At 56.6% G+C, this 57,092-nt stretch carries 54 protein-coding genes (2 of these 54 running past the window's edge); 38 read left to right on the forward strand and 16 right to left on the reverse strand.

The genetic code is table 11. The features are described from left to right. A protein-coding gene (gene hemB / locus ABFV38_RS04555; RefSeq protein WP_045909816.1) for a porphobilinogen synthase crosses the window boundary here: on the reverse strand, window positions 1-691 show its 5' portion. It extends 284 nt beyond the left edge of the window; only the first 691 of its 975 coding nucleotides appear in the window; its start codon is at window positions 689-691; its stop codon lies off the left edge, out of view. Between the two features lie 453 nt (window positions 692-1,144). On the opposite strand from hemB, the gene ABFV38_RS04560 reads away from it, so the two are divergent. Next, window positions 1,145-3,919 (forward strand): autotransporter outer membrane beta-barrel domain-containing protein, encoded by a 2,775-nt coding sequence (locus ABFV38_RS04560; protein WP_348958633.1) that lies wholly within the window; start codon window positions 1,145-1,147, stop codon window positions 3,917-3,919. A 95-nt stretch (window positions 3,920-4,014) separates the two neighbouring features. Beyond that, window positions 4,015-4,638: a helix-turn-helix domain-containing protein gene (locus ABFV38_RS04565; protein WP_045909814.1), complete on the forward strand. Its 624-nt coding sequence runs from the start codon at window positions 4,015-4,017 to the stop codon at window positions 4,636-4,638. A gap of 2 nt (window positions 4,639-4,640) precedes the next feature. Here ABFV38_RS04565 and ampH read toward each other — a convergent pair whose 3' ends face one another. Beyond that, window positions 4,641-5,801: a D-alanyl-D-alanine-carboxypeptidase/endopeptidase AmpH gene (gene ampH, locus ABFV38_RS04570; RefSeq protein WP_032638396.1), complete on the reverse strand. Its 1,161-nt coding sequence runs from the start codon at window positions 5,799-5,801 to the stop codon at window positions 4,641-4,643. Window positions 5,802-6,005: 204 nt separating this feature from the next. On the opposite strand from ampH, the gene ABFV38_RS04575 reads away from it, so the two are divergent. The 3 genes from ABFV38_RS04575 (at window position 6,006) to ABFV38_RS04585 (ending at window position 8,986) form a co-directional block, all read left to right on the forward strand. Next, entirely contained in the window at window positions 6,006-6,539 is a 534-nt protein-coding gene (locus tag ABFV38_RS04575; RefSeq protein WP_262811483.1) for an isochorismatase family protein, read from the forward strand. A 114-nt stretch (window positions 6,540-6,653) separates the two neighbouring features. Further along, window positions 6,654-7,874 (forward strand): peptide antibiotic transporter SbmA, encoded by a 1,221-nt coding sequence (gene sbmA, locus ABFV38_RS04580; RefSeq protein ID WP_024906780.1) that lies wholly within the window; start codon window positions 6,654-6,656, stop codon window positions 7,872-7,874. Window positions 7,875-7,888: 14 nt separating this feature from the next. Further along, a complete protein-coding gene (locus tag ABFV38_RS04585) occupies window positions 7,889-8,986 on the forward strand; it encodes a DUF1615 domain-containing protein (protein ID WP_348958637.1) in 1,098 nt (365 codons plus the stop codon). On the opposite strand, the gene ABFV38_RS04590 is transcribed toward ABFV38_RS04585, so the two are convergent. Continuing rightward, window positions 8,983-9,282 carry a DUF2755 family protein gene (locus ABFV38_RS04590; RefSeq protein ID WP_008503287.1) on the reverse strand — a complete coding sequence of 100 codons (300 nt, stop codon included), beginning with the start codon at window positions 9,280-9,282 and terminating at the stop codon, window positions 8,983-8,985. The two genes, ABFV38_RS04585 and ABFV38_RS04590, sit on opposite strands and share 4 nt — an antisense overlap. A gap of 247 nt (window positions 9,283-9,529) precedes the next feature. On the opposite strand from ABFV38_RS04590, the gene ABFV38_RS04595 reads away from it, so the two are divergent. Continuing rightward, window positions 9,530-9,766: a DUF2754 domain-containing protein gene (locus ABFV38_RS04595; protein WP_032656524.1), complete on the forward strand. Its 237-nt coding sequence runs from the start codon at window positions 9,530-9,532 to the stop codon at window positions 9,764-9,766. Here the strand turns inward: ABFV38_RS04595 and ddlA are convergent. After that, a complete protein-coding gene (gene ddlA, locus ABFV38_RS04600; RefSeq protein ID WP_348958639.1) occupies window positions 9,763-10,863 on the reverse strand; it encodes a D-alanine--D-alanine ligase in 1,101 nt (366 codons plus the stop codon). The two genes, ABFV38_RS04595 and ddlA, sit on opposite strands and share 4 nt — an antisense overlap. A gap of 103 nt (window positions 10,864-10,966) precedes the next feature. Here ddlA and ABFV38_RS04605 point away from each other — a divergent pair, with 103 nt between their 5' ends. The 6 genes from ABFV38_RS04605 to adrA all read left to right on the forward strand — a co-directional run bounded on the left by ABFV38_RS04605 (window position 10,967) and on the right by adrA (window position 16,635). Then, entirely contained in the window at window positions 10,967-11,650 is a 684-nt protein-coding gene (locus tag ABFV38_RS04605; protein ID WP_032674240.1) for an extensin family protein, read from the forward strand. A 168-nt stretch (window positions 11,651-11,818) separates the two neighbouring features. Next, window positions 11,819-13,033, forward strand: a complete 1,215-nt coding sequence (locus tag ABFV38_RS04610; protein WP_348958641.1) for a multidrug efflux MFS transporter — start codon at window positions 11,819-11,821, stop codon at window positions 13,031-13,033. 209 nt (window positions 13,034-13,242) lie between these two features. Beyond that, window positions 13,243-13,503 carry an anti-adapter protein IraP gene (iraP, locus tag ABFV38_RS04615; protein ID WP_023293178.1) on the forward strand — a complete coding sequence of 87 codons (261 nt, stop codon included), beginning with the start codon at window positions 13,243-13,245 and terminating at the stop codon, window positions 13,501-13,503. A 99-nt stretch (window positions 13,504-13,602) separates the two neighbouring features. Continuing rightward, window positions 13,603-15,018 carry an alkaline phosphatase gene (gene phoA / locus ABFV38_RS04620; protein ID WP_348958643.1) on the forward strand — a complete coding sequence of 472 codons (1,416 nt, stop codon included), beginning with the start codon at window positions 13,603-13,605 and terminating at the stop codon, window positions 15,016-15,018. Window positions 15,019-15,108: 90 nt separating this feature from the next. After that, window positions 15,109-15,429, forward strand: coding sequence for a phosphate starvation-inducible protein PsiF (gene psiF / locus ABFV38_RS04625; RefSeq protein ID WP_008503278.1), 321 nt, complete (start codon window positions 15,109-15,111; stop codon window positions 15,427-15,429). Window positions 15,430-15,531: 102 nt separating this feature from the next. Continuing rightward, window positions 15,532-16,635, forward strand: coding sequence for a diguanylate cyclase AdrA (gene adrA / locus ABFV38_RS04630; RefSeq protein ID WP_348958645.1), 1,104 nt, complete (start codon window positions 15,532-15,534; stop codon window positions 16,633-16,635). A 16-nt stretch (window positions 16,636-16,651) separates the two neighbouring features. Here the strand turns inward: adrA and proC are convergent, their stop codons facing one another. After that, window positions 16,652-17,461, reverse strand: a complete 810-nt coding sequence (proC, locus tag ABFV38_RS04635) for a pyrroline-5-carboxylate reductase (protein ID WP_032656527.1) — start codon at window positions 17,459-17,461, stop codon at window positions 16,652-16,654. A 97-nt stretch (window positions 17,462-17,558) separates the two neighbouring features. Between proC and ABFV38_RS04640 the strand changes: the two genes are divergently transcribed. From ABFV38_RS04640 to ppnP, 5 genes are all read left to right on the forward strand, one after another. Beyond that, entirely contained in the window at window positions 17,559-18,017 is a 459-nt protein-coding gene (locus ABFV38_RS04640; RefSeq protein WP_010428006.1) for a YaiI/YqxD family protein, read from the forward strand. 144 nt (window positions 18,018-18,161) lie between these two features. After that, the gene (gene aroL / locus ABFV38_RS04645) at window positions 18,162-18,686 is read left to right on the forward strand and encodes a shikimate kinase AroL (RefSeq protein ID WP_045909805.1); all 525 of its coding nucleotides are present in this window, start codon (window positions 18,162-18,164) and stop codon (window positions 18,684-18,686) included. Window positions 18,687-18,730: 44 nt separating this feature from the next. After that, on the forward strand, window positions 18,731-18,922 hold the full coding sequence (yaiA, locus tag ABFV38_RS04650) for a protein YaiA (protein ID WP_023334675.1): 192 nt from the start codon (window positions 18,731-18,733) through the stop codon (window positions 18,920-18,922). Window positions 18,923-19,159: 237 nt separating this feature from the next. Beyond that, window positions 19,160-19,837 carry an AroM family protein gene (locus ABFV38_RS04655; protein ID WP_008503271.1) on the forward strand — a complete coding sequence of 226 codons (678 nt, stop codon included), beginning with the start codon at window positions 19,160-19,162 and terminating at the stop codon, window positions 19,835-19,837. Between the two features lie 71 nt (window positions 19,838-19,908). Then, the gene (gene ppnP / locus ABFV38_RS04660; protein WP_008503270.1) at window positions 19,909-20,196 is read left to right on the forward strand and encodes a pyrimidine/purine nucleoside phosphorylase; all 288 of its coding nucleotides are present in this window, start codon (window positions 19,909-19,911) and stop codon (window positions 20,194-20,196) included. 48 nt (window positions 20,197-20,244) lie between these two features. Here ppnP and rdgC read toward each other — a convergent pair whose 3' ends face one another. Next, window positions 20,245-21,159, reverse strand: coding sequence for a recombination-associated protein RdgC (rdgC, locus tag ABFV38_RS04665; RefSeq protein ID WP_023310540.1), 915 nt, complete (start codon window positions 21,157-21,159; stop codon window positions 20,245-20,247). 123 nt (window positions 21,160-21,282) lie between these two features. Here rdgC and mak point away from each other — a divergent pair, with 123 nt between their 5' ends. After that, on the forward strand, window positions 21,283-22,188 hold the full coding sequence (mak, locus tag ABFV38_RS04670; protein WP_348958647.1) for a fructokinase: 906 nt from the start codon (window positions 21,283-21,285) through the stop codon (window positions 22,186-22,188). 98 nt (window positions 22,189-22,286) lie between these two features. Here the strand turns inward: mak and sbcC are convergent, their stop codons facing one another. Continuing rightward, window positions 22,287-25,418, reverse strand: coding sequence for an exonuclease subunit SbcC (gene sbcC, locus ABFV38_RS04675; RefSeq protein ID WP_348958649.1), 3,132 nt, complete (start codon window positions 25,416-25,418; stop codon window positions 22,287-22,289). Continuing rightward, the gene (gene sbcD / locus ABFV38_RS04680; protein WP_196345855.1) at window positions 25,415-26,620 is read right to left on the reverse strand and encodes an exonuclease subunit SbcD; all 1,206 of its coding nucleotides are present in this window, start codon (window positions 26,618-26,620) and stop codon (window positions 25,415-25,417) included. The genes sbcC and sbcD overlap by 4 nt, the downstream gene beginning before the upstream one ends. A 187-nt stretch (window positions 26,621-26,807) precedes the next feature. On the opposite strand from sbcD, the gene phoB reads away from it, so the two are divergent. From phoB to ABFV38_RS04715, 7 genes are all read left to right on the forward strand, one after another. Then, window positions 26,808-27,497, forward strand: coding sequence for a phosphate response regulator transcription factor PhoB (gene phoB, locus ABFV38_RS04685; protein WP_008503265.1), 690 nt, complete (start codon window positions 26,808-26,810; stop codon window positions 27,495-27,497). A gap of 21 nt (window positions 27,498-27,518) precedes the next feature. Next, window positions 27,519-28,814 carry a phosphate regulon sensor histidine kinase PhoR gene (gene phoR, locus ABFV38_RS04690; RefSeq protein ID WP_235400227.1) on the forward strand — a complete coding sequence of 432 codons (1,296 nt, stop codon included), beginning with the start codon at window positions 27,519-27,521 and terminating at the stop codon, window positions 28,812-28,814. Window positions 28,815-29,223: 409 nt separating this feature from the next. After that, the gene (gene brnQ / locus ABFV38_RS04695) at window positions 29,224-30,543 is read left to right on the forward strand and encodes a branched-chain amino acid transporter carrier protein BrnQ (RefSeq protein ID WP_045909798.1); all 1,320 of its coding nucleotides are present in this window, start codon (window positions 29,224-29,226) and stop codon (window positions 30,541-30,543) included. An 80-nt stretch (window positions 30,544-30,623) separates the two neighbouring features. Beyond that, window positions 30,624-31,997 carry a proline-specific permease ProY gene (gene proY / locus ABFV38_RS04700; protein WP_008503261.1) on the forward strand — a complete coding sequence of 458 codons (1,374 nt, stop codon included), beginning with the start codon at window positions 30,624-30,626 and terminating at the stop codon, window positions 31,995-31,997. 162 nt (window positions 31,998-32,159) lie between these two features. After that, a complete protein-coding gene (gene malZ, locus ABFV38_RS04705) occupies window positions 32,160-33,977 on the forward strand; it encodes a maltodextrin glucosidase (protein WP_235401473.1) in 1,818 nt (605 codons plus the stop codon). Window positions 33,978-34,063: 86 nt separating this feature from the next. Next, entirely contained in the window at window positions 34,064-36,679 is a 2,616-nt protein-coding gene (locus tag ABFV38_RS04710) for a DUF2339 domain-containing protein (RefSeq protein ID WP_348958651.1), read from the forward strand. Further along, window positions 36,676-38,061 (forward strand): DUF3999 domain-containing protein, encoded by a 1,386-nt coding sequence (locus ABFV38_RS04715; RefSeq protein ID WP_348958652.1) that lies wholly within the window; start codon window positions 36,676-36,678, stop codon window positions 38,059-38,061. Before ABFV38_RS04710 ends, ABFV38_RS04715 begins: the two co-directional genes overlap by 4 nt. A 43-nt stretch (window positions 38,062-38,104) precedes the next feature. Here the strand turns inward: ABFV38_RS04715 and ABFV38_RS04720 are convergent, their stop codons facing one another. Further along, complete coding sequence (locus ABFV38_RS04720; RefSeq protein ID WP_008503347.1) at window positions 38,105-38,707, reverse strand: peroxiredoxin; 603 nt, start codon at window positions 38,705-38,707, stop codon at window positions 38,105-38,107. Between the two features lie 127 nt (window positions 38,708-38,834). Beyond that, on the reverse strand, window positions 38,835-39,416 hold the full coding sequence (gene acpH / locus ABFV38_RS04725; RefSeq protein ID WP_348958653.1) for an ACP phosphodiesterase: 582 nt from the start codon (window positions 39,414-39,416) through the stop codon (window positions 38,835-38,837). Window positions 39,417-39,508: 92 nt separating this feature from the next. On the opposite strand from acpH, the gene queA reads away from it, so the two are divergent. The 7 genes from queA to ABFV38_RS04760 all read left to right on the forward strand — a co-directional run bounded on the left by queA (window position 39,509) and on the right by ABFV38_RS04760 (window position 46,175). Then, on the forward strand, window positions 39,509-40,579 hold the full coding sequence (queA, locus tag ABFV38_RS04730; protein WP_048030078.1) for a tRNA preQ1(34) S-adenosylmethionine ribosyltransferase-isomerase QueA: 1,071 nt from the start codon (window positions 39,509-39,511) through the stop codon (window positions 40,577-40,579). Between the two features lie 53 nt (window positions 40,580-40,632). Next, window positions 40,633-41,760: a tRNA guanosine(34) transglycosylase Tgt gene (tgt, locus tag ABFV38_RS04735; protein WP_003859110.1), complete on the forward strand. Its 1,128-nt coding sequence runs from the start codon at window positions 40,633-40,635 to the stop codon at window positions 41,758-41,760. A 22-nt stretch (window positions 41,761-41,782) separates the two neighbouring features. Beyond that, window positions 41,783-42,115 carry a preprotein translocase subunit YajC gene (gene yajC / locus ABFV38_RS04740; protein WP_003859109.1) on the forward strand — a complete coding sequence of 111 codons (333 nt, stop codon included), beginning with the start codon at window positions 41,783-41,785 and terminating at the stop codon, window positions 42,113-42,115. A 27-nt stretch (window positions 42,116-42,142) separates the two neighbouring features. Further along, window positions 42,143-43,990, forward strand: a complete 1,848-nt coding sequence (gene secD / locus ABFV38_RS04745) for a protein translocase subunit SecD (RefSeq protein ID WP_072052285.1) — start codon at window positions 42,143-42,145, stop codon at window positions 43,988-43,990. 10 nt (window positions 43,991-44,000) lie between these two features. Continuing rightward, complete coding sequence (secF, locus tag ABFV38_RS04750; protein ID WP_048225871.1) at window positions 44,001-44,972, forward strand: protein translocase subunit SecF; 972 nt, start codon at window positions 44,001-44,003, stop codon at window positions 44,970-44,972. 142 nt (window positions 44,973-45,114) lie between these two features. After that, window positions 45,115-45,480, forward strand: coding sequence for a VOC family protein (locus ABFV38_RS04755; protein WP_008503341.1), 366 nt, complete (start codon window positions 45,115-45,117; stop codon window positions 45,478-45,480). Between the two features lie 14 nt (window positions 45,481-45,494). Then, complete coding sequence (locus ABFV38_RS04760; RefSeq protein ID WP_032646151.1) at window positions 45,495-46,175, forward strand: YafY family protein; 681 nt, start codon at window positions 45,495-45,497, stop codon at window positions 46,173-46,175. A 110-nt stretch (window positions 46,176-46,285) separates the two neighbouring features. Here the strand turns inward: ABFV38_RS04760 and ABFV38_RS04765 are convergent, their stop codons facing one another. Continuing rightward, window positions 46,286-47,164, reverse strand: a complete 879-nt coding sequence (locus ABFV38_RS04765) for a nucleoside-specific channel-forming protein Tsx (protein WP_025912622.1) — start codon at window positions 47,162-47,164, stop codon at window positions 46,286-46,288. Window positions 47,165-47,434: 270 nt separating this feature from the next. Then, window positions 47,435-47,974 carry a DUF3251 domain-containing protein gene (locus ABFV38_RS04770; RefSeq protein ID WP_045909789.1) on the reverse strand — a complete coding sequence of 180 codons (540 nt, stop codon included), beginning with the start codon at window positions 47,972-47,974 and terminating at the stop codon, window positions 47,435-47,437. Window positions 47,975-48,126: 152 nt separating this feature from the next. Between ABFV38_RS04770 and nrdR the strand changes: the two genes are divergently transcribed. From nrdR to thiL, 5 genes are all read left to right on the forward strand, one after another. After that, window positions 48,127-48,576 carry a transcriptional regulator NrdR gene (gene nrdR, locus ABFV38_RS04775; protein WP_008503337.1) on the forward strand — a complete coding sequence of 150 codons (450 nt, stop codon included), beginning with the start codon at window positions 48,127-48,129 and terminating at the stop codon, window positions 48,574-48,576. 4 nt (window positions 48,577-48,580) lie between these two features. After that, window positions 48,581-49,684, forward strand: a complete 1,104-nt coding sequence (gene ribD / locus ABFV38_RS04780; protein WP_348958656.1) for a bifunctional diaminohydroxyphosphoribosylaminopyrimidine deaminase/5-amino-6-(5-phosphoribosylamino)uracil reductase RibD — start codon at window positions 48,581-48,583, stop codon at window positions 49,682-49,684. A gap of 87 nt (window positions 49,685-49,771) precedes the next feature. Then, window positions 49,772-50,242, forward strand: a complete 471-nt coding sequence (gene ribE, locus ABFV38_RS04785) for a 6,7-dimethyl-8-ribityllumazine synthase (RefSeq protein WP_006176874.1) — start codon at window positions 49,772-49,774, stop codon at window positions 50,240-50,242. A gap of 21 nt (window positions 50,243-50,263) precedes the next feature. Further along, window positions 50,264-50,683, forward strand: a complete 420-nt coding sequence (nusB, locus tag ABFV38_RS04790) for a transcription antitermination factor NusB (RefSeq protein ID WP_006809908.1) — start codon at window positions 50,264-50,266, stop codon at window positions 50,681-50,683. 77 nt (window positions 50,684-50,760) lie between these two features. Further along, on the forward strand, window positions 50,761-51,732 hold the full coding sequence (gene thiL / locus ABFV38_RS04795; RefSeq protein WP_048030082.1) for a thiamine-phosphate kinase: 972 nt from the start codon (window positions 50,761-50,763) through the stop codon (window positions 51,730-51,732). Between the two features lie 62 nt (window positions 51,733-51,794). Here the strand turns inward: thiL and ABFV38_RS04800 are convergent, their stop codons facing one another. From ABFV38_RS04800 to xseB, 4 genes are all read right to left on the reverse strand, one after another. After that, window positions 51,795-52,769 (reverse strand): aldo/keto reductase, encoded by a 975-nt coding sequence (locus tag ABFV38_RS04800; RefSeq protein ID WP_045909786.1) that lies wholly within the window; start codon window positions 52,767-52,769, stop codon window positions 51,795-51,797. 61 nt (window positions 52,770-52,830) lie between these two features. Then, window positions 52,831-54,693, reverse strand: a complete 1,863-nt coding sequence (dxs, locus tag ABFV38_RS04805) for a 1-deoxy-D-xylulose-5-phosphate synthase (RefSeq protein ID WP_348958657.1) — start codon at window positions 54,691-54,693, stop codon at window positions 52,831-52,833. Between the two features lie 24 nt (window positions 54,694-54,717). After that, window positions 54,718-55,617, reverse strand: coding sequence for a (2E,6E)-farnesyl diphosphate synthase (gene ispA, locus ABFV38_RS04810; RefSeq protein ID WP_045909784.1), 900 nt, complete (start codon window positions 55,615-55,617; stop codon window positions 54,718-54,720). Beyond that, the gene (gene xseB, locus ABFV38_RS04815; RefSeq protein WP_045909783.1) at window positions 55,618-55,860 is read right to left on the reverse strand and encodes an exodeoxyribonuclease VII small subunit; all 243 of its coding nucleotides are present in this window, start codon (window positions 55,858-55,860) and stop codon (window positions 55,618-55,620) included. Between the two features lie 191 nt (window positions 55,861-56,051). Here xseB and thiI point away from each other — a divergent pair, with 191 nt between their 5' ends. Continuing rightward, window positions 56,052-57,092 carry the 5' portion of a tRNA uracil 4-sulfurtransferase ThiI gene (gene thiI / locus ABFV38_RS04820; RefSeq protein ID WP_348958659.1) on the forward strand. 408 nt of this gene lie beyond the right edge of the window, so 1,041 of the gene's 1,449 nt are visible here — the first part of the coding sequence; it begins with the start codon at window positions 56,052-56,054; the stop codon falls past the right edge of the window.

Below are 57,092 nucleotides of genomic sequence, written 5' to 3' on the forward strand. Positions count from 1 at the left end.
GAATCGCTTCGCGGCGGTTCAGCGGGTTCATCTGATAGGTTTTACGATCGCCTTTCAGCGCCGTACCGGCTGCTTCACGGAACGGGCCGTAGAAGGAGGAGGCAAATTTGGTGGAGTAGGACATGATGGCGGTGTCGGTGAAACCGGCCGCGTCCAGGGCCTGACGAATCGCCTGAACCTGTCCGTCCATCGCGGCAGAAGGTGCGATGAAATCTGCGCCTGCCGCGGCCGCGACAACAGCCTGCTTGCCGAGGTTAAGCAGGGTAGCATCGTTATCCACGCCGTGATCGCACAGTACGCCGCAGTGGCCGTGCGAGGTGTATTCACAGAAGCAGGTGTCAGACATCACCACCATTTCCGGCACGGTTTCTTTGCAGATGCGTGACATGCGGGCGACGAGGCCATCTTCTTTCCACGCGTCGCTGCCGGTCGCGTCAGTATGGTGGGAGATGCCGAAGGTCATCACCGAGCGGATCCCCGCGTTGGCGATACGTTCGATCTCACGCGCCAGATATTTCTCCGGAATGCGCATGACGCCCGGCATGGCTTCGATGGCCTTGTAGTCATCGATCTCTTCTTCAACAAAAATCGGCAACACCAGATCGTTTAAGCTCAGGGTTGTCTCTTCAAACATAGCGCGCAGTGCAGGTGACTTGCGCAGGCGGCGTGGGCGTGCAATTAAATCGGTCATGGTATGCCTGATGTTTGTGGAACAAAGAGGGCTAGTGTACATCAAAGTGAAGACGGGTGTTTTACTAAAGTGGGCATTTTGCTTTTGTGAAATGCGGCAGGTGAGTTTGCCTGTCATAAATAATATATAATGCAGGTCAGTATAACGCTGAGAGGAGAATGAAATATTCGTGTTATTTCTATATGGAAATGAATGCATAATTAAAAATGATTTATTATTTTCCGGTGTGTTTTTCCGATTGGTTTAGCCGTGTATTAACATTCTGTTTTTATAATATTTATTTTATGACGCCTTATGGTTTGTGGTCTGAATGTGTTTTTTGTCTGAATACGGACTTAATGGAAACATTCATTGAACCTTTTCGAAATGAAACTGCATAATTCCCTCCGCAATTAAATATTGCAAATTCATTGATGGACAAACTTGCTTACGTCCCTGAGGAGGGATGACCCAATGCAAACATGGAAAAAGAAACTCGTTGTATCTCAACTTGCATTAGCCTGCACCCTGGCTATCGCTTCTCAGGCCAATGCGAAGGATATTTCCGGTACGACATATAATACCTTCGGATACGATAATACAGCGTCCACCCCCTGGTATTATGGTTATGCCGACTGGGATTACTCGGATGCCATCCATGATGGTGATATTTATCCCGCGATTAATAAAGCCACCGTGAATGGTGTTATTTCAACGTACTACCTGGATGATGGCATCAATGGCCGGGCGAATGCGTTGAGTATTTCCAATAGCACCATTAACGGCATGATTACTTCTGAGTGTATGACCACCACGTGTGCTGATGGCGTGGATGCTGATGGCACCCATCATACGCAATACGATCGTTTTAGCCTGACCGTTGATAATTCCACCCTTAACGATACGTACGAGCATTATGCGTATGATGTCGTGAATGGGGAAAATACGGAAAGACACTATCTGGATACGTACGATCTGGGTAATGCGATTACCCTGGATGTGGAATCGGATATTGTTATCCAGAATAATTCTCACGTCGCGGGGATTACCCTGACGCAGGGGTACCAGGAGCTGGATAATACGCCATACGACGGCGTTGAAGGCGTAGCCAACAGCAGCAACGTCTTTACCGACACGCTACTGGTGAAAGATTCGGTACTGACTTCCGGTGCGTACAGCGATTTAGGTACTAGCGGATTCTACGGTCAAACCGCGAAGCCGAGCGACTATGGTGAAACCAGCGCGACAGCGGCAGACGATGCGGCGCTGATTGTGGCCGCCAGCGCGTCTGATAACGCGATGCAAACCACCGCCACGTTCGATCATTCCACCGTTACTGGCGATATTCTGTTCTCCAGCACCTTCGACAACAACTTCTACCCGAACGGCGATCCGGCAACCGATACCACCGAAGACGGCATCTATAACCCAACCACCAACGGCTGGGATGGCACCGATAAGCTGGATGTGACGCTTACCAACGGCAGCAAATGGGTCGGCGCAGCACAGTCCAGCGTCGAGGCTATCGGCACGGCGCAGATGTATGGCCAGGGTTACAGCAACGTAGACTGGAACGCTCTGTCCCCTAACAGCATTTGGCCGGACTCCACCTATGACGACAACGGACATGTTGCGGGCGAAGCGGTGTATCAGAGCGGTCTGTTTAACATCGCGCTGGACAACGGCTCCGAGTGGGATACCCGTAAGGTGTCTAACATCGACACCCTGACGGTCAACAACCAGTCTCAGGTCAACGTTGAAAACTCAGGCCTGCTGGCGGATGCCATCACTCTGACCAATGCGTCCTCATTGAATATCGGCGACAGCGGCGGCGTGGCTACCGACCATCTGTATCTGGACAGCGATAGCCGTGCGGCGCTGACGGAAGAAACGGCCGAGCTCTATGCCAACACCATCACCGTGGATAACGGTGCAGAGCTGGCGCTGGGGCTGGGTCAGGTTGATACGCACAATATGGTACTGACCGATGGCGGCGTGCTGAACGTTGCCAGCCGTGATTACGTGCTGAACAGCGATCTGAACAACGCACGCTATATCACTAACGATAAGCGCAGCGCTGATTATGACTACGGCGTAGTGGCCATTAACTCTGACGGCCATCTGGCGGTGAACGGTGACGTCGCCGGTAACTATCAGGTCCGTATCGATGACGCGACCGGAGCGGGTTCCGTTGCTGATTACAAAAACAAAGAGATCGTCCGCATCTATGACAATAATGCGGATACTGCAGCCAGCTTTACTGCTGCAAACAGAGCCGATTTAGGGGCCTATACCTACCAGGCGCAGCAGCAGGGTGACACCGTTGTCCTCCAGCAGAAAGCGCTGACCGACTACGCCAATATGGCGCTGAGCATTCCTTCTGCCAATACCAATATCTGGAATCTGCAGCAGGATACCGTAGGTGCGCGTCTGACCAACAGCCGTCACGGCCTGGCGGATAATGGCGGAGCGTGGGTGAGCTACTTCGGCGGCAATTTCGACGGTGACAATGGCGTTATCAGCTACGATCAGGACGTGAGCGGTATTATGGTGGGTCTGGATACCCAGATTGACGGTAATAACGCGAAGTGGGTCGTCGGTGGGGCGGCAGGTTTCGCGAAGGGAGATATCAGCGATCGTACCGGTCAGGTCGATCAGGATAGCCAGACGGCGATGATCTACGCGTCAGCGAAGTTTACGAACGATCTCTTCCTCGACAGCTCCCTGAGCTACACCCGCTTCAACAGCGATCTTTCCGCTAACATGAGCAACGGCCAGTATGTTGACGGCAATACCACCAGTGACGCTGTTGGTTTTGGGCTGAAGCTGGGCTATGACTGGAAACCAAACCTCTCTGGCTACGTTACCCCATACGCAGCCGTATCGGGTCTGTTCCAGTCTGGTGATGACTATCGTCTGAGCAATGACATGCGCGTTGATGGACAATCTTACGATAGCCTGCGTTATGAACTTGGTGTTGATACGGGTTATACCTTCAACTACGGCGGCGATCAGGCTCTGACGCCTTACTTCAAACTGGCCTGGGTCTATGACGACGCCGATAACAATGCCGATATTAACGGTGACAGCATTGATAACGGCGTGAAAGGATCCGCTGTTCGTGTTGGGCTGGGCACCCAGTTCAGCTTCACGAAGAACTTCAGCGCTTACACGGATGCCACTTATCTGGGCGGCGGTGACGTTGACCAGAACTGGGGCGCAAACCTGGGTGTGAAATATACCTGGTAATGAATAAAAGCGGGGGAGGGGTTATCTTCCCCCGCTTTTTACAGAAGCAATAAAAATAATATTGAACCGACAAATACGGATGACTTGAGGTCTGCATGAACGTTAATGCGAAACCACTTTCTGAATTACGCCGGCTCGAACAGGGGTTAATAGCAGCCAGTACCCCTTTTACATGTGCTCCTCAACAATTAATTACGTCAGGCGAATCAATTGAGCCTCGAACGATCGTATTACAAACTGGCGTTATTGAGGTCTATCGCCCTTCCGATGAGTTGCTGGTGGGGATTGCGACGGCACCTTTTATTTTCGGTCTGTCTACGGTGGTCATTAATCACTCTCAGGAATACAGAGTGATGGCTAAAACGGCCTGTACCGGTTTTTATTTATCCACGGAAACTACCCGTCAACAGATCCAGCAGTATTCCCTGTGGAAAGAGGCCTTCTGCTGGTTATCCTGGATAAATTACATTCTTGAAAAACGCGATATGCAGCTGGTGGGCAATAACTCCTATCACCAGATCCGCGCGATGCTGTTAAATATGGCCGAGTGGGATGAAACGCTGCGTTCAAAAATCGGTGTGATGAATCATATTCAGCAAAGCACACGCATTTCACGTTCTGTTGTTGCCGAAGTTCTGGCCGCCCTGCGACAGGGAAACTATATCAATATGAGCCGGGGCAAGCTGGTCAGCATCAACCGCTTGCCCACGGAATATTAATATCAGTTGGACGCGGTAAGCACCTGGGCTTTATTGGCGCTCAGTTCTGCCACCAGGTTATTAATACCGTCACTCATATTGACGAAACGCGTATGCGGGGAGCGGGTCACCACCACAAACGCGCCCACGTTTGACTGGGGGATCATGGCCATATAGGTGATGAACCCGCCACCGCCGCCGGTTTTCTGAATAATACCCGGACGGCCATTTTTCGGTGCCATATAGACCCAGCCCATGCCGAGCGCATCGGCTTTACCCGGTACGTCCATTCCGATGACCCGATGCAGCTGAGTACGCTGATAAATCAGGGTCTGCATACGATCGGCCTGGCTGCTGCGCGAGTAGAAATCCGAGGAAAGGAACTGCTGCATCCAGCGCATCATGTCGCCAGGCGTGGAGTAAACCCCGCCGCTGCCCACGGCCGCCAGCGTGTTATTACAGGGGCTGGCACCTTTCTCCGCCACCATCAGGCGACGACACTGGTCCGGGGACGGGGTAAACGTGGTGTCTTTCATGCCGAGCGGACGGGTGATCTGCTCTTCAAACAGCTGCGTGTAGGGTTTGCCAGCCGCCGTTGAGAGGGCATCCGCCAGCAGGTCGAACGCCAGGTTTGAATAAGAGGCCTGCGAGCCCGGTGCTGCTTTCAGCGTGGCGGTACTCAGATAGCTCCAGCGCTGGTCGCGCGTTGGCCAGACAAACACGTCACGATGCGCCGCTCCACCTGGCTGCTCACGCGGCAGGGCGCTGGTGTGGGTAGCAAGGTTCACAAGCCGGATCGGGGTCCCCTGATACGTGGGGACCCGGGCACCTGGCGGCGCGTATTTGCTGAGCGGATCGTCGAGCTTCACCACGCCCTGGTCGAGCAGTTTCACCAGCATTTCGCTGGTCATGAGCTTGGTTAAGGATGCGATGCGGATGACGGAATCCAGCTGCGGATGAATGTTATTTCCCGGGCGCGTTTCGCCAAAGCTACGGAATACGCGCTGGTTTCCGTCGATGACGACCATCGCCATTCCGGTCGCGCCGCTGCCGTAATAGATAAGGTTCGCGTAGCGATCGGCAATATCTGAAGCTAAAACGGGAGCCGTCAGCGGTTGGGCTGCCTGGGCGGTAGAGAAGCTCACCGCACACAGCGCGGCAAAAGAGAGCAGACAACGTTTCAACGAAAAGCATCCATGAAGTGAATGAGGAAAGTAATGGGTATTTATACTACTAATCGGTACCGTGCAATGCCCCGAATTGCATAACGATAGCGAGAAAAACGTAACCATGGGTAAATATGAACAATTTACTTGCGAGCCATCTCCCATTTTGTGACATCGGGCTTATGATAGGCACCAGTGTCACTCAATCTTACGGAGAACGGTATGTCTGAGAAGCGTGTAGTTATGGTTGTCGATATGCAGAACGGGGTGTTTGAAACCCCTCGTCATCAGCGCGAAAAGTGTGTCTCTCTGATCAACCAGCTTACGCAGGCAGCCGACACGGTGATTTTTATACAGCACACCGAGGCCGGAGGGCTGGAAGAGGGGAGTGCAGGGTTTGCGTTACTGCCTGAACTCCATCAGCCTGCCGACGCGCTTTACGTGACCAAAACGGCCTGTGATGCCTTCTACAACACCGGGCTTGAGACGCTGCTGCGGGAGCAGGGCATTCACGAGTTTGTCATCTGCGGCTGCGCCACCGATTACTGCGTCGATGCGACGATCAAGAACGGCGTTAGCCGGGGTTATCACATCACCGTGGCGGAAGATGCCCATACCACATCCAACCGCCCGGCTGCTGAAGCACAGATTCTGATTAACCATCACAACGACGTCTGGCGTAACTTCATTGCGCCGGCGAATCCTCTCGCAGTGAAACGCACCGAAACAATTCTTGAAAACTGGAAAGCGAACTAATAATTAACGATCGGGTCTGACCTTTTTGCCGGAGCCGGGAGGCTGGCTCGGGCAGGTTTTCGTGTGGTGACGTGTTGTACACAGCAACAGCCATAACAACAAGAAGGAAGCATTATGTTTAAGTCTTTTTTCCCAAAGCCGGGGCCTTTTTTCCTGTCGGCATTTATTTGGGCACTGATCGCTGTCATTTTCTGGCAGGCGGGCGGCGGCGCATGGCTGACGCGCATCACGGGGGCGACAGGCGAGGTGCCGATTAGCGCAGCGCGCTTCTGGTCGCTGAGCTACCTGCTGTTTTACGCCTACTACACGGTGTGCGTAGGGCTGTTTGCCTTGTTCTGGTTTGTCTATTCTCCGCACCGCTGGCAGTACTGGTCGATCCTCGGCACATCGCTGATTATCTTTGTGACCTGGTTCCTCGTGGAGGTGGGCGTGGCTGTGAACGCCTGGTATGCGCCGTTCTACGATCTGATCCAGACCGCGCTGAGCTCGCCGCATAAGGTGACCATCAACCAGTTCTACCATGAAGTTGGCGTCTTCCTCGGCATCGCCCTGATTGCGGTTATCATCGGCGTGATGAACAACTTCTTCGTCAGCCACTACGTTTTCCGCTGGCGTACCGCGATGAACGAACATTATATGGCGCACTGGCAGCACCTGCGTCATATCGAAGGTGCCGCGCAGCGTGTGCAGGAAGACACCATGCGTTTTGCCTCCACGCTTGAAGACATGGGCGTCAGCTTTATCAACGCCATCATGACGCTGATTGCCTTCCTGCCGGTGCTGGTGACGCTCTCTGCGCACGTGCCGGATCTGCCTATTGTCGGTCATCTTCCGTATGGTCTGGTGATTGCCGCGATTGTCTGGTCGCTGATGGGGACGGGGCTGCTGGCGGTGGTGGGGATCAAACTGCCGGGTCTGGAGTTTAAAAATCAACGCGTCGAAGCCGCTTACCGTAAAGAGCTGGTTTACGGTGAAGATGATGCCAACCGCGCTTCGCCGCCAACCGTCCGCGAGCTGTTTGGCGCCGTACGTCGTAACTACTTCCGACTCTATTTCCACTACATGTATTTCAACATTGCGCGTATTTTGTATCTGCAGGTGGATAACGTTTTCGGTTTGTTCCTGCTGTTTCCGTCCATTGTTGCGGGTACGATTACGCTTGGTCTGATGACGCAGATCACCAACGTTTTCGGTCAGGTTCGTGGGTCGTTCCAGTACCTGATCAGCTCCTGGACCACGCTGGTGGAACTGATGTCCATCTACAAACGTCTGCGCAGCTTTGAACGCGAGCTGGACGATCGTGACCTGCAGGAAGTCACTAACACATTTAGCTAATACAGGACGTTGCTATGCCTTTTGCCGTACCGCGCGCATTACCGTTGACCATTCTGGCCGCTTTTGTGCTGGCAGGCTGTGCCGAAAAGGGGGCCGCTCCGCTCAAAAAGGGCGAGAAGCCCGTTGATGTGGCGAGCGTTGTGCGGCAGAAAATGCCCGCCAGCGTGAAAGATCGCAATGCGTGGGCAAACGCGCTGGCAAAAACCTTTGAAAGCCAAAAGATCGCGCCGACCGAGGAGAACATCTGTTCGGTGCTGGCGGTGGCACAGCAGGAGTCGATGTACCAGTCAGACCCGGCTGTGCCGGGGCTGAATAAAATCGCCTGGAAAGAGATCGACCGCCGCGCGGAGTCCATGCATATCCCGGTGTTCCTCGTGCATACCGCGCTTAAAATCACCTCGCCGAACGGTAAAAGCTACAGCGAACGGCTGGATACGGTGAAAACCGAAAAACAGCTTAGCGCCATCTTTGATGATTTCATCAGCATGGTCCCAATGGGGCAGAAGCTGTTTGGCTCACTGAACCCGGTCCATACCGGTGGCCCAATGCAGGTAAGCATCGCGTTCGCGGAGAAACACACCGACGGCTATCCGTGGAAAATCGACGGTACGGTGCGCCAGGAGGTCTTCTCCCTGCGCGGCGGACTGTGGTTCGGCACGTATCACCTGTTGAACTACCCGGCGAACTACGATGAGCCGCTGTATCGCTTTGCCGACTTTAACGCTGGCTGGTATGCCAGCCGTAATGCGGCATTCCAGAGTGCGGTCAGCCGCGCAAGCGGCGTTAAGCTCGCGCTGGATGGCGATCTCATCGCTTACGGCAGCAGCGAGGCGGGAAGCACCGAGCTTGCCGTACGGAAATTATCGACAACGCTTGGCTTAAGCAACAGCGACATTCGCCGTCAGCTTGAGAAAGGCGACAGCCTGGCCTTTGAGAAAACGGATCTGTACAAGAAGGTGTTTGCGCTCGCAGAGCAGAAAAGCGGGAAAACGTTACCGAGGGCTATCCTGCCGGGTATTCAGCTGGAAAGCCCGAAGATCACGCGTAACCTGACCACCGCGTGGTTCGCAAAACGCGTGGACGATCGCCGGGCTCGCTGTATGGGGCTTTAACGGCGGCGGCGAAAGCGCAGCACTAATGCCACAACGCCCAGAATCATACATCCCGCGAGGAAGGGAATCAGGCCGAACAGGGTGCTGACGCCAAAGCCAATCTCAACTCGCGGGCGTCCGTTATCCTGCACCTGCATCAGGTGTTCGTAAACGCCAGGCGCATGAACCAGCATATTGAGCAGCTGCGAGCCAGCCCAGAAGCAGAACAGGACAAACAGGGCATACGCGATATTACCCGCCGTGGAGGTTTTTGGTTTTCCGCCAAAAATCGGTTTCGACAATGTAAAGTCAGCCATGATGACCTCCGGATAAATCGCTCTGTTAATACGCTTCGTACAGGGTGAGTTTGACAGGTCATCGCATTTGTCAATATCAGAATCGTGGTAATTTACGCGACGGAATCCTCCTGGATTGTTGATTTCTGCAGCACGTCACAATTTATTAACTTAAGTGAAATTGCGTCGCGTTTCAGAATTTCCGTATCTGCCACAGACCTGGTCGTAAAACTGTGAGAGGATGTCTTTTTTTCCTGCCGGAGTTGTTATGAAGCTCACGTCCAAACTACGCCGTGACTGGCACTACTACGCCTTCGCTATCGGGCTGATCTTTATTCTTAACGGTGTCGTGGGCCTGTTAGGGTTTGAGGCAAAAGGCTGGCAAACCTATGCCGTCGGGCTGGTGACCTGGGTTATCAGTTTCTGGCTGGCGGGGTTGATTATCCGCCGCCGTCCTGAAGAGACGACAGCGGATGAGGCAGAGTCGGCGAAGGGCGCCGATTAACCGTTTACGGAACTTTTAAGCGCGCTGTCGGCGGCGTGACGCTCCAGCGCGAGTTCGATCAGGCGGGTGATCAATTCCGGGTAGCTCAGGCCGCTCGCCTGCCACAGCTTCGGATACATGCTGATGTTAGTGAACCCCGGCAGCGTGTTAATTTCATTGATCACCACCTCGTTTTCCGCCGTCAGGAACACATCCACGCGCGCCATGCCGCAGCAGCCGAGCGTCTGATAAGCGCGAATGGCGATCGTCCGGATCTTATCGTTAACCGCCGGATCGAGATCCGCAGGCACGACAACCTGCGCGCCTTTATCATCAATGTATTTGGTGTCGTACGAGTAGAAGTCGCTGTTTAAGACCACTTCGCCGCAGGTGCTCGCCTGTGGAAAATCGTTGCCCAGCACGGCGCACTCAATTTCACGGCCTTTGATGCCCTGCTCAACCACCACTTTATGGTCGAACTCAAACGCCAGGCGGACGGCTTGCGTGAACTCAGCTTCGCTGGTCACTTTGCTGACGCCCACGGAGGAGCCCTGGTTTGCAGGCTTCACAAACAGCGGCAGACCCAGCTCTCCGCTAATTTGCGCGAAGGTGTGTATGTCGCGGTTGGCGCGGGTGAGCGTAACGAACGGGGCAATATTCAGCCCGGCATCGCGCAGCAGGCGTTTGGTCACGTCTTTGTCCATGCAGGCGGCAGAGCCGAGGACATCCGAGCCGACGAACGGCAGGTTGGCCATGCGCAGCATTCCCTGCAGGGAACCATCTTCCCCCAGGGTACCGTGAACGATAGGGAAGACGACGTCGATCTGGGCGAGAGCCTGTGCATTGCCGGCGTCGATAAGCTGCCCCTTCACGACGCCGGGTACGGTGGCGACGCTCACTTCTGAAGGATTCAGGGCGATGTGTGCCGGATCGTGAGCATTGAGCAGATACTGGCTGGCATCGTTAACGTGCCACTGGCCCTGTTTATCAATGCCCAGCAGCACCACGTCGAAACGGCTTTTATCGATCGCATCAACGATATTTTTAGCCGATTGCAATGACACTTCGTGCTCCGCTGATTTTCCCCCAAAGACAATACCTACGCGCTGCTTAGCCATCTCACTCTCTTCCAGTCTGACGAAAAGCCAATAACATACCACGATGCCCGGCGTGTTTCGCGGCCTTCTGCCATAATGTTTTGGGGAATGTTGAGGGGGGAGAGTGAGAGGAAAAACGCTGCTGACCGGATTTATCATTTTGACCATCGCAACGCTGGGTTATCGCTGGTTGCCGCCTTACTACAACCCTTTCACGCCGCTGACGCTTGACGATCCGCCAGGCCGAATCACTCAGTATAAGCTTCGGCGTTTAACCCCTGAGGCGTGCGCGAGCCTGCTGTTACAGGCTAACCAACGCGATCTCATCCGCACCCAGCCGGTAGCGGACAGCGGCGGCGCGTGTCCCCTTAACAACGTCGTGCGCGTGCGTGACTTCGGCCCTGTCGGCCTGAACAGCAGCTTTCTTGCCAGCTGTCCGCTGGCGCTCAGCTCAGCCCTCTTTATCAGCCAGCAGGCCCGGCCGCTGACAAAACGCTATACGGGCAGCGAGCTCGCGCGTATCGACCACCTTGGCAGCTTTGCCTGCCGCAATATTTATCACCGCCCTGACGCGCGCCGCAGTGAACATGCCACGGCGGAGGCGCTGGATATTGCCGCTTTTCGTCTGGCGAACGGTGAACGCGTCACGGTGCTGAATGGCTGGAAGGCGACAACAACGCAGCCCTGGCTGAAGGCCATGCTGGCGGCGAGCTGTGGCTACTACGGGAACGGCCTGGGACCGGAGTATAACGCGGCGCATGCTAACCATTTTCATCTGGGAATGCGCGGTTTTGGCCTCTGCCGGTGAAGCATAATATTCCGCCAGAAAATGGATGAATTGTGACTTATTTCACAAATATGATGACTGGGAAGATAAAACACCAAAGTCTGTCGGGCCGCATCTCTGGTGCGACGTTGACACGCGTAACTTGCTAATCTGTCGGCGAATTCGCCTAAAAATGAAGACTATTTCGTTATGGAATCCTGGAAAGTTAATCTTATCTCGGTCTGGTTCGGTTGCTTCTTTACCGGGCTGGCCATCAGCCAGATTTTACCGTTCCTGCCGCTGTACGTGTCGCAGCTGGGGGTGACCTCGCATGAAGCGCTTTCCATGTGGTCCGGTCTGACGTTCAGCGTCACGTTTCTGGTCTCCGCCATTGTGTCACCGATGTGGGGCAGCCTGGCAGATCGAAAAGGCCGTAAACTGATGCTGCTGCGCGCCTCGCTCGGGATGGCGATTGCCATTCTGCTGCAGGCCTTCGCCACCAACGTCTGGCAGCTGTTTTTCCTGCGGGCGGTGATGGGGTTGACGTCCGGGTATATTCCAAACGCCATGGCGCTGGTCGCCTCTCAGGTGCCGCGCGAGCGTAGCGGCTGGGCGCTGAGTACGCTCTCCACGGCACAGATAAGCGGCGTCATCGGCGGGCCGCTGCTGGGGGGCTTTCTGGCGGACCACGTCGGGCTGCGCGCGGTATTTATTATCACCGCGATCCTGCTGGTGGTCAGTTTTCTGGTCACGCTCTTTCTGATTAAAGAAGGGGGCCGCCCGGTTATCAGTAAATCTGAACGCCTCAGCGGCAAGGCCGTTTTCGCCTCGCTGCCTTATCCGGGGCTGATGATCAGCCTGTTTGTGACCACCATGGTGATCCAGCTCTGCAACGGTTCGGTCGGTCCGATTCTGGCGCTGTTTATCAAGTCGATGGAGCCGGAGAGCACGAATATCGCTTTTCTGAGCGGCATGATTGCCGCCGTGCCGGGCGTATCCGCCCTGATTTCCGCGCCGCGTCTGGGTAAACTGGGGGACAGGATCGGCACGGCGCGCATCCTGATGGCGACGCTGATCTTTGCGGTGGTGCTCTTCTTCGCGATGTCGTTTGTCACTTCTCCGCTTCAGCTTGGCATATTGCGATTTCTGCTCGGCTTTGCTGACGGCGCCATGTTGCCTGCGGTACAGACCCTGCTGGTCAAATATTCCAGCGACCAGGTGACGGGGCGAATTTTTGGATATAACCAGTCATTTATGTATCTGGGGAATGTTGCCGGTCCGCTTATTGGCGCATCCGTTTCCGCAATGGCCGGTTTTCGTTGGGTATTTGCGGCGACAGCGATTGTTGTTTTAATCAATATTATCCAGCTGGCTATTGCGCTGCGACGCTGCAGACAAATGGCGGAGGCCAAATCGGCGAGATAACACTTTAGTAGATGTATTATATATTCTTATGGTAGCCGCATTTTTATATAACAAAATGCGGCGTCTTTTTTTAGAAAAACGTTTCGCTCACGGCGCTACCTCTTTATTTTTGTTCCTGTGTCACTTTTGCATACCATAATTAATTTCTTCTCTTTGCAATAGGGATTCAGAGTGATAACGTCAGACAAAACTGAAAAGGAACTGGCACGATGAAAAACCTCATTGCTGAATTGCTGGTCAAGCTGGCACAAAAGGAAGAAGAGTCAAAAGAGCTGGTGGCTCAGGTCGAAGCGCTTGAGATTGTGGTCACCGCGTTGCTGCGACAAATGGCGAAAACCGATCAGCAAGCGTTGATTGAGAGCGTGGAAGGCGCGCTGGAGAGCGTCAGGCCTGAATCGCAGGTACCGGTTGAGGATGCGGAGATGCTCCACCAGTACGTAAAGAAGCTGTTAAGGCATCCGCGCAGCTAAACCGTCACAGGACGTAACGACGTGTCATAGAATTGTCATGCAGGATGCCTATAGTCGCTCTGTTTTTATTTTTATGTATTTGTACATGGAGAAAATAAATTGAAACAGAGCGCACTTTTTATTGCATTACTTCCCCTGTTAATTACCTCTGCCATTTATGCAGATACGACGCAAACCAGCGTGCTGGATAATCGTGCGGCAAAAGGGGATATCACCCAGCCTGGCGGCGCGCGCCGTTTATCAGAAGATCAAACCGCCGCTATTCGCGCTTCGCTGAATGAGAAGCCGGCAAAAAATATTATTCTGCTGATTGGCGATGGAATGGGCGATTCCGAAATCACGGCGGCGCGAAATTATGCCGAGGGAGCGGGCGGCTTTTTTAAAGGTATCGATGCCTTACCGCTGACCGGACAATATACCCACTACGCGCTGGATAAAAAAACCGGTAAACCGGATTACGTAACGGATTCCGCGGCCTCTGCCACGGCGTGGTCCACTGGCGTGAAAACCTATAATGGTGCGCTGGGCGTGGATATTCACGAACACGATCATCAAACCCTTCTGGAGATGGCAAAAGCGGCGGGCCTGGCGACCGGCAACGTCTCCACCGCTGAACTTCAGGATGCGACGCCTGCGGCGCTGGTGGCACACGTGACCTCGCGTAAGTGCTACGGCCCGTCAGTGACCAGCGAAAAATGCCCTACAAATGCCCTGGAAAAAGGCGGCAAAGGCTCGATTACGGAACAACTGCTGAACGCACGTCCTGACGTGACGCTGGGCGGCGGCGCGAAAACCTTCGCGGAAACCGCGACGGCGGGCGAATGGCAGGGCAAAACGCTGCGCGAGCAGGCGCAGGCTCGCGGCTATCAGTTGGTGAGTGACGCAAATGCTCTGGCGGCGATAAGCGAGGCGAACCAGGACAAGCCGCTGCTGGGGCTGTTCTCCGACGGCAACATGCCCGTGCGCTGGGAAGGTCCAAAAGCCTCGTATCACGGCAATATCGATAAACCTGCGGTGACCTGTACGCCAAACCCGAAACGCACGGACAGCGTACCAACGCTGGCGGCGATGACCGATAAAGCGATCTCTCTGCTGAGCAAGAGCGAAAAAGGGTTCTTCCTGCAGGTAGAAGGCGCGTCAATCGATAAGCAGGATCATGCGGCGAATCCGTGCGGTCAGATTGGCGAAACCGTCGATCTGGACGAAGCGGTGCAGAAGGCGCTCGCGTTCGCGAAAAAAGACGGTAACACCCTGGTGATCGTCACCGCGGACCACGCGCACGCCAGCCAGATCATTCCGCCAGATACCAAAGCCCCTGGCCTGACGCAGGCGCTGAACACCAAAGATGGTGCCGTCATGGTGATGAGCTACGGTAACTCTGAAGAAGAATCCATGGAGCACACGGGCACCCAGCTGCGTATTGCCGCCTACGGCCCGCACGCGGCAAACGTGGTAGGCCTGACGGATCAAACGGATCTGTTCTACACCATGAAGGCGGCGCTGGGTCTGAAATGATAAAAATCCCGGCGGAAATCACATCTGCCGGGTGGTTTTTTTCCTGTCACGAACCAGACTTACAGGGAATGTTCACAAAAGGATGGTGCAATGAAAACAACATTACTGGTTACTCTGCTCTCCGGCCTGTTCCTGGTCGCCTCGGCGAACGCGGAGGAGAAAACGTTAACGCCGCAGCAGCAGCGTATGACCACCTGTAATCAACAGGCGACGTCTCAGAGTCTGAAGGGCGATGCTCGCAAGACCTACATGAGCGACTGCCTCAAAAACGGCGCCTCGAAGCCAGCTGAAAAAAGCCTGACGCCTCAGCAGCAAAAGATGCGCGAGTGTAATGCTAAGGCCACCGAACAGTCTCTGAAAGGGGATGACCGCAGCAAGTTCATGAGTGCCTGCCTGAAGAAAAAAGTGTAGTTCGAACGGGTGAGCGGCTCCGGCGGCTCACCCGAAATTTCATACTTTCCCCGCAGACCCCCTCTCTATAATTTGGGAAAATGTTTCAGAATATTCCCAAAAATGATGAATGATGAAACGTATTACAACAAAAAGCGCATTCGGGAAGAGTGGAATTTAACCCTTTCTCAGGATGACCCTCACCGCGCCGGCATTCAGTTTGCCCGGCGGGTTCGGCTGGCGCGCGCCGTGGGGCTGGCAGCGATGTTTTTCCCGGTTGCAGGAATGCTGGTCACCCATTTTTTACCCGGCGGCTGGTGGCTTTTACTGGTCGGTTGGGCGTTCTTATGGCCCCATTTCGCCTGGCAGTTATCCTGCCGGGCCGCGTCACCTCATCAGCAGGAAGTATTCAATCTTAAGATCGATGCCATCATTGCCGGGCTCTGGATCGGCGTGATGGGGATGAGTGCGTTACCCACGGCGGCGCTGGTGATGATGGTAGGGATGAATATGATGGGCTCCGGGGGCTGTCGTCTGTTTATTCCGGGGATCCTGTTGACCCTGCTCTCCGCGCTGGTGACGCTGCCGCTTGTCGGCCGCGTGGCCGTCTTTAACCCCGACCCGGTGGAGTGGGGCTTAACGCTGCCGGTGCTGGTGCTTTATCCCATGCTGTTTGCCTGGCTCAGCCACCGCACCGCCGTCAGGCTTGCTGAGCACAAGCAGCGGCTGGAAATGATGAGCACCCGCGACGGCATGACTGGGGTCTTTAATCGACGCCACTGGGAAATGCTGCTGCGAAAGGAATTTGAGCATTGCCGCCGTGACCACTGCACCGCCACGATTTTGCTGATTGATATCGACCACTTTAAAAATATCAATGATACCTGGGGGCACGCCGTGGGGGATGAGGCGATCATTGCCATCACGCGCCAGCTCCAGATGTCGGTTAGGTCAGGTGATGCCATCGGCCGGTTTGGCGGGGATGAGTTTGCGGTGATTATGTCGCAGACCGCGGCGGAAAGCGCGATCGCCGTGATGTCCCGGGTGCATGAGCGGCTGGAAACGCTGTCGCTACCGTGCGCGCCAAAAGAGGCGCTGCGCATCAGCGTAGGCGTTGCCCCCTGGGGGCCGCAGTTTGGACATTATCGGGAATGGCTAAAGGCGGCTGACGTGGCGCTGTACAGAGCGAAAAATGCCGGGCGCAGCCGCACCGAAGTGGCCGCCTGACGCCCGACTGAAGCAATCAGGATTTACTCAGCTTCTCTGATTTTTCCATGCATTTTGTCATGGCCTCAATGACGGCCGAGCGGAATCCGCGTTCTTCCAGCACCCGCACTGCTTCGATGGTGGTACCGCCAGGGGAGCAAACCATATCTTTCAGCTCACCCGGGTGTTTGCCGGTCTCCAGCACCATTTTGGCGGAGCCCATGACGGCCTGCGCGGCGAACTTATACGCCTGGGCGCGCGGCATTCCGCCAAGCACGGCGGCATCGGCCATCGCTTCTAAAAACATGAAGACATACGCAGGCGCAGAACCACTGACGCCGACTACCGGATGGATCATCGATTCGGCAATCACTTCTGCTTCACCGAAGCAGCGGAAAATGTTCAGTACATCCGCCACGTCTTCTGAGGTCACCAGGGCGTTAGGCGTGACGGAGGTCATGCCGGCGTTGACCAGTGAAGGGGTGTTTGGCATCGCACGGACGATTTTGCGGTCGTGGCCCAGCGCGCGCGCCAGCTGATCGAGCGTGACGCCCGCGGCAATCGACACCACCAGCGTCTCTTTATTCAGGCTGGAGGTGATGTCGCTCAGCACTTTGATCATGATGTTCGGTTTGACGGCGCCAAAGACGATATCGGCGACCTGGGCCACTTCCTGCGCGCTTTCTGCGGCGTTGATCCCGTACTGATCGCGCAACGCGGCGACCTTGTCCGGTGACGGGGTATAGACCCAAATCTGACCCGGCAGCACCTGCCCGCTGGCGATCAGACCGCCCAGGATGGCTTTGCCCATGTTACCGCAGCCGATAAACCCGATTTTCTTGTCCATCACGATTCTCCGTCATTATGCGTTGTTTTCTCTGATTGATAGCTTAACAACGAAATGCAGGCGACAATAGTCGGCAGAGTTATTAAGGGGAGACAATATGGCGATTTGGGTTGATGCGGACGCGTGTCCGAATGTGATTAAAGAGATTTTATTTCGTGCCGCCGAGCGCGTTCAGATGCCGCTGACGCTGGTGGCGAACCAGAATATTCGCGTACCGCCTTCGCGCTTCATCCGCTCTTTACGCGTGCCGGCCGGGTTTGACGTAGCGGATAACGAAATTGTCCGCCTGTGCAGCGCGGAGGATCTGGTGATCACGGCGGACATTCCGCTGGCTGCCGAAGTGCTGGAGAAAGGGGCGGCGGCGCTCAATCCGCGCGGAGAGCGATACTCGCCGTCGACCATTCGCGAGAAGCTCACTATGCGCGATTTTATGGATACGATGCGGGCCAGCGGCGTGCAGACCGGTGGGCCGGATAGCCTGTCACAGCGCGATCGCCAGCAGTTTGCTGCCGAACTGGATAAATGGCTGCTGGAAGTGAAGCGCCGTACAGCGTAATGATAATTATTGTCAATTTGTGGTACAGTGTGGCCTCCACAGGGTTGTCATCCCGTACCGCTTTGCAGTAAAGTAATCGCAACATCTTCTGCAATTATTTCTTTACACTCTTCAGCCATCCGGCATCAAGGGGAACACCTGGCTATGACCCAACCCATCTTTTTAGTTGGCCCCCGCGGCTGTGGGAAAACCACCGTTGGCCTTGAGCTGGCACGTGTGTGTCATCGCCAGTTTGTGGATACCGACCACTGGCTGCAAACCGAGGCTGGAAAAACCATCGCTGAGATTGTTGAACAAGAGGGATGGGAAAGCTTTCGCGCGCGCGAAACGGCCACGCTGAAAGCGGTTACCACTCCGTCTGCGGTGATTGCGACCGGGGGTGGCATTGTTCTGGCGGAGTGTAATCGTCAGTTTATGCGCGAAAAGGGGATTGTGATTTACCTCAGCGCGCCGGTGTCGGCCCTGGTTGGGCGTCTGGAAGCCTTTCCGGAAGAGGGGCAACGCCCTGCGCTAACCTCCAGGCCGCTGAACGAAGAGGTGAGTGAAGTGCTGGCGGAACGCGATGCGTTATACCGCGAAGCGGCTCACCACGTGGTGGATGCGTCAGCCTCTCCCGAAGACGTTGTGATTCAGATTATTACCGCCCTGCGTTTGGCTTGTGCCAGCTAAGCGGCGTCTATACTTATAGCTCAGACATAAAAAAAGGATGAGCTATGCCAACCAGACCTCCCTATCCGCGTGAAGCGCGCATTGTTACCGTTGAAAAAGGCCATACGGGTCATACCGTGACCTGGTATCAACTGCGTGCCGATCACCCAAAACCGGACTCGCTGATCAGTGAACACGAGACTGAACAGGAAGCGCTGGATGCGAAACGGCGCTACGAAGATCCCGACATAACCTGAATGTTTTCCTAAACGCTCCAGGATCGTGCCTGAATCACACTTTTTACTCATCGTGAAAGTTAAGCAAGAGTTAATATTTAGTTATTACAAGTAACTCTGGTATCGGCAGGCGATCTTTACATTTCGATGTCGGGATCACCTGCTACGCTTGGTGCTGTTTTGTTGAAAAAATGAACTGTGCAGCGTAGTGAGCCTGTACCTGTGTGCACGATGTTGGAGTAATGGAAGGCGATAAAGATGAAGGCAACGTTGGCGATCCTCACCATTGGTGTGGTCCCTGTAAGCGAAGTGTTACCGCTCTTAACCGAGCATGTATCTGAACAACAGATAACGCATCTGAGCCTGCTGGGGAAGATGAGTCGGGAAGAGGTCATGGAGGACTACGCTGTCGAGGCGGGGGAGGATCCCCTGGCGACGTTATTAAGTGACGGTAAACTGGCGCATGTTTCACGCCAGAAAATCGAGCGCTCGCTGCAGGGCGTAATAGAAGTGCTCGATAATCAAGGTTATGACGTTATTTTGCTGATGAGCACGGCCCCCATTAAGGGGCTCACGGCGCGCAATGCGATTCTGCTGGAACCGATGCGCATCATTCCGCCGCTGGTGGCCTCCATCGTGGATGGTCATCAGGTGGGGGTGATTGTCCCCATTGAGGAGCTCATGGATAACCAGGAGGCAAAATGGCACGTGCTGGAAAAAGTGCCCTTGTACGCGCTGGCCAATCCGTTCTGGGACAGTGAGGCCAAACTCATTGCTGCCGGGAAGGAACTGCTGGAAAGAGGGGCCGATGTCCTGATTCTGGACTGCCTGGGTTTCCACCAGCATCATCGTGATTTGCTGCAAAAAGCGCTGGATGTGCCGGTGCTGTTATCCAACGTTCTGATGGCTCGCCTGGCCTCGGAACTGCTCATGTAATGATTTTGCGTGACAGGTGATGAGCATGGCCCCTATAGTGAATTTTTATCTAAAAATATAAGGGCCAGTTCATGCTTCAGAGTAACGAATACTTTTCCGGTAAAGTGAAATCCATTGGTTTTACCAGCAGCAGCACTGGCCGCGCCAGCGTTGGCGTAATGGCGGAAGGGGAATACACCTTTGGCACGGCGGAAGCGGAAGAGATGACGGTGGTCAGCGGCGCGCTGAACGTCCTGCTGCCGGGTGAAACGGAATGGAAAGTTTACGCTGCCGGGCAAGTTTTCAACGTCCCTGGCCACAGCGAATTTCATTTGCAGGTGGCTGAGCCTACCTCTTATCTGTGCCGCTACCTGAAATAAAAAATTAGCCGGGTGGCGCTAACGCTTACCCGGCCTACGTTTTACCCGTTATCTCTGCGCTTCGCCGCCGAGACCTTCCACCAGATTCTGAATCAACGCGGCCAGCTCGCCGGTCATCAGGATGAAGTCCGCGTCAAAACGCTGGGCGTAATCTTCCCGGTCGATATCTTCGTTCTGATCGCGCAGCTCGTCGCAGAACTTCAGACGCTTCACGGAGCCATCGTCGCACATCACGAACTGGATGCGCTGCTGCCAGTCGAGCGCCAGCTTGGTGACCACTTTACCCGCTTCAATGTGTACGGCGATCTCGTCGCTGACCAGATCCTGCTTCTTCGCGCGGATCACGCCGCCATCTTCCAGCAGGGCTTTCAGCTCGGCTTCATCAAGGATCTGGAAACCCTGTGCCGCAGCACCGCTGCGTACCCATTCGGTCAGCGTTAACTCAATTGGCGTTTCCAGCGCCAGCGGAACGACCGGTAACGAGCCGATGCTCTTACGCAGCAGGGCCAGCGTATCTTCTGCTTTCTTTGCGCTGGCGCAGTCCACCATGATCAGCCCGTTAACGGTGTCGATCCACATCATGGTCTGGCTGAAGCGGCTGAAGGCGCGCGGCAGCAGAGAGTGCAGCACTTCGTCTTTCAGCGAATCTTTTTCGGTCTTTTTCAGCTTGCGGCCCTGCTCGGCTTCCAGCTTGAAAATTTTCGCCTCGAGCGCCTGCTTAACCACCGGCGTGGGCAGAATCTTCTCTTCTTTACGGGCGCAGACGATGATTTGACCCGTGCTGCTGGCGTGGGTCAATGCATCGCTTTGTGAACCCATTGGCGGAACCCAACCGGTTTTTGCCATATCCTGGCTACCGCAAGGGGAAAAGGTATAAGCGGCTAACTGTTTTTCCATCTCTTCTGCACGCAGCGAAACGTCGCGGCTGAGACGGTAAACCATCAAATTTTTGAACCACAGCATGATAATTTCCACGGCCTTGTCGTTAAATCAGCGGGCATGATAACGAATTGTCGCATCGCTTGCATTGCTAATCGGGATGCGTGCTTCTACTCTGTTGATAATCAAAATAATGAGGAGAGTCTTGTGCGTATTGGCATTGATTTGGGCGGCACCAAAACAGAAGTTATCGCACTGAGCGAGCAGGGGGAACAGCTGTTCCGCCACCGTCTGCCTACGCCGCGCGATGATTATCACCAGACTATTGAGACCATTACCAGGCTGGTTGAGATGGCCGAGCAGGCCACAGGACAAACCGGCAGCGTCGGGATGGGGATCCCGGGGTCGATCTCGCCGTATACCGGCGTGGTTAAAAATGCTAACTCCACCTGGCTCAACGGTCAGCCGTTTGATAAAGATTTAAGCGCGCGCCTGAACCGGGAAGTGCGTCTGGCCAACGATGCCAACTGCCTCGCCGTCTCTGAGGCCATCGACGGCGCGGCGGCCGGTGCCCAGACCGTGTTTGCGGTGATCATCGGTACCGGCTGCGGCGCGGGCGTGGCGTTTGGCGGGCGTGCCCATATCGGCGGTAACGGCACGGCGGGCGAGTGGGGACACAACCCACTGCCGTGGATGGATGAAGACGAACTCAAATACCGCACTGAAGTCCCGTGCTACTGCGGAAAACAGGGCTGTATTGAGACGTTTATCTCCGGTACCGGTTTTGCGACCGACTACCATCGCCTGAGCGGCCAGCCGCTCAAGGGTAATGAGATCATGCGTCTGGTCGAAGCGCAGGACCCGGTGGCGGAGCTGGCGCTGAGCCGCTACGAAATGCGGCTGGCGAAATCGCTGGCCCACGTGGTGAATATTCTCGATCCTGACGTGATAGTGCTCGGCGGCGGCATGAGCAACGTCGATCGGCTGTACGCCACGGTGCCGAACCTGGTGAAGCAGTGGGTCTTCGGCGGCGAGTGTGAAACCCCGATCCGCAAAGCGCTGCACGGGGACTCCAGCGGCGTGCGCGGCGCGGCGTGGCTGTGGCCCGAATAAACGCAAAACGGCAACTTGCGTTGCCGTTTTTAATGTTTGTACCCTCTCCCTGTGGGAGAGGGCCAGGGTGAGGGCATCAGACCGCACGATCCCCCCATTCATTCCACCGCAAATACCTTATCCAGCTTGCTATACCCCAGCCCGTTAATCTTCTTCACTTTGATCTGCACTGGAATACGCTCTTTCATCGCCTCTACGTGGCTGATCACGCCGATGGTTTTCCCGGTGGCGTTCAGCGCGTCGAGCGCATCCAGCGCGGTATCCAGCGTCTCACTGTCGAGCGTGCCGAACCCTTCATCCAGGAACAGCGAATCGATCCGCGTTTTATGACTTACCAGGTCGGAAAGCGCCAGCGCCAGCGCCAGGCTGACCAGGAAGCTCTCGCCGCCGGAGAGGGTGCGGGTATCGCGGACTGCATCTGCCTGCCACGTATCCACCACTTCCAGCTCCAGCGCGTCGCTGGCCTTACGCTGCAATAAATAACGCCCGTGCAGACGGTTAAGCTGCTGGTTAGCAAGCCAGACAAGATTGTCCAGCGTCAGCCCCTGGGCGAACTTACGGAACTTGTCGCCGGTGCTGGAGCCGATCAGCGCGTTCAGGTACCCCCAGTCATCCGCCTGGCGCGCGGCCTCTTCAATTTGCTGCATCAACGCCAGCTGGTGCTGCCGGTTATCGCTGTCCTGCTTAAGCTGCTGACGGATCTCGCCCTGATGCGTAGTGTTCTCGCGCAGCTGTTGCGCCAGCTGCTGCAGCTGGCTTTGCAGCGTGGGTACATCGGCGTCGAGCCCTTGCGGCCTCTGCGCCAGATGAGACTGCAGCTGCTGGTTCGCTTGCCCGCACAGCGCCGTGGCCTGCTGTATCTGGTTTTCCAGCGACTGCTTTCGCTGTTCGAGATGGCGAATGGCATCGTCATCCAGCAGGGCGGCAAGAAACGCGTCCTGGTCGGCAAAGCAGCTCGCCGAGAGCGCCGCGGTGAACTGCGTCTGCGACTGCTGCAGGCGCTCTCGCTCCAGCGCTTCCTGCTGCTGTTGCGCGCTCAGCTGGCTTTGCAGCGACACGCATTCGTCGTGGATGGCGCGCCAGTTATCAGGAATAACCGGTTCGGCGTCTTCGCTGTTCGTTGCCGGAAGCGCATCGAGCAGCGGCTTCAGGGCGTTTATGCGTTCCTGAAGCACGCCGTGCTGCGTTTGCTTCTCCTGCCACTGCGCGAATTCAGCTTCACGGGCCTGAAGCCAGGCGGCTTCCTGACCCTCTTCAGGTGCGTTAAGTGAGAGCGCGAGCAGGGCATGCTCCAGCGCCTGCCGCGTGGCCGCCAGCTGCTGCTGATACTGCCGCTCCTGCGCTTCCTGTTCGCTCAACTGGTTCTGCAGGGTGAGACGCTGACTGAGCTGATAAAGCTGGCGCTCGTAATGTTCCTGTTCGTTCAGCCATGGCGCGATATCGTCCTGAATATTCAAGGTAATGTTCAGTGACGTGCAGGCTGCCACCCACTCTTTAGTGAGCGCTTGCTCTTCCTGAGAAAGCGTCTGCGCGTCGTCTGTCTCGCGCTGGATCTGCTGAGTCAGGGCATTGACCTGTCCCAGCACCAGCAGGCCTTCCTCTTTAAGGGCGGCGACCTCTTTTTCCAGGGCATCACGGCGGCGCTGGTTATCCGTCAGCTCAAGCGACTGATATTGCTCAACGGCCGGATGTTCGCAGGAACCGCACAGCGGACAGGGTTTGCCCGCCTCAAGCTGGGAACGGTAATGCTCCAGCTTCTTAATTGTTGCTTCGGTTTCGCACAGGGCTTTTAGATCGAGATAGTGCTGGTGTTTCTCTTTGTACTGCTGGCGGCGCAGCGTCAGCGTTTCATTAAGCTTACTTTGTTCAGCCTGCGCCTTCTGCACGCTTTCACTGCTCTGGCGCAGGCGCTTTTGCAGCGGCTGATAGCGGGCATGCAGCGACGTCAGCTGCTGGCGCAGCGTACGTAACCGGGATTGCTGCTCCATGGCCGCGCTGACCTCATCCGCCGTCAGCGTCAGCGCATTTTCCGGCATCGCAGCCAGCCTGTTGCGTAATTCACCTATCCGCGCAGCAAGCGAGGCTAACTGCGTTTTATCGCGGTTAAGCTGCGAGAACTGGGCACGCCAGCCTGCAATCTCCTGGCCTAACAGACGATAGCGCTCGTGCTCCGCCAGCCACTGCGCCAGCGCCGACAGTTCGGCCTGTCGCTGCTCGTGGTCACGCAGGGCGGTATTGCGGATACGCGAACGCAGCGCGGTTCTGGCCTGTAAGCGAGTATTTACTTCGATAATTCGCTGCTGGGTTTGCGTCAGTCGCGCGGTTTGCTCCTGCTGATGATCCCAAAGCGGCCGAAGCTGGGCGGCGGGGAGAGCAAGCTGCAGTTTTGCCAGCTCAGGCGCAGCGTCCGTCAGCGCCTGTTGCGCCAGCTGCTGCATCGCGGTGACGCGCTGTTGCTCGCGCACGAGCTCATCATGGCGCGTAAGCCACTGAAAATCTTTCTGTTGGTTTTGCTGCTGTTCCAGCAGGGTTTTCTCTTCGTCAGTAAGTGCCTGCAAACTTTGCTGTAACTGCTGCTGTTGTTCTTCGCTCAACAGCACGACGCCCGCCGCCTGCGCCTCGCACTTTTCAAGTACGCTGCGGGCGGCTTTGTGTTTCTCAAACACCATGGCGGAAATCTGACCGTAGATTTCGGTGCCGGTCAGCTCTTCCAGCAGCTCGGCGCGATCGCTCGGTTTGGCGTTGAGAAAGGCAGCAAACTGCCCCTGAGAAAGCAGCATGGAGCGGGTAAAGCGCCCGTAGTCCAGCCCGGTGAGCGCGGCGGTTTGCTCCAGCTTATCCGTCACTTTGTCGGCCAGGATTTTGCCATCTTCGCAGCGCGCCAGCTCCACGCGCGGCGCCTGCAGGTTCCCGTCCGGCTGGTTGCGCGCGCGGTTCTGGCTCCAGAAGGCGCGATAGGCGGTGCCTTTTACCTCGAACTCCACTTCCGCCAGGCACTCGGCGGTGTCGCGCGTCATCAGGTCGTTTTGCGCCTGGGAGACCTTCTGCAGTCGCGGCGTTTCGTGATAAAGCGCCAGACAGATGGCGTCGAGCAGGGTGGTTTTACCTGCCCCGGTCGCGCCGGTGATGGCAAACAGCCCGTTGCTGGCAAACGGCTCAGCGGTAAAATCAATTTTCCACTCGCCCTTGAGGGAGTTAAGATTTTTCAGTCGCAGGCTCAAAATTTTCACGCGTTTTCTTCCTCATCATTGAGCGCATGCAGGGTATGGCTGAACAGTTCACTGAGCCTTGCGCGCTTCGCCTCGTCGATTTCCTCCTGCGAGAGTCTGCGTTCAAACACCTCTTCGACCCCCAGTTCACTGAGCGTTTCGCGTTGAGCGCTTAACAGGATTTTCTCGCGCTGCTCGCGGCTGCGGCGCACCAGCAAGACCTCAACCGGCAAATCTTCGGTCAGCGCCTGGATTTTTCGCTGCATATCGTGCAGGTAGTCGTCGGTGGTGATTTCGATGTCCAGCCAGATGGGGGGATCTTGCTCGACGCCGCGCCACTGCTCCAGTTGGGCGGTGATGGCATCGAGATCGCCTTTCAGCACTGCCAGCGGTTGAGTTACGGGCACCTCCAGCGTGTCGACGGCGCTGAGTTTTCCGTCGGAGAAGGTCACCAGATGTACGGATTTGGCTTTGCCCGTTTCGTCAAAGCTGAGCGAAAGGGGGGAGCCGCAGTAGCGGATGTGCTCGCAACCGCCGACGATCTGCGCCCGGTGAATGTGCCCGAGCGCAATGTAGTCGGCGGGCGGGAAGTGCTGCGCCGGAAAGGCATCCAGCGTGCCGATATAGATGTCACGCACGGCGTCACTTTTACTGGCCCCGACGGTGGTGAGGTGCCCGGTCGCAATCACCGGAATCGACTGGTCACCGCGCAGGGCACACGCTTCGGCGTGCTGCTGGTGGTAATAGTCGGTGATGGCCTGTAATAAATGTTGCTGCTTTTCCGCGCCCGACAGCCCCGCCTGGCTTTGCACGATGTCGCGCGGACGTAAAAACGGTATCGGACACAGTACCGCCCCCGGCGACCCGTCGCGCTTTTTCAGGATCTGCGGGCCGTGCCCGGCGCTGGCGACGACGGTGGTATTGAGAAACGCCAGGATGTCACGGGATTCGTTCAGCGTTGCGACGGAATCATGGTTGCCGGCGACAATCACCAGATGACAGCCGGTTTGCTGCAGATTCACCACGAAGCGGTTATACAGCTCGCGCGCATAGCTCGGCGGCGAGCCGGTATCAAAGATGTCACCCGCCACAATAATCGCGTCCACCTCGTGCGTCCGAGCCGTTTCCAGCAGCCAGCCCAGGAACGCTTCATGTTCAGCCGCACGGCTTTTGCTGTAAAAATTTTGACCCAGATGCCAGTCCGAGGTGTGAAGTATGCGCATAGCTGATCCGTGGCAAAAAAGAGAAAGCAGGATTATAAACGTTCAGAGAAGGGAAAATAACCGCTGTAATAAAACAACGGTTTGCCCGTTAACGTGGTACTGTTTTTCATAAATCTGTCATAAATCTGACGCATAATGGCGCCGAATTACAAACTTGTAACGTAAATAAGATAAGACAGGGCAAAGTATGGCGAGACGTATTCTGGTCGTAGAAGATGAAGCTCCAATTCGTGAAATGGTGTGCTTCGTGCTCGAACAAAATGGCTTCCAGCCGGTTGAAGCAGAAGATTATGACAGTGCAGTGAACCAGCTGAATGAACCCTGGCCCGATCTGATTCTGCTGGACTGGATGTTGCCCGGCGGCTCCGGACTGCAGTTTATCAAACACCTGAAGCGTGAAGCGCTGACCCGCGATATACCGGTTGTGATGCTCACTGCGCGCGGAGAAGAAGAGGATCGCGTGCGCGGTCTGGAGACCGGCGCGGACGATTACATTACTAAACCGTTTTCCCCCAAAGAGCTGGTGGCCCGCATTAAAGCCGTAATGCGCCGTATTTCGCCGATGGCGGTGGAAGAGGTGATCGAAATGCAGGGGCTGAGCCTTGATCCGACGTCTCACCGCGTGATGACCGGTGAAAATCCCCTCGACATGGGGCCTACCGAATTTAAACTCCTGCACTTCTTTATGACCCACCCGGAGCGCGTTTACAGCCGCGAGCAGTTGCTGAATAACGTCTGGGGAACTAACGTGTATGTCGAAGACCGGACGGTTGACGTACATATCCGCCGCCTGCGAAAAGCACTGGAACTGAGCGGCCACGATCGCATGGTGCAGACGGTCCGCGGCACGGGTTATCGTTTTTCTACCCGTTTCTGAACAATGACAGGAGTGTGACGCGTGCTGGAACGTCTGTCATGGAAAAGGCTCGTCTTTGAACTGATCTTATGCTGTATTCCGGCCTTCATTCTGGGGGCCTTTCTTGGACACCTGCCATGGTTTCTGCTGGTGTCGGTCACCGGGCTGCTCATCTGGCATTTCTGGAACCTGCTACGCCTCTCCTGGTGGCTGTGGGTTGACCGAAGCATGACGCCGCCGCCGGGAAGCGGCAGCTGGGAGCCGCTGCTGTACGGTCTGCATCAGATGCAGATGCGTAATAAAAAGCGCCGCCGCGAGCTGGGAAGTCTGATTAAGCGTTTTCGCAGCGGTGCGGAGTCGCTGCCGGATGCCGTGATTCTGACGACCGAAGAAGGGACGATCTTCTGGTGTAACGGCCTGGCGCAGCAGCTGCTGGGCCTGCGCTGGCCGGATGACAATGGACAGAATATCCTCAACCTTCTGCGTTATCCCGAGTTCACGCTGTACCTGAAAAAGCGTGATTTCACCCGTCCGCACAATCTCAAGCTCAATAATGGTCGCCATCTGGAGATCCGCGTGATGCCCTACAGCGATAAGCAGTGGCTGATGGTGGCGCGCGATGTCACCCAGATGCACCAGCTGGAAGGGGCGCGTCGTAACTTCTTCGCCAACGTCAGCCACGAACTGCGAACCCCGTTGACCGTGCTGCAGGGCTACCTGGAGATGATGCAGGAGCAAACGCTGGAAGGTGCGCCGCGTGAAAAAGCGCTGCACACCATGCGCGAGCAAACGCACCGGATGGAAGGCCTGGTGAAGCAGTTGCTGACGCTCTCGAAGATTGAAGCGGCGCCAACGCTCGCGCTGAATGACACCATTGATGTCCCGATGATGCTGCGGGTCGTGGAGCGTGAAGCGCAAACGTTAAGCCACAAAAAGCATCACCTGACCTTTGACGTCGACAACACGCTGAAGGTGCTGGGCAGCGAAGATGAGCTGCGCAGCGCCATTTCCAACCTGGTGTATAACGCGGTGAATCATACGCCGGAGGGGACGGATATCGTGGTGCGCTGGCACCATACCCCAACGGGGGCCGAGTTTAGCGTGGAGGACAACGGGCCGGGGATCGCGCCGGAGCATATTCCGCGTCTGACCGAGCGTTTCTACCGTGTGGATAAAGCACGATCGCGGCAGACGGGCGGAAGTGGTCTGGGGCTGGCGATAGTGAAACACGCGGTCAATCACCATGAAAGCCGCCTCGATATTCAGAGTACCCTGGGCAAAGGAACCCGCTTCAGCTTCGTTATCCCGGAACGATTAATTGCCAAAAAGATCGCCTGACGGCGGGCGTGTCATTTTACCTTTCCACGGGTCAGCCATCGCTGGCCCGTTTGCTTTGCAGTCAAGCGAAACGCGGATGAATTTTATACGGCTGGCTGTTTTTTGTTCGCATGATTAGCCATGGGTTTTTCTTATAAACAGCGTATTGTGCTGGTGCGTATTTTCATGCTGGCATATTGTTCTGGTTTTACGATCCCACCTTGCCTTTAAACGTTATAAGCGTTTAAATTGCGCCCCAGATACTGTCAGACCGACTGTATTTGCGTGGTAAATCGAAAAACTATTCTTCTCCACGCCAGGACGGGAGCATTTCCCGCTGAAATTGAGCAAATTTTAGGCTGTATCGTCCCGTCAGGGATATCGAAAATCTCAATGTTTTCAACACCACATCCACAGGCAGTAAGGTTTTATGACCCATCACTTAAAATCGCGTGACATCATCGCGCTGGGCTTTATGACATTTGCGCTGTTCGTTGGCGCAGGCAACATCATTTTCCCTCCAATGGTTGGCTTACAGGCGGGTGAACACGTCTGGACCGCCGCGTTTGGTTTCCTGATTACTGCCGTGGGTCTGCCGGTGCTGACCGTCATCGCGCTGGCGAAAGTCGGCGGCGGTGTGGATAGCCTCAGCTCCCCGATCGGCAAAGTGGCAGGCGTTCTGCTGGCAACCGTCTGCTATCTGGCCGTGGGGCCGCTGTTTGCCACCCCGCGTACCGCAACCGTTTCCTTCGAAGTGGGGATTGCTCCCCTGACCGGTGACGGCGCGATGCCGCTGTTCATCTACAGCCTGATCTACTTCGCTATCGTGATTCTGGTTTCCCTCTATCCGGGCAAACTGCTGGATACCGTGGGTAACTTCCTGGCTCCGCTGAAAATTGTGGCGCTGATTGTCCTGGCGGTAGCCGCCATCGTCTGGCCCGCCGGCCCGATTAGCGACGCGATGGACGCCTACAAAAACGCCGCGTTTTCTAACGGCTTCGTGAACGGCTACCTGACGATGGATACGCTGGGCGCGATGGTGTTTGGTATCGTTATCGTTAACGCCGCGCGTTCCCGCGGGGTGACCGAAGCGCGTCTGCTGACCCGCTATACCATCTGGGCCGGTCTGATGGCTGGCGTGGGGCTGACGCTGCTGTATCTGGCGCTGTTCCGTCTGGGCTCCGATAGTGCCATGCTGGTCGATCAGAACGCCAACGGTGCGGCTATCCTGCACGCCTACGTTCAGCACACCTTCGGTGGTGCGGGCAGTATGCTGCTGGCGGCGCTCATCTTCCTGGCCTGTCTGGTTACCGCGGTTGGCCTGACCTGCGCCTGTGCTGAGTTCTTTGCGCAGTATCTGCCGCTCTCTTACCGTACCCTGGTATTTATCCTTGGTATCTTCTCCATGGCGGTGTCCAACCTCGGTCTGAGCCACCTGATTCAGGTCTCTATTCCGGTACTGACGGCGATTTATCCGCCGTGCATCGTGCTGGTGGTGCTGAGCTTCACCCGCCCGTGGTGGAACAACTCCTCACGAATTATTGCGCCAGCCATGTTTATCAGCCTGATTTTTGGTATCCTTGACGGGATTAAAGCATCAGCGTTCGCTGAAGTTCTGCCAGCCTGGACACAGCGTCTGCCGCTGTCCGAGCAGGGTCTGGCCTGGCTGATGCCTACCGTTGTTGCGCTGGTTCTGGCGATTATCTGGGACCGTGCCGCAGGGCGTCAGGTCGCATCGAACGCCCATTAATCAACGGCAACAAACTGTTTAACCACGGGGCTTAAGGCCCCGTGGTTTTTTGTTTTTTCGTGTTGAATGGCAAGATTTAAATGGAAAGCACTAACAAACTTAAACGTGGATTGAGCACGCGCCACATCCGCTTTATGGCGCTGGGCTCGGCTATCGGCACCGGTCTTTTTTATGGCTCGGCAGATGCCATCAAAATGGCCGGTCCCAGCGTGCTGCTGGCGTACATCATCGGCGGCGTGGCGGCATATATCATCATGCGCGCCCTCGGCGAAATGTCGGTTCACAACCCCTCCGCCAGCTCATTCTCCCGCTACGCGCAGGAAAACCTCGGCCCGCTGGCCGGGTTTATCACCGGCTGGACCTACTGCTTCGAAATCCTGATTGTGGCGATTGCCGACGTGACGGCATTTGGCATCTACATGGGCGTCTGGTTCCCGGCGGTGCCGCACTGGATTTGGGTGCTGAGCGTGGTGCTGATCATTTGCGCCGTCAACCTGATGAGCGTGAAGGTGTTTGGCGAGCTGGAGTTCTGGTTCTCCTTCTTCAAGGTCGCCACCATCATCATCATGATTGTGGCCGGTTTCGGGATTATCATCTGGGGGATTGGCAACGGCGGGCAGCCGACCGGGATCCACAACCTCTGGAGCAACGGTGGCTTCTTCAGCAACGGCTGGCTCGGGATGGTGATGTCGCTGCAGATGGTGATGTTCGCCTACGGCGGTATCGAGATTATCGGTATCACTGCCGGGGAAGCGAAAGACCCGGAGAAATCCATTCCGCGCGCCATCAACTCGGTGCCGATGCGTATTCTGGTGTTTTATGTGGGTACGCTGTTCGTGATCATGTCCATTTACCCGTGGAACCAGGTAGGCACCAACGGTAGCCCGTTTGTCCTGACCTTCCAGCATATGGGCATTGCGTTTGCCGCCAGCATTCTCAACTTTGTGGTGCTGACCGCGTCGCTTTCGGCGATCAACAGCGACGTCTTTGGCGTGGGCCGTATGCTGCACGGCATGGCGGAGCAGGGCAGTGCGCCGAAGGTGTTCGCCAAAACCTCACGCCGCGGCACGCCGTGGGTGACCGTCGTGGTGATGACCGTGGCGCTGTTGTTCTCGGTTTACCTGAACTACATCATGCCGGAGAACGTCTTCCTGGTGATTGCGTCCCTGGCAACCTTCGCAACGGTGTGGGTGTGGATCATGATCCTGCTGTCGCAGATTGCCTTCCGCCGTCGCCTGTCGCCGGATGAGGCGAAAGCGCTGAAGTTCAAAGTACCGGGCGGCGTAGCGACCACCGTCGTGGGGCTGATCTTCCTGGTGTTTATCATTGGCCTGATTGGCTACCATCCGGACACCCGCATTTCGCTCTACGTGGGCTGCGCGTGGATCGTGCTGCTGCTGGTGGGGTGGGTGTTTAAATGCCGCCGCGACCGTCAGCTGGCGGAAGCGCAGTAAGGTAAAAATGCCGGGTGGCGCTGCGCTTACCCGGCCTACACTCCCTTTTACCCCCCAAAAAACTCCTCCCCCGTCCTCCTCCCCCAATAAATCCCATCATGGTGAGCTATCCTTAACCACCCTGTGGCAAGGTGACGTCAATTTCATCAAAGGGGATTCGTGATGTTAAACGCCTGGCACCTTCCGGTTGCCCCATTTGTTAAGCAAAACAAAGACAATCTGGTGATTACGCTCTGGCTGGCGGGTGAAAATCAGCCTGAACGCGTGACGCTCCGCGCCGAAATCGATAACGAAGAGACCGGGCTGAAAATGCACAAGCTGCGCAGCCAGCCGCAGCCGGGGATCACCGCCTGGCGTGCGAATATCGACCTGCGTAGCGGACAGCCGCGCCGCCGCTACAGCTTCAAGCTTTTGTGGAACAACCGTCAGCTGTGGTTTACCCCGCAGGGGTTTAGCCGTTTCCCGCCCGCACGGCTGGAACAGTTTGCTGTGGATTACCCGGATAACGGCCCGCAGTGGGTTAACGATCAGGTCTTTTACCAGATTTTCCCGGACCGTTTTGCGCGCAGCGAAAAGCGCACTGCCGACCAGGATAAGGTCTACTACCACCATGCCGCGGGCCATGACATTATCCTGAAAGCGTGGGATGAGCCGCTGACCGCGCAGGCGGGCGGATCGACTTTCTACGGGGGCGATCTCGACGGCATCAGCGAAAAGCTGCCGTACCTGAAAAAACTGGGCGTGACGGCGCTGTATCTCAACCCGGTGTTCAAGGCCCCGAGCGTACATAAATACGATACCGAAGATTATCGCCACGTTGACGCGCAGTTTGGCGGTGACGAGGCGCTGCTGCGCCTGCGTAAGAACACCCAAAACGAAGGTATGCGCCTCATTCTGGACGGCGTGTTCAACCACAGCGGAGATTCGCATGCGTGGTTTGATCGGCATAACCAGTCGATGGGCGGGGCATGTCATAACCCGGATTCACCGCAGCGCGACTGGTATAGCTTTAATGAGGAGGGGCGTGCGCTGGACTGGCTGGGTTACCCGAGCCTGCCGAAGCTCGATTTCCAGTCGCCAACGCTTGTGAACGAGATTTACGGCGGGGAAGACAGCATCGTGCGCCACTGGCTGAAGGCGCCGTGGAATATGGACGGCTGGCGTCTGGACGTAGTGCATATGCTCGGCGAAGCGGGCGGGGCGCGGAATAACCTTCAGCACGTCGCCGGGATTACGCGCTCGGCAAAAGCGGCCCATCCGGAAGCGTTCGTCTTTGGCGAGCACTTTGGCGACGCGCGCCAGTGGCTGCAGAACGATGCGGAAGATGCGGCGATGAACTATCGCGGCTTTACCTTCCCGCTGTGGGGATTCCTCGCCAACACCGATATCTCCTACGATCCGAATCATATCGACGCTGAAACCTGCATGGCGTGGATGGAGAACTACCGCGCCGGTCTGTCGCATCAGCAGCAGTTGCGGATGTTTAACCAGCTCGATAGCCACGACACCGCGCGCTTTAAATCCCTGCTCGGCAAGGATGTCGCGCGTCTGCCGCTGGCGGTGACCTGGCTCTTCACCTGGCCGGGCGTACCGTGCATCTACTACGGAGACGAGGTGGGGCTGGACGGCAACAACGATCCATTCTGTCGCAAAACCTTCCCGTGGGCGCCGGAGAAACAGGACAAGGTGCTGTTCAGCCTGTATCAGCGCCTGGCGAAGTTGCGTAAGCAGAGTCTCGCCCTGCGCTACGGCGGCTGCCAGGTGGTGTACGCCCACGATAACGTGGTGGTGTTTGCTCGCGTCTATAACCAGCAGCGCGTGCTGGTGGCGATCAACCGGGGCGAGGCCTGCGAAGTGGTGCTGGATGATTCACCGCTGCTGAAGGTGGCTGCGTGGAAGAGCAAAGAGGGCAAGGCGACGATACAGGACGGCGTGCTGGCGCTGCCTGCGGTATCCGCGACGATCTGGTTCGGCAGCTAATGCGCTAATGTTTCCACCTTTTAAGATGGCGCAAATGCAACGATTTGTGTCAATCTTAACGGATCGTTTACGGTGAAGGTGGAAACATGGACGAGCTTTACATCCTTGGCTGTTTATTCCTGGTTTTTGCGCTGCTGGTTGCGCCCGTGCTTGCGGTTATCGGGTTTAATCGCAGTACGGCAGCGCGGCAGGAGATTGCCCGGCTGCGCCAGCGCATAGAGGCGCTTGAGCAGCGCGGCGTGCCTGAGAACGCGCCGGAGCCGGTGCAGACCGCCGCGCCGGTGGCTATGACCGCGCCGGTGGTGGAGGACGCTCCCGCGCCTGTCGACCCCTGGCGACCCGATATTCCCGCAGCGGTGGCAGAACCCGCTCAGGCTCCTGCGCCAGTGGCAAAACAGCCTTCAGCCTTTGGCGGTATCCTGACGTCGCTGGCGCGCTGGTTCATGCAGGGTAATCCGCTGGCGAAGCTGGGGATCCTACTGCTCTTCCTCGGGCTCTCTTTCCTGCTGCGCTATACCGTCGAACATTCCCTGTTCCCGCTTGAGCTGCGTCTCGTGGCAACCGCGCTGTTTGCCATTGTTCTGCTGGCTGTCGGGTGGCGACTGCGGCACAGGCAGCGCGTCTATGCGTTGATCCTCCAGGGCGGGGCGACCGGCGTGCTCTACCTGACGGTGTTTGGCGCCTTCCGGCTCTGGCAAATGTTGCCGATGACGCTGGCTTTTGCGCTGCTGGTGGTGATTTGCGCGGCGAGCGTCGGGCTGGCGGTGCTGCAGAAGGCGCTGAGCCTTGCCATGCTGGCGAGCCTCGGCGGCTATCTTGCGCCGCTCCTTTTGTCTACCGGGGGCGGCAGCTTTGTCGCGCTGTTCTCTTTCTACCTCCTGCTGTCCATCGGCATTCTTGCTATCAGCATCTGGCAGCACTGGCGCGAGTTGAACCTGCTCGGGCTGCTGTTCACGTTCGGCGTGGGCGGCCTGTGGGGGCTGAATGACTACCAGCCTGAAGATTATTGGATTTGCCAGCTGTTCCTGATTGCCAATACGCTGATATTCGGCGTGCTGAGCGTGGCGCTGTCGCTGCGGGCGCAGGAGAAAGGGAAGCAGATCGTTGACGGCGTGCTGCTGTTTGCCCCGCCGCTGATCGGCTTCGGGATGCAGTACGGCATGACCCGACACTGGGAATATGGCCCGGCGCTGAGCGCGCTGGGATACGGCGCATTTTATCTCACCCTCGCGTACCTCGCGCTGCGGCGCTATCCCTCCCTCGGACGGCCGCTGGTCATGGCGGCGCTGGCGATCGGCGGCGGGTTTGCCACGCTCGCCATTCCGCTGGCGCTGTCGGCGCGCTGGACGGCAATGGCCTGGGCGCTGGAGGGGCTGGGTATCCTCTGGCTGGGTGTGCAACAGCAGCAGCGGCGCATGAGCTATAGCGGGACGGCGCTGCTGGTGCTGGCACTCGGCAGCGCGCTGTGGGCGCAAACAAACGGCGTTACGCCGCTGAGCCTGCTCCTTATCTTCGCCATCCTTAGCCTTTGCTGGCTGGCTGCGGCCTGGCTGTGGCGGACTCTCTTCCTGCCGGTCAGTTGGGCGCTGCTGGCAGGTGGTCTGCTGTTCTGGCTCGTGGCGCTATTGGGCGCATCGCGGCTGGCATTGACGAAGGAATTACCGATTCTGGCGGGCGTGCTGGCGCTGACGGCGGCGTCGGCCTGGGGCTGGCGGCAGGTGGCCGCTCGTCTGGCGTGGCGAGAGCTGGACGCCAGCAAATGGCTGCTCTGGCCGGTTATGCTGCTGATGGTGGGTTATCAGCTCTGGCACCAGCAGATCGTCTCCGCCGGCTGGTCAAACCTGGCCTGGTGCGTTGCGCTTCCTGCCACGCTAATGCTGCTGCGGCGCGACGGCGAAAGACTCCTGCCGCGCATCGCGATGGGGCTGCATCTGTCGCTGTTCTGGATGATTTTACTGGCGCTGGCCGCCGAGCTTTACTGGTTTGCCCGGTCCCTGCCGTGGGGCATGGCGGCCTGGGGTAGCGGACTGGCGATGGCCGCAGGCGGCGGGGTGATTATGGTGCTCTCTGCTGCGGTACGGCGTCGCGTGTGGCCGTTCCGGGAGTGGCCTGCGCTCTACGCCTGCCTGGCACCGATTCCCGTAGTCGTGGCGCTGCTGGTATTGCTGATGGTGACCAATTTCCAGGACGGCGTGGTCTATCGTCAGACCTGGCTGCCGCTGGTGAACCCGCTTGAGGAAGGTGCCGCGTTCGCGTTGCTGGGTCTGGTGGTCTTTTATCGGGCGGTGGATAGCTACTACCCGGCGTGGCTTGCGCAAGCGCGCCCGTGGCCTGCCATCGCGCTCATGGCGTTTGGCTTCTGGTGGCTAAACGGTGCGCTGATGCGCGCCCTGGCCTGGTACGGTGACGTGGCCTGGAATATGGCATCGCTATGGGATTCACGGCTTATCCAGACCAGCTTTGCCCTGTTCTGGATGTTGAGCGCGCTGGTGGTCATGATCCATGCCACCCGTCGGGCTTCCCGGCAGGAGTGGCTCTGCGGTGCCGCGCTGCTGGGTGTGGTGATGGTTAAGCTGATGCTGGTGGACAGCGCGGGCGGAGGCGGTCTGTCGCGCGCGGTGGCGTTTATCGGCGTGGCGATACTGGTGCTGATAGTGGGCTATTTCTCGCCGCTACCGCCAAAAACAGGAGATGAAAAATGAAATGGATGAAAGCGGTAGCGTGTACCGCGCTGCTGGCGCTTTCCGGCCCGGCGTTCTGCGACGAGGTACCCGCGGAATCGCCGCGGGACTACGCCTTTGGTCGTTCACTCGACACGTCCGTTCCTTCCCGGTGGTATCGGGTGATGCTGCCGCTTGCCGTCTATGAGCAGAGCACATCCGCGGATCTGCATGATGTTCGCGTCTTTAACCAGTCGGGTGAGCCGGTTCCCTTTAGCCTGATCGCCGCAACGCGCCCGCAGGACACAGCGCACTCCACGGCGCTGCGTCTCTTTCCGCTGGACGCCTCGCCGCTCGCGGCTGGCTCAGACGCCGGTGACAGCGATAAGATCCTGCTCCGTTCCCGAAACGGCGTTGAGATTGTGCTGGAGGGGCAAAAAGCCGCCGCCGCCGGACAACATTACCTGCTGACCTTGCCGGAGCAGACGACGGGTGAGCTGGCCATATCCCAGCTGCAGCTGCTCTGGAATACCCCGCAGACGCCCTGGCAGGGAACGGCGTCTGTCTATTACAGCGAGGATCTTAAGCGCTGGTATACCCTGCGCGAAGATATGCCGCTGCTGGACGTCGCCAGCGGTCAGGATCGCCTTAAGCTCGATCGGATCGATACCGATACGGTTTTATCTCCCGATGCGAATCGCTATCTCATGGTGGTGCTGAACGCGCAGAGCCAGGGGATAACCTTGACCGGCGTTAACGCAATCATCGCACCTGCCCAGGTGGCCCCGGAAGCGGTCGATCTTGAGGGGGAAGGGGAGCAGCTATCGACAAGCGAAGCGCAGTGGCGCTGGGCGCGCCCGCAGCCGCTGAGTGCTGTCAGCATCTCACTGAATGGCGATGGCGTCCTTCCCGTGGAGATCGCGTGGCGCAGTACGGAAAAAGACGCATGGCACCCCCTGAAAAAAGAGGTGATTTACCGTCTGGAGGGAAAAACGTCCGGACCGGTTTCGCTTAGCGGGGGCCTGGTGCAGGCCGTGAAAATTACGACGCTGAATGCGCGTCTGCCAGAATACCTGCCGAGCGTCACGGGGCATCGCGACCGCTATGACCTGGTGTTCAACGCGCAGGGGAAAGCGCCGTACGTGCTTGCCTGGGGCAACGGCGCCGCAAAGCCTGCCAGCGTGGAGCCCGATATGCTGATCCCCGCCGACCTGCGTAAGACCTATGCTATGGCGAACCTGCCGCAGGCCGACATTGTGGATGACGTTGCGTTAGGCGGCGAGGGGCGTCTGACCGCCACCTCTGCGGCCGATCGGGCGAGCTGGATGAACGCCCTACTAGTGTGGGGCGTGCTGATTGCGGGCGTGCTCCTGCTGGCGGGAATGGCCTGGCGTATCTGGCGGGAAACGCAGCGTAAGGCATAAAAAAAGGCCCGCATAAGCGGGCCTTTCTCGTAAACCGTGCCGATTACAGGCTGGATACGTTCTCAGACAGGTATTTAGCCACGCCGTCTGGGGAAGCAGCCATACCTTCTTTACCTTTTTCCCACTGAGCCGGGCACACTTCGCCGTGCTCTTCGTGGAACTGCAGCGCGTCAACCATACGCAGCATTTCGTCGATGTTACGACCCAGCGGCAGATCGTTCACAACCTGGTGACGAACGATGCCGTTCGCGTCGATCAGGAAGGAACCGCGCAGCGCAACGCCAGCGTCCGGATGTTCGATACCGTAAGCCTGCTGGATTTCGCGTTTGATGTCCGCAACCATTGCGTATTTCACCGCACCGATGCCGCCTTTGTCGACAGGGGTGTTACGCCATGCGTTGTGTACAAATTCAGAGTCGAAGGAGACGCCAACCACTTCTACGCCACGCTTCTGGAATTCTTCATAACGTTTGTCGAACGCGATCAGCTCAGACGGGCAAACGAAAGTGAAGTCCATTGGCCAGAAGAACAGAACGGTCGCTTTACCGTTGGTGTGCTGTTTGAAGTTGAAGTTTTCAACGATTTCACCGTTGCCCAGAACTGCTGCAGCTGTAAAATCCGGAGCCGGACGAGTTACCAGAACCATATGATTCTCCTGTAGATACTAAGGTTATTTGGAACGCAACGCGAGCCAGTATAGAGAGTGTTCATGGATAAGACAAAGAGGTGGTGACAATCGTTCCGCCAGCTTTTACCTATCAATACGAATTCTGTCAGAGCTGTTTGTTTTTCGCCTGTACCATCATGCGCGGGTAAAACTGCCAGAAGCGGGTCTCCAGCGCATCGTAATGTTCATCCAGGTCATACCAGGAATCCCGCAGCGCGTCCAGGCGCGGGCGACGGCTTGCCATCCCGTTCAGCACGTTCTGGATGAAGTCCATCTCGCGATAGCGCTCCAGCCAGCGTTCCGACCACAGATAGTTGTTCAGATTCACAAAGCGCGGCGGCGAGTCGGGCAGAATGATCGACACCTGCTGGTGGGCATAGCGCACAAATTCGGGCAGGGATAGCTCCGGCGAGAGCTGCTCCCAGTGGCGCGACAGGAAGTGATCCCACATCACGTCGAGCGTGATCGGTGCGACGCGGCGTGTTTCCGGCCGAAACCACGCTTTGGCTTCCGTCACTTCCGGCAGTTTATCCGTCAGCACGTCGATGCGGCGGTGCATAAAAATCCCGTCGACAACCTCAGGGGAGTAGTCTTCTGCGGGATTACCGCGTACGAAATCGGCCAGCAAATTGCCCGAGAGGGAGCTGTCAGCAAGGTGCGCGAGATGCAGGTGAGCGAGAAAATTCATGCGTTTTATTTGTCCGGGGGCGGCTAGTTGTTGCAGCAAAAGGGTGTGAGCACTAGACTATGCCGCCTGTTTTTAAGTCACGAGTATACGTCATGCGCGTCGCCGATTTCTCCTTTGAACTACCTGAATCCCTGATTGCTCACTATCCCATGCCTGAGCGCAGCAGCTGTCGCTTACTGTCACTGGATGGGCCAACGGGCGAGCTGACGCACGGTACTTTCACCGATTTGCTCGACAAGCTCAACCCTGGCGATCTGCTGGTCTTTAACAATACCCGCGTGATCCCGGCGCGCCTGTTCGGCCGTAAGGCCAGCGGCGGCAAGATTGAAGTGCTGGTCGAACGTATGCTCGATGATAAACGTATTCTGGCACATATTCGCGCATCCAAAGCCCCGAAGCCGGGCGCGGAGCTGCTGCTGGGCGATGATGAGAGCATCAAGGCGACCATGACCGCGCGCCACGACGCGCTTTTCGAAGTGGAGTTTAACGACGAGCGCACGGTGCTTGATATCCTGAACGCCATCGGCCACATGCCGCTGCCGCCGTATATTGAGCGTCCGGACGAAGAGGCCGACCGCGAGCTGTATCAGACCGTCTACAGCCAGAAGCCTGGCGCGGTCGCGGCCCCAACGGCAGGTCTGCACTTTGATGAGCCGCTGCTGGAAAAACTGCGCGCGAAAGGCATTGAGATGGCGTTCGTGACGCTGCACGTCGGCGCGGGTACCTTCCAGCCGGTGCGCGTGGACAGCATTGAAGATCACATCATGCACTCTGAGTATGCTGAAGTGCCTCAGGACGTGGTGGACGCGGTGCTGGCGGCGAAAGCGCGCGGCAGCCGCGTCGTGGCGGTCGGTACGACGTCTGTGCGCTCGCTGGAGAGCGCCGCGCAGGCAGCGAAGAACGATCTTATTGAGCCATTCTTTGGCGATACGCAGATCTTTATCTACCCGGGCTACCAGTACAAGGTGATTGACGCGCTGGTGACCAACTTCCATCTGCCTGAATCGACGCTGATTATGCTGGTCTCCGCATTCGCGGGTTATCAGCATACGATGAATGCCTACAAGTCTGCGGTAGAACAAAAATATCGCTTTTTTAGCTACGGTGACGCGATGTTTATCACGTACAATCCGCAGGCTTTGAATGAGCGTGTCGGGGAATAAGTCCGCGGCACCGTGTTACAACGTTGGACTGTTTTTCTGACGTCGGAGAAAAAATGAAATTTGAACTCGATACCACCGACGGTCGCGCGCGTCGCGGTCGCCTGGTGTTTGATCGCGGCGTGGTGGAAACCCCCGCGTTTATGCCTGTGGGTACGTACGGCACCGTAAAAGGGATGACGCCGGAAGAAGTTGAAGCCACTGGCGCGCAGATTATCCTCGGCAACACCTTCCACCTCTGGCTGCGTCCGGGTCAGGAGATCATGAAGCTCCACGGCGACCTGCACGACTTCATGCAGTGGAAAGGCCCTATCCTGACCGACTCCGGCGGTTTCCAGGTCTTCAGCCTGGGCGATATCCGCAAGATCACCGAGCAGGGCGTTCACTTCCGTAACCCGATCAACGGCGATCCGATTTTCCTCGATCCCGAAAAATCAATGGAGATTCAGTACGATCTCGGCTCTGACATCGTGATGATCTTCGACGAATGCACGCCGTATCCGGCCGACTGGGACTACGCCAAGCGTTCTATGGAAATGTCTCTGCGCTGGGCGAAGCGAAGCCGTGACCGTTTTGACTCCCTGCAGAACAAAAATGCGCTGTTCGGCATTATCCAGGGCAGCGTTTACGAAGATTTACGCGATATCTCGGTTAAAGGTCTGGTAGAGATAGGTTTTGATGGCTACGCTGTCGGCGGTTTGGCTGTGGGTGAGCCGAAGGAAGACATGCACCGTATTCTGGAACATGTCTGCCCGCAAATCCCGGCGGATAAACCACGATACCTGATGGGCGTGGGTAAACCGGAAGATCTGGTTGAAGGCGTACGCCGCGGCATTGATATGTTCGACTGCGTCATGCCAACCCGCAACGCGCGTAACGGCCATTTGTTCGTTACCGATGGCGTGGTGAAAATCCGTAACGCGAAGCATAAGAGTGACACCAGCCCGCTCGATTCCGAGTGCGATTGCTATACCTGTCGCAATTATTCTCGCGCGTACCTGCATCATCTCGATCGTTGCAATGAGATTTTGGGCGCGCGTCTCAATACCATTCATAATCTTCGTTATTATCAGCGCTTAATGGCTGGTTTACGTAAGGCTATCGAAGAGGGTAAATTAGAGAGCTTCGTGACCGATTTCTACCAACGTCAGGGGCGGGATGTTCCACCGTTGAACGTTGATTAATTTTAATAATGAGGGAATTTGAATGAGCTTTTTTATTTCTGATGCGGTAGCGGCAACAGGTGCTCCAGCGCAGGGCAGCCCGATGTCTCTGATTCTGATGCTGGTTGTGTTCGGTCTGATCTTCTACTTCATGATCCTGCGTCCACAGCAGAAGCGCACCAAAGAGCACAAAAACCTGATGAACTCCATTGCGAAAGGCGATGAAGTGCTGACTAACGGTGGTCTGGTCGGTCGCGTAACCAAAGTGGCTGAAAACGGCTACATTGCTATCGCCCTGAACGACACCACTGAAGTGGTCATCAAACGTGACTTCGTAGCTGCCGTTCTGCCGAAAGGCACCATGAAGGCGCTGTAATCCCAACTTTTCCCAAAGGGAACTGCCGTGTTAAACCGTTATCCTTTGTGGAAGTACATCATGCTGGTCGTCGTGATTCTCGTCGGCCTGCTGTACGCGCTTCCCAACCTGTATGGTGAGGATCCGGCTGTTCAAATCACTGGCGCGCGCGGTGTCGCCGCCAGTGAGCAAACGCTGATCCAGGTCCAGAAAACGTTACAAGAAGAAAAAATTACCGCTAAGTCTGTGGCTCTGGAAGAGGGTGCAATTCTTGCTCGCTTCGACACCACCGACACGCAGCTCCGCGCACGTGAAGCGCTGATGGGCGTGCTGGGTGATAAATACGTCGTGGCGCTTAACCTTGCCCCTGCAACCCCGCGTTGGCTGGCTGCGATGAATGCAGAGCCAATGAAACTCGGTCTTGACCTGCGTGGTGGCGTTCACTTCCTGATGGAAGTGGATATGGATACCGCGCTCGGCAAGCTGCAGGAACAGAATATCGACAGCCTGCGCAGCGATCTGCGTGATAAAGGCATCGCTTACACCACCGTGCGTAAAGAAGATAACTACGGCATGAGCATCACGTTCCGCGACAGCGCGGCGCGGGATCAGGCTGTAGATTACCTGACCCAACGTCACCGTGACCTGGTGATCTCCTCGCAGGGCAGCAACCAGCTGCGCGCGGTGATGACCGATGCGCGTCTGAAAGAAGCGCGTGAATATGCCGTTCAGCAGAACATCAACATTCTGCGTAACCGTGTAAACCAGCTGGGTGTGGCTGAGCCGCTGGTGCAGCGCCAGGGTGCTGACCGTATCGTGGTTGAACTGCCGGGTATCCAGGATACCGCGCGTGCGAAAGAGATTCTGGGGGCGACCGCCACGCTGGAATTCCGTCTGGTCAATTCCAATGTCGATCAGTCCGCTGCCGCAGCAGGCCGTATTCCGGGTGATTCCGAAGTGAAACAGACTCGCGAAGGTCAGCCTGTTGTGCTGTACAAACGCGTGATTCTGACCGGTGATCATATCACCGACTCCACCTCGAGCCAGGACGAATACAACCAGCCGCAGGTTAACATCTCGCTCGATAGCGCGGGTGGTAACATCATGTCGAACTTCACCAAGGACAACATCGGCAAGCCGATGGCAACCCTGTTCGTGGAGTACAAAGACAGCGGTAAGAAAGATGCGAATGGTCGTGCGGTGCTGGTGAAAGAGGAAGAGGTGATTAACATCGCCAACATCCAGTCTCGTCTGGGTAACAGCTTCCGTATTACCGGTATTAGCAACCCGAACGAAGCGCGTCAGCTCTCTCTGCTGCTGCGTGCCGGTGCGCTGATTGCGCCAATTCAGATTGTTGAAGAACGTACCATTGGTCCAACGCTGGGGATGCAAAACATCCAGCAGGGCCTGGAAGCGTGTCTGGCCGGTCTGGTGGTCTCTATCCTCTTCATGATCTTCTTCTATAAGAAGTTTGGTCTGATTGCGACCTCCGCGCTGATCGCGAACCTGGTGCTGATTATCGGCATTATGTCCCTGCTGCCGGGGGCGACGCTGACCATGCCGGGTATTGCGGGTATCGTTCTGACCCTTGCGGTGGCGGTCGACGCCAACGTACTGATTAACGAACGTATCAAAGAAGAGTTGAGCAACGGTCGCTCTGTTCAGCAGGCGATTGATGAAGGTTATAAAGGCGCGTTCAGCTCTATCTTCGATGCGAACGTAACAACACTGATTAAGGTTCTTATCCTGTATGCAGTGGGTACTGGCGCGATCAAAGGCTTTGCGATTACAACCGGTATCGGTGTCGCAACGTCAATGTTTACCGCTATTGTCGGCACCCGTGCCATCGTGAACCTGCTGTACGGCGGCAAGCGCGTCAAAAAGCTGTCTATCTGAGGAGTGCGTTGTGGCACAGGAATATACTGTTGAACAATTGAACCACGGCCGTAAAGTCTGGGACTTTATGCGCTGGGACTACTGGGCCTTCGGCATTTCAGGTTTCCTGCTGATTCTGTCCATCATCATTATGGGCGTGAAAGGCTTTAACTGGGGTCTCGATTTCACCGGTGGTACGGTCATCGAGATCTCCCTGGAAAAACCGGTCGATATGGACCAGATGCGCGAATCGCTGCAGAAAGCGGGCTTTGAAGAGCCGCTGCTGCAGAACTTCGGCAGCAGCCGCGACATCATGGTACGTATGCCGCCGGTGCACGATGCCAACGGCAGCCAGGAGCTGGGCAGTAAGGTTGTTAGCGTGATTAACGAAACAACCAGCCAGAACGCAGCGGTTAAGCGTATTGAGTTCGTCGGCCCAAGCGTGGGTGCTGACCTGGCGCAGACCGGCGCGATGGCGCTGCTGGTGGCGTTGATTTCCATCCTGGTGTACGTCGGTTTCCGCTTTGAGTGGCGACTGGCGGCCGGTGTGGTTATCGCTCTGGCGCACGACGTGGTGATCACCATGGGCATACTGTCGCTGTTCCACATTGAGATTGACCTGACGATTGTGGCATCCCTGATGTCCGTTATCGGTTACTCACTGAACGACAGTATCGTGGTATCTGACCGTATTCGTGAAAACTTCCGTAAGATCCGTCGCGGTACGCCGTACGAAATCTTTAACGTGTCGTTGACCCAGACGCTGCACCGTACCTTGATCACCTCCGGTACTACCCTGATGGTGATCCTGATGCTGTTCCTCTTCGGTGGTCCGGTACTGGAAGGCTTCTCGCTGACCATGTTGATTGGTGTCACCATCGGTACGGCGTCGTCTATCTACGTCGCGTCCGCACTGGCACTGAAACTTGGCATGAAGCGCGAGCACCTGCTCCAGCAGAAAGTCGAGAAAGAAGGGGCGGATCAGCCGTCCATTCTGCCGTAAGGCGACGTTTAGCGCGTTATCGAAATCCCGGTCGGTTGACCGGGATTTTTTTTATCTCCTCCTGACAAACACTCCTGACAGTATGCTGTCAGGAGCCCTGTCGTAGACTCCTTCTGAACCCAAACAACAGGCAGGAGGATGTATGAAAAGCGTCATTAACTGGTTTGAAATTCCGGTCTCGGATATGGATCGCGCGATTAAATTTTATGAGCCGGTGATGCAGCTCGCGCTGCGTCGCGAGAAAATGGACTGCGCGGAGCTGGCGGTTTTCCCGCATGAGGATCCCGCCACCGGAGGCGCACTGGCAAAATTTGACGGCGTTACACCGTCTTTGCAGGGCGCTATTATTTACCTGCATACTGACAATCTGGCGGCCACGCTCGATCGCATCGCCTCTGCGGGCGGCGAGTGCGTGTTTGGCCCGCTGGAACTGCCGCATGGCATTGGCACTATCGCCTTGTTTACCGACAGCGAGGGCAACCGCGTCGGGCTCCATCAACCTGCCTGAGAGCGGACAAAGATATGACCCGACGCGCTGACCGTTTGTTTCAGATTGTGCAGATCCTGCGGGGCAGGCGTCTGACAACGGCAGCGCATCTGGCGGACCGGCTTGGCGTGTCTGAGCGTACGGTCTATCGCGATATCCGCGACCTGTCGCTTTCCGGCGTGCCGGTGGAAGGTGAAGCGGGGAGCGGATATCGCCTCATGTCGGGCTTTGACCTGCCGCCACTGATGCTGACAAATAAGGAGTCTGAGGCGCTGATCGTCGCGATTCGCCTGCTCAAAACCTGGGGTGGGGAATCGCTGTCGCGCGAGCTGGAGTCGGCTCAGGAAAAGGTGCTGGCGATTCTGCCCGAGGAAAGTCGTCGAAAGGCGGAGCAGACGCGGATCTACGCCCCGGATTTTTGCATGCAAAGCCACTCCCGCAGCGACTTTGACAGGATTCATCAGGCAATTTCCGCTCAGCAGGTGCTGGCACTGCATTACCGTGATGAAGCAGGACAGCTGTCTAATCGTGAGGTTCAGCCGCTGGGGCTGTTCTTCTGGGGAGAGCGCTGGCTGCTGGCCGCGTGGTGTGAACGGCGCGATGACTATCGCTGTTTCCGGCTCGACAGATGCCTCAATATTGTGACTACGGAAAGGCGGTTTAGCGAGAGTGCGGACAGGTCTTTGGCGGATTTTTTGCGCAAGGTGAGGCAGTAAAAAGCCAGCTTAAGAGCTGGCTTTTTTGCCCGGCGGCGCTGCGCTTGCACGGGCCTACAGGTTTTGTAGGCCGGGTAAGGCGAAGCCGCCACCCGGCAAAAACCACGAGATTAGAAGTTGTAGCCTACAACCAGGTAACCACCCCAACCGGTAGAACGGACGTGTTCGTTCATCCATACCAGTTTCGCGTCGTCGTTCCACTGGCCGCCGTTGTGCCAGTAACGTGCCACAACGGAGTAATGCCAGTGATCGTAGTTCAGCGCCAGGATGTGGCTGGAGGCGATGGAGTCATTGGTACGCTGCTTAATACCGTTCTCTGCGTAACCGCTCTTATCGCCCAGATCTGAACCCCAGTCGAAGTTGGTGAAGCCGATATAGCTCAGGTTACCGCCCCACAGCTGGGTGATTGGCACAAAGTATTTCACTTTGAAACGATAGCCATCCCATTCGTTCTGGTTTTCAGCGCCATAGTTCTGCCACTGATACTTGGCATAGACGTTCAGAGACAGGCTCATTGGCAGGCCGGTGTCGATGTCCGTACCCAGACCCATATACCAGGTGCTCTGACGACCGGACTCGTTGCGGCCCATGTCGTAAATGTAGTTGTTCGCGAAGTACCACTCTTTGAACGGGCCGAAGCTCAGATCGGTGCCGGTCAGCTTGTCGATGGAGAAGCGTGGTTCGATTTCCATGAACAGAGGGGAACCGTGGTTCCAGATACCTTTAGCCTGAGAGTTACCACCGAAGAAGACCGGTGCATCCATGTAGCCGTAGAAATCAAACCAGTCTTTCTTGGCGAAGGCTTCATATTCCAGGTAGGTATCGTTACGAATCTGTGGTCCGAAACGCGTGTGGTAGCTGCCCACCACGTTAACGCTCTGGTGCCACCAGTCGGAGAGGTATTGTGGTTTGTCGTTTTCCGCTGCGTTAACAGTGAAAGAAGAGGACAGTGCCAGCACGGCGCCAGCTGCGAGTAATGTTTTTTTCATAATCATGCCACTGATTGAAATTCCCTTCCGGGAGTGAAAAATGCGCGAATTGCGTTTCTAAATATTTCGTGTTTCTGCGGTGCCTATTATAGGAATCCCTGCTCACAAAAATATGTGTTGTTTCACATATCTCTCACACGCGTAATCGATTGCGTTCACGTTTGCGTACTTTAAACGGCCGGGATTGTAGCGGCAATCATTTATGTTGCCAATCCATACGAAATGTAAATGTTAGCGGAGTGACATTTCACTCCGCTAAAAAGGAGGGGATTAGTGCGCGGCGGGTTGAATGTCGTGAATGCGGATAAAGCCTAACTGTTCCGGCGTAAGGCCGCTTAACTGAAGCGGGATATCCACATCGCTTGGTGCTAAAACACTGGCCGGGGCGGTGAAGAGTTGATTCTTCACGTTCACCTCCTGGTAATTCTCCGTGGTGCCCTGGATCTGGCCCCACTCGACGGTGCCGCTGAAGGCCGGAAGCGGATCGTTGGACTCTCCCTGGATGCGTAATGTTGCGCGAGTACCATCTGCATTCGCCGCCACATTCACCAGAGACATTTTTAGCGTGCCGATCTGACTATTGAGACGCGCAGGCGTATTCGCGCCCGGCAGCAGATAAACCCCGCTGCTGGATTTGGCATTCAGCGCGTTTTGCTGGGTGATTTTCACCGTTTCTTTGTTCAGCTTGTCCATCGCCGTATTGAGCGTATTGACGCTCTGTTTCAACTGGCGGACTTCGGTTTGCTGTGCACAGGCGCTAAGGGTGAAGAGGCTCCCCACCAGCAATATTTTCAGGTAACGTCTTGTCATTGCGTTTATTTCCTTGAAATAACGGATCGTCCTAATGGTAGCGAGCATCATTGTGTCAGACATAGATCCTTTGTCTCAAAAAGCTCTTCCTTTGTTGTCAGGCCAGATCAGGGTAAAATGAAAATCAGTTAACCAGATAACAGGGATACCGTATGCATTGCCCATTCTGCTCCGCTGTGGATACCAAAGTCATCGACTCTCGCCTGGTGGGCGAAGGGTCATCCGTACGCCGTCGTCGGCAGTGTCTGGTGTGCAACGAGCGTTTTACGACCTTTGAGGTGGCAGAGCTGGTCATGCCGCGCGTGGTAAAAAGTAACGACGTGCGTGAGCCGTTTAACGAAGAGAAACTGCGCAGCGGAATGCTGAAGGCCCTTGAAAAACGTCCTGTCAGCGCGGACGACGTGGAGATGGCGTTAAACCACATAAAATCTTACCTTCGTGGTTTGGGTGAGCGTGAAGTGCCGAGCAAAATGATTGGTAACCTGGTGATGGAGCAGCTGAAAAAGCTCGATAAGGTCGCCTATATCCGCTTTGCTTCGGTCTACCGCAGCTTCGAAGATATCAAAGAGTTTGGCGAAGAGATCGCCCGCTTACAGGATTAAGCTCATGCACGATGAGATGTACATGGCGCGAGCCATGAAGCTGGCGCAGCGCGGTCGTTTTACGACCCATCCCAACCCGAACGTCGGGTGCGTTATCGTTAAAGATGGCGAGATCGTGGGGGAGGGCTTTCACTATCGCGCAGGCGAACCGCATGCTGAGGTTCATGCGCTGCGCATGGCTGGTGAGAAGGCGCGCGGCGCTACAGCCTACGTTACGCTGGAGCCCTGCAGCCATCACGGGCGTACGCCGCCGTGCTGCGACGCGTTAATTGCCGCGGGGGTTTCGCGCGTGGTCGCATCGATGCAGGATCCGAATCCGCAGGTGGCCGGACGGGGTCTGTATCGCCTGCAGCAGGAAGGCATTGACGTCAGCCATGGCCTGATGATGCAGGACGCGGAAGCGCTCAACAAAGGTTTCCTGAAGCGCATGCGTACCGGGTTCCCGTATATCCAGCTTAAGCTGGGTGCCTCGCTGGACGGTCGTACGGCAATGGCAAACGGCGAGAGTCAGTGGATCACATCGCCACAGGCAAGGCGCGATGTGCAACGTCTGCGCGCGCAAAGCCATGCTATTCTCACCAGCAGTGAAACCGTTCTGGCTGATGATCCGGCCATGACCGTGCGCTGGGACGAGCTGAATGCCGATACCCAGGCTCTGTACCCGCAGGAGAACCTGCGTCAGCCGCTGCGTATTGTCATTGATAGCCAGAACCGCGTGACGCCAGAGCACCGCATCGTCCAGCAGCCGGGTGAAACCTGGATTGCCCGCACGAAGGACGATACGCGCACATGGCCGAAAGGCGTGCGCAGCATCATGGTGCCGGAGCATAACGGCCATCTGGATCTCGTGGTACTGATGATGCTGCTCGGCAAGCAACAGGTGAACAGTATCTGGGTGGAAGCGGGGCCAACGCTCGCCGGTGCGCTCTTACAGGCCGGACTGGTGGATGAACTGCTTGTTTACGTTGCGCCTAAACTGTTAGGTCACGACGCGCGTGGCCTGTTTGTGCTGCCTGGCCTTGAAAAACTGGCCGACGCACCACAACTCAAATTCAGCGAGATTCGTCCGGTAGGTCCGGATGTCTGCCTCCACTTAACGACAGCGTAATTGCTCCCGAAATAGGGAAGCAGTGCGCAAAGTATTATGATAAAATCCGCCCCCCTGCGGGGCCAAATGAACCCGTAAAGGAAGAGTATGAACATTATTGAAGCTGCTGTAGCTACCCCGGACGCTCGCGTCGCCATCACCATTGCGCGTTTCAACAACTTCATCAACGACAGCCTGCTGGAAGGTGCCATTGACGCCCTGAAACGTATCGGCCAGGTTAAAGATGACAACATTACCGTTGTTTGGGTTCCAGGCGCTTACGAACTGCCACTGGCGGCGGGCGCGCTGGCGAAAACCGGTAAATACGACGCGGTGATTGCGCTGGGTACCGTTATTCGTGGCGGCACTGCGCACTTCGAATACGTTGCGGGCGGTGCAAGCAATGGTCTGGCACACGTTGCGCAGGATGCTGAAATTCCTGTCGCGTTCGGCGTGCTGACTACCGAAAGTATTGAACAAGCCATCGAACGTGCTGGCACCAAAGCCGGTAACAAAGGTGCAGAAGCTGCACTGACCGCGCTTGAAATGATCAATGTATTGAAAGCCATCAAGGCCTGATTTTTTTGTAAGGGGAATTCCGTGAAACCTGCTGCTCGTCGCCGCGCCCGTGAATGTGCCGTCCAGGCACTTTACTCCTGGCAGTTGTCCCAGAACGACATCGCTGATGTTGAATACCAGTTCCTGTCAGAACAGGACGTGAAAGACGTTGACGTTCTGTACTTCCGTGAACTGCTGTCGGGAGTGGCGACTAATAGCGCGTATCTCGATGGTCTGATGAAACCTTACCTGTCCCGTCTGCTCGAAGAGCTGGGTCAGGTAGAAAAAGCAGTGTTGCGTATCGCGCTGTTTGAGCTGTCTAAACGTGATGATGTGCCGTACAAAGTGGCCATTAACGAAGCGATCGAACTGGCGAAAACCTTCGGTGCTGAAGACAGCCACAAGTTTGTAAACGGCGTACTTGATAAAGCAGCACCTGCGATCCGTCCCCACAAAAAGTGATCCGCAAACCGGAGTTCTGCATTGCCTGACGGGCAGTGCGGCTCCGGTTTTTTCTTTTATTTGCTGAGGCATAACGTATGGCATGCGGCGAATTTTCCCTGATTGCCCGTTATTTCGACCGTGTCAGAACCTCTCGTCTTGATGTTGAAACCGGCATCGGCGATGACTGTGCACTTCTCAATATTCCCGAAAAACAGACGCTGGCAATCAGCACCGACACCTTAGTGTGCGGACGTCATTTTTTACCGGATATCGATCCTGCCGATCTGGCGTATAAGGCGCTGGCGGTTAACGTCAGCGATCTGGCGGCGATGGGGGCCGATCCCGCGTGGTTAACCCTGGCGCTGACGCTGCCAGAGGTAGACGAAGCCTGGCTTGAAGCCTTTAGCGATGCGCTGTTTGAGCAGCTTAACTACTACGATATGCAGCTGATTGGCGGTGATACCACTGCCGGACCGCTGTCGATGACGCTGGCGATCCACGGGTATGTGCCGCTCGGCCGCGCGCTGAAGCGCTCAGGCGCAAAACCCGGCGACTGGATCTATGTGACCGGTACGCCAGGCGACAGCGCGGCAGGGCTGGCGATCCTCCAGGATCGCTTAACCGTGAAGGATGCCGACGATGCGGCGTATCTGGTGAAACGCCATCTGCGCCCGACGCCGCGTATTCTGCACGGTCAGGCGCTGCGCGAGCGGGCAAGCTCGGCTATCGATCTCTCTGACGGGCTGATCTCGGACCTCGGCCATATTCTGAAGGCCAGCGGTGTCGGCGCGCGCGTTGACCTGGATCTGTTCCCGCTGTCAGAGGAACTGCTTCGTCATGTCGAACCTGAGCAGGCGCTGCGCTGGGCGCTGTCCGGTGGCGAAGATTATGAGCTGTGCTTTACCGTTCCGGAGCTGAACCGCGGAACGCTCGACGTGGCATTAGCGCACCTCGGCGCGAAATTCACCTGTATCGGGCAGATCATGCCGGAGAGTGAAGGGCTGAAGTTTGTGAAAGACGGTGAGCCGGTTACGCTGGACTGGAAAGGGTACGATCACTTCGCGTGAGTTTGTGCGCTCTGTATTGCCGGGGGGCGGTTCCGCCTTACCCGGCCTACAAAAGATGGGGCTTACTTAAACCCCACCACCGGATGCTGCTGATACGGCGTCTCCAGCTCGGCAACCTGCTCCGGCGTCAGCGTGATATCCACTGCATTCAGCAGTTCGTCAAGCTGCTCTTCCCGGGATGTGCCGATAATTGGCGCCGCGACGCCGCGTTTACCCAGCAGCCACGCCAGCGCTACCTGGGCGCGGGTTGCGCCGGTATCGTCGGCAATTCCGGCTAAGCGTTCAGCGATCAGGGCATCGCTGGCCTCTGTTCCTTCGTAGAGATTTTTTCCCACTTCATCCGAGACCAGACGGGCCGTGGTTTCTCCCCACGGACGGGTCAGGCGGCCGCGCGCGAGCGGGCTCCACGGGATGACCGCCACGCCCTCCTGATGGCACAGCGGCAGCATCTCACGTTCTTCTTCACGGTAGATCAGATTGTAGTGGTCCTGCATGGTGACGAAGCGCGCCCAGCCGTGCTGTGCCTGCAGATCCAGTGCCTGAGCAAACTGCGAGGCATGCATAGACGACGCGCCGATATAGCGCGCTTTACCGGCTTTGACGACGTCGTTGAGTGCTTCCAGCGTCTCCTCAATGGGCGTGTTGTAATCCCAACGGTGAATTTGCAGCAGGTCGACGTAATCCATGTTCAGACGCCTGAGGCTATCATCAATGGAACGCAGGATCTGAGCGCGAGAAAGGCCCTGAGCCAGGTCGCCCACCGGATAGTACACCTTGGTGGCAACCACGATGTCTTCCCGACGGGCAAAATCACGCAGGGCGCGGCCGACAATCTCCTCGCTGCTGCCGTCGGAATAGCTGTTGGCGGTGTCAAAGAAGTTAATGCCGCCCTCGATGGCGCGTTTGATAATCGGACGGCTGCTCTCTTCCGGCAGCGTCCAGGCGTGGTTTCCCCGATCGGGTTCGCCAAAGGTCATGCATCCCAGACAAAGCCGGGAAACCTTAAGGTCTGTTTTTCCTAATGTTGTGTATTGCACGGTCCGCTCCTGCTGTTTAAACAATACGTTTAATCATAGCAGGAGCGGAAAAGGGGAGGGATCAGTCCAGCCAGGCGCGGATTTTTGCTTCGATACCGGCAGCGTCCAGGCCAATCGCCGCGCGGGCTTCGTCCTGGGTACCTTGCGGGATGAAATGGTCCGGCAGGCCGAGGTTCAGCACCGGAACGGCTTTACGGTTTGCCATCAGCACCTCGTTCACGCCGCTGCCCGCACCGCCCATAATCGCGTTCTCTTCCAGCGTGACCAGCACGTCATGCGCCTCAGCCATACTCAGGATCAGGGATTCGTCGAGCGGTTTCACAAAGCGCATATCGACCAGGGTGGCGTTCAGCGTTTCAGCCACTTTCGCCGCCTCTGGCATCAGCGTGCCGAAGTTCAGAATCGCCACTTTTTCACCGCGACGTTTGACCAGACCTTTACCGATCGCCAGCTTCTCCAGCGGCTGCAGCTCAACGCCCACCGCATTGCCGCGCGGGTAGCGAACGGCGCTTGGGCCATCCTGATAGTGGTAGCCGGTAAACAGCATCTGACGACATTCGTTCTCGTCGCTTGGCGTCATGATCACCATATCCGGAATGCAGCGCAGGAACGACAGGTCAAACGCGCCCTGGTGCGTCTGGCCGTCGGCACCGACAATGCCCGCACGATCGATAGCAAACAGCACCGGCAGCTTCTGGATCGCCACGTCGTGGATCACCTGATCGTAGGCGCGCTGCAGGAAGGTGGAATAGATAGCGACAACCGGTTTGTAGCCGCCGATCGCCAGGCCCGCGGCAAACGTCACCGCGTGCTGCTCGGCAATGGCCACGTCGAAATACTGGTCAGGGTATTTTCTGGAGAACTCCACCATGCCGGAGCCTTCGCGCATGGCTGGGGTGATCGCCATCAGCTTGTTGTCTTTTGCGGCGGTTTCGCACAGCCAGTCGCCGAAGATTTTTGAATAGCTCGGCATGCCGCCGTTGCTTTTCGGCAGACAGCCGCTGGACGGGTCAAATTTTGGTACCGCGTGGAAGGTAATCGGATCTTTTTCCGCCGGTTCGTAGCCACGGCCTTTTTTGGTCATGATGTGCAGGAACTGCGGGCCTTTCAGGTCACGCATGTTCTTGAGCGTGGTCACCAGTCCCAGCACGTCATGGCCGTCAACCGGGCCGATATAGTTAAAGCCCAGCTCTTCAAACAGGGTGCCCGGCACGACCATGCCTTTGATGTGCTCTTCGGTGCGCTTGAGCAGCTCTTTGATCGGCGGTACGCCGGAGAAGACTTTCTTGCCGCCTTCACGCAGCGAGGAGTAAAGCTTGCCGGAGAGAAGCTGCGCCAGATGGTTGTTCAGCGCGCCAACGTTTTCGGAAATCGACATTTCGTTATCGTTAAGCACAACCAGCATGTCCGGCTTGATGTCGCCCGCATGGTTCATGGCCTCAAAGGCCATACCGGCAGTGATGGCACCGTCGCCAATCACGCAGACGGTGCGGCGCTGCTTGTTCTCTTTTTCGGCAGCAACGGCAATCCCGATGCCTGCAGAAATAGAGGTGGAGGAGTGCCCGACGCTCAATACGTCGTACTCGCTCTCCCCGCGCCACGGGAACGGGTGCAGACCGCCTTTCTGACGAATGGTGCCAATTTTATCGCGACGTCCGGTCAGAATTTTGTGCGGATAAGCCTGGTGGCCCACGTCCCAGATCAGCTGATCGAACGGCGTGTTATAGACGTAGTGCAGCGCCACGGTCAGCTCTACCGTGCCAAGCCCGGAGGCGAAATGGCCGCTGGAGCGGCTTACGCTGTCGAGCAGGTAGCGACGCAGCTCGTCGCACAGCTTCGGCAGGCTCTCTTTCGGCAACAGACGTAACTCCTGGGTGGAGTCAACTAACGCCAGTGTCGGGTATTTGGCAATATCAAAACTCATCAAAGGCTCATCGAGATATATAGTTTATTTATCACGCTGGATTATATAGTCCGCTAGCGCTTCCAGTGCCGAGGTATCCAGCGATTGCGCGGCCAGCTGATTCAGCGACTGGCGGGCATCGTCAATCAGATCCCGGGCTTTACGTTGGGCTTGCTCAAGACCCAGCAGGGCGGGGTAGGTACTTTTGCCAAGCTGCTGGTCCGCACCCTGACGTTTACCCAATGTTGCAGTATCGCCCACCACATCCAGAATGTCATCCTGAACCTGGAATGCCAGACCGATACTTTCTGCGTATCTGTCCAGAATCGGCAGGGCTTTGCGCCCTTGCTCACCCGCGCTCAGCGCGCCAAGACGAACGGCGGAACGAATCAATGCCCCGGTTTTATGGCGATGAATACGCTCCAGCTGTTCCAGATTAACCTGACGTCCTTCGGCTTCAAGATCCAAGGCCTGTCCGCCGCACATGCCCGCCACGCCACTGGCCATGGCCAGTTCGGAAATCATTGCCAGACGGTCACGGTCAGCCACTTCGGCCATTGGCGCATCGCTCAGAATCGAGAACGCCAGCGTCTGCAGGGCATCACCCGCCAGAATGGCATTCGCTTCGCCAAACTTGATATGGCAGGTGGGTTGACCCCGACGCAAGTCGTCGTCGTCCATGGCCGGGAGATCGTCGTGGATCAGCGAGTAGGCATGGATGCACTCAACGGCGGCTGCCGGGGCGTCCAGCGTGTTATCGCTGATGCCAAACATGTTGCCTGTGGCGTACACCAGGAACGGGCGCAGGCGCTTTCCACCCAAGAGTGCGCCATAGTGCATTGCTTCAACCAGTGGAGTGTTCTGAAAAGGCTGTGGCGCAATAAAACGGCGCAGGGCGTCGTTGGCGCGCACGACACGCGCCTGAAGCTCGTTGGCAAAATCCATTTACTCGGCGTCCGGTGTGAAAGGCGTGGTTTTCGCCTCTTCGCTGTCGGACAGCAGGATCTGCACGCGCTGTTCGGCCTGTTGCAGCTTAACCTGACCCTGGCGCGCCAGCTGGACGCCGCGCTCGAATTCGTTGAGCGCCTCTTCCAGCGGGAGATCGCCACTCTCGAGGCGGGTAACAATTTGCTCCAGTTCACTCAGCGCAGTTTCGAAACTGGCCGGTGCGTCGTTCTTCTTCGGCATAGTGAATTGACTCTTATATTCTTCGCCCCGACATGGTAACGGACTCGGGCGGATAAGCAAATAACGCGCAATGTGCACAGGAGCGGCGCGATGGTGGTATACTTGCGCGCCTGGATGCAGCCACGGGTGTGGGCTGCTGTACTCTTTTCCATTACAAGCCTTAACAGGCTTGCCTAAGAAACATTGCCGCCATGAAGTTTATCATTAAATTGTTCCCTGAAATCACCATCAAAAGCCAATCTGTGCGTTTGCGCTTTATTAAAATTCTCACCGGGAACATTCGTAACGTATTAAAGCACTACGACGAAACCCTCGCCGTGGTGCGCCACTGGGACCACGTTGAGGTCCGTGCCAAAGACGAAAACAAACGTCAGGATATTCGCGACGCCCTGACCCGTATTCCGGGTATCCACCATATTCTGGAAGTGGAAGATGTCCCGTTTAGCGATATGCACGACATCTTCGAGAAAGCGCTGGTCCAGTACCGCGACCAGATCGAAGGCAAAACCTTCTGCGTGCGCGTGAAGCGTCGCGGCAAGCACGAGTTCAGCTCCATTGAAGTTGAACGTTACGTTGGCGGCGGTCTGAACCAGCACGTCGAGTCTGCGCGCGTGCGCCTGACCAACCCGGACGTAACCGTTAATCTGGAGATCGAAAACGATCGCCTGCTGCTGGTGAAAGGCCGCTATGAAGGCATCGGCGGCTTCCCGATCGGCACCCAGGAAGACGTCCTGTCCCTGATCTCCGGCGGCTTTGACTCCGGTGTCTCCAGCTATATGCTGATGCGCCGCGGCTGTCGCGTACACTACTGCTTCTTTAACCTGGGCGGTGCGGCGCACGAGATCGGCGTTCGTCAGGTGGCACATTTCCTGTGGAACCGCTTCGGCAGCTCCCACCGCGTGCGTTTCGTGGCAATTAATTTCGAACCGGTGGTCGGCGAGATTCTGGAGAAAGTGGACGACGGCCAGATGGGCGTCATCCTGAAGCGCATGATGGTGCGTGCGGCGTCCAAAGTGGCTGAACGCTACGGCGTGCAGGCGCTGGTCACCGGCGAAGCGCTGGGCCAGGTCTCCAGCCAGACGCTGACCAACCTGCGCCTGATCGACAACGTGTCTGATACGCTGATCCTGCGTCCGCTGATCTCTCACGATAAAGAACACATCATCGATCTGGCACGCGAAATCGGCACCGAAGATTTTGCCCGCACCATGCCGGAATACTGCGGCGTGATC

Origin of the sequence: Enterobacter cloacae complex sp. Mu1197 (genome assembly GCF_040059225.1) — a bacterium.
GTDB lineage: Bacteria > Pseudomonadota > Gammaproteobacteria > Enterobacterales > Enterobacteriaceae > Enterobacter > Enterobacter quasiroggenkampii.

What these genes read in the sequence shown, in the direction of transcription:
- ABFV38_RS04560 (WP_348958633.1), top strand. Translation starts at nt 1,145, where the DNA reads ATGCAAACATGGAAAAAGAAACTCGTTGTATCTCAACTTGCATTAGCC.
- ABFV38_RS04565 (WP_045909814.1), top strand. Translation starts at nt 4,015, where the DNA reads ATGAACGTTAATGCGAAACCACTTTCTGAATTACGCCGGCTCGAACAG.
- ABFV38_RS04575 (WP_262811483.1), top strand. Translation starts at nt 6,006, where the DNA reads ATGTCTGAGAAGCGTGTAGTTATGGTTGTCGATATGCAGAACGGGGTG.
- sbmA (WP_024906780.1), top strand. Translation starts at nt 6,654, where the DNA reads ATGTTTAAGTCTTTTTTCCCAAAGCCGGGGCCTTTTTTCCTGTCGGCA.
- ABFV38_RS04585 (WP_348958637.1), top strand. Translation starts at nt 7,889, where the DNA reads ATGCCTTTTGCCGTACCGCGCGCATTACCGTTGACCATTCTGGCCGCT.
- ABFV38_RS04590 (WP_008503287.1), bottom strand. Translation starts at nt 9,282, where the DNA reads ATGGCTGACTTTACATTGTCGAAACCGATTTTTGGCGGAAAACCAAAA.
- ABFV38_RS04595 (WP_032656524.1), top strand. Translation starts at nt 9,530, where the DNA reads ATGAAGCTCACGTCCAAACTACGCCGTGACTGGCACTACTACGCCTTC.
- ddlA (WP_348958639.1), bottom strand. Translation starts at nt 10,863, where the DNA reads ATGGCTAAGCAGCGCGTAGGTATTGTCTTTGGGGGAAAATCAGCGGAG.
- ABFV38_RS04610 (WP_348958641.1), top strand. Translation starts at nt 11,819, where the DNA reads ATGGAATCCTGGAAAGTTAATCTTATCTCGGTCTGGTTCGGTTGCTTC.
- iraP (WP_023293178.1), top strand. Translation starts at nt 13,243, where the DNA reads ATGAAAAACCTCATTGCTGAATTGCTGGTCAAGCTGGCACAAAAGGAA.
- psiF (WP_008503278.1), top strand. Translation starts at nt 15,109, where the DNA reads ATGAAAACAACATTACTGGTTACTCTGCTCTCCGGCCTGTTCCTGGTC.
- adrA (WP_348958645.1), top strand. Translation starts at nt 15,532, where the DNA reads ATGATGAATGATGAAACGTATTACAACAAAAAGCGCATTCGGGAAGAG.
- proC (WP_032656527.1), bottom strand. Translation starts at nt 17,461, where the DNA reads ATGGACAAGAAAATCGGGTTTATCGGCTGCGGTAACATGGGCAAAGCC.
- ABFV38_RS04640 (WP_010428006.1), top strand. Translation starts at nt 17,559, where the DNA reads ATGGCGATTTGGGTTGATGCGGACGCGTGTCCGAATGTGATTAAAGAG.
- aroL (WP_045909805.1), top strand. Translation starts at nt 18,162, where the DNA reads ATGACCCAACCCATCTTTTTAGTTGGCCCCCGCGGCTGTGGGAAAACC.
- yaiA (WP_023334675.1), top strand. Translation starts at nt 18,731, where the DNA reads ATGCCAACCAGACCTCCCTATCCGCGTGAAGCGCGCATTGTTACCGTT.
- ABFV38_RS04655 (WP_008503271.1), top strand. Translation starts at nt 19,160, where the DNA reads ATGAAGGCAACGTTGGCGATCCTCACCATTGGTGTGGTCCCTGTAAGC.
- ppnP (WP_008503270.1), top strand. Translation starts at nt 19,909, where the DNA reads ATGCTTCAGAGTAACGAATACTTTTCCGGTAAAGTGAAATCCATTGGT.
- rdgC (WP_023310540.1), bottom strand. Translation starts at nt 21,159, where the DNA reads ATGCTGTGGTTCAAAAATTTGATGGTTTACCGTCTCAGCCGCGACGTT.
- sbcD (WP_196345855.1), bottom strand. Translation starts at nt 26,620, where the DNA reads ATGCGCATACTTCACACCTCGGACTGGCATCTGGGTCAAAATTTTTAC.
- phoB (WP_008503265.1), top strand. Translation starts at nt 26,808, where the DNA reads ATGGCGAGACGTATTCTGGTCGTAGAAGATGAAGCTCCAATTCGTGAA.
- brnQ (WP_045909798.1), top strand. Translation starts at nt 29,224, where the DNA reads ATGACCCATCACTTAAAATCGCGTGACATCATCGCGCTGGGCTTTATG.
- proY (WP_008503261.1), top strand. Translation starts at nt 30,624, where the DNA reads ATGGAAAGCACTAACAAACTTAAACGTGGATTGAGCACGCGCCACATC.
- malZ (WP_235401473.1), top strand. Translation starts at nt 32,160, where the DNA reads ATGTTAAACGCCTGGCACCTTCCGGTTGCCCCATTTGTTAAGCAAAAC.
- ABFV38_RS04710 (WP_348958651.1), top strand. Translation starts at nt 34,064, where the DNA reads ATGGACGAGCTTTACATCCTTGGCTGTTTATTCCTGGTTTTTGCGCTG.
- ABFV38_RS04715 (WP_348958652.1), top strand. Translation starts at nt 36,676, where the DNA reads ATGAAATGGATGAAAGCGGTAGCGTGTACCGCGCTGCTGGCGCTTTCC.
- ABFV38_RS04720 (WP_008503347.1), bottom strand. Translation starts at nt 38,707, where the DNA reads ATGGTTCTGGTAACTCGTCCGGCTCCGGATTTTACAGCTGCAGCAGTT.
- acpH (WP_348958653.1), bottom strand. Translation starts at nt 39,416, where the DNA reads ATGAATTTTCTCGCTCACCTGCATCTCGCGCACCTTGCTGACAGCTCC.
- queA (WP_048030078.1), top strand. Translation starts at nt 39,509, where the DNA reads ATGCGCGTCGCCGATTTCTCCTTTGAACTACCTGAATCCCTGATTGCT.
- tgt (WP_003859110.1), top strand. Translation starts at nt 40,633, where the DNA reads ATGAAATTTGAACTCGATACCACCGACGGTCGCGCGCGTCGCGGTCGC.
- yajC (WP_003859109.1), top strand. Translation starts at nt 41,783, where the DNA reads ATGAGCTTTTTTATTTCTGATGCGGTAGCGGCAACAGGTGCTCCAGCG.
- ABFV38_RS04755 (WP_008503341.1), top strand. Translation starts at nt 45,115, where the DNA reads ATGAAAAGCGTCATTAACTGGTTTGAAATTCCGGTCTCGGATATGGAT.
- ABFV38_RS04760 (WP_032646151.1), top strand. Translation starts at nt 45,495, where the DNA reads ATGACCCGACGCGCTGACCGTTTGTTTCAGATTGTGCAGATCCTGCGG.
- ABFV38_RS04765 (WP_025912622.1), bottom strand. Translation starts at nt 47,164, where the DNA reads ATGAAAAAAACATTACTCGCAGCTGGCGCCGTGCTGGCACTGTCCTCT.
- ABFV38_RS04770 (WP_045909789.1), bottom strand. Translation starts at nt 47,974, where the DNA reads ATGACAAGACGTTACCTGAAAATATTGCTGGTGGGGAGCCTCTTCACC.
- nrdR (WP_008503337.1), top strand. Translation starts at nt 48,127, where the DNA reads ATGCATTGCCCATTCTGCTCCGCTGTGGATACCAAAGTCATCGACTCT.
- ribD (WP_348958656.1), top strand. Translation starts at nt 48,581, where the DNA reads ATGCACGATGAGATGTACATGGCGCGAGCCATGAAGCTGGCGCAGCGC.
- ribE (WP_006176874.1), top strand. Translation starts at nt 49,772, where the DNA reads ATGAACATTATTGAAGCTGCTGTAGCTACCCCGGACGCTCGCGTCGCC.
- thiL (WP_048030082.1), top strand. Translation starts at nt 50,761, where the DNA reads ATGGCATGCGGCGAATTTTCCCTGATTGCCCGTTATTTCGACCGTGTC.
- dxs (WP_348958657.1), bottom strand. Translation starts at nt 54,693, where the DNA reads ATGAGTTTTGATATTGCCAAATACCCGACACTGGCGTTAGTTGACTCC.
- ispA (WP_045909784.1), bottom strand. Translation starts at nt 55,617, where the DNA reads ATGGATTTTGCCAACGAGCTTCAGGCGCGTGTCGTGCGCGCCAACGAC.
- xseB (WP_045909783.1), bottom strand. Translation starts at nt 55,860, where the DNA reads ATGCCGAAGAAGAACGACGCACCGGCCAGTTTCGAAACTGCGCTGAGT.